The 55018-nt window shown below is 75.3% G+C and carries 60 protein-coding genes and 1 tRNA gene (1 of these 61 cut by a window edge); 31 read left to right on the top strand and 30 right to left on the bottom strand.

What is annotated here, in order from left to right:
• The 4 genes in view from BUE37_RS02745 to BUE37_RS02730 are tightly spaced (at most 51 nt apart) and all read right to left on the bottom strand, a layout consistent with a single transcriptional unit that may run on beyond the window.
• Positions 1-185 carry the 5' portion of a biopolymer transporter Tol gene (locus BUE37_RS02745; protein WP_073418526.1) on the bottom strand. It extends 115 nt beyond the left edge of the window, so only the first 185 of its 300 coding nucleotides appear in the window; the start codon lies at positions 183-185; its stop codon lies off the left edge, out of view.
• The gene (locus tag BUE37_RS02740; RefSeq protein ID WP_073418524.1) at positions 182-1036 is read right to left on the bottom strand and encodes an NAD-dependent protein deacetylase; all 855 of its coding nucleotides are present in this window, start codon (positions 1034-1036) and stop codon (positions 182-184) included. Before BUE37_RS02740 ends, BUE37_RS02745 begins: the two co-directional genes overlap by 4 nt.
• A gap of 51 nt (positions 1037-1087) precedes the next feature.
• The gene (locus BUE37_RS02735; protein WP_073418522.1) at positions 1088-1534 is read right to left on the bottom strand and encodes an SRPBCC family protein; all 447 of its coding nucleotides are present in this window, start codon (positions 1532-1534) and stop codon (positions 1088-1090) included.
• A 45-nt stretch (positions 1535-1579) separates the two neighbouring features.
• Entirely contained in the window at positions 1580-1906 is a 327-nt protein-coding gene (locus tag BUE37_RS02730) for a hypothetical protein (RefSeq protein ID WP_139252798.1), read from the bottom strand.
• Positions 1907-1997: 91 nt separating this feature from the next.
• Here BUE37_RS02730 and BUE37_RS02725 point away from each other — a divergent pair.
• Positions 1998-2070, top strand: a tRNA-Arg gene (locus BUE37_RS02725).
• A 33-nt stretch (positions 2071-2103) separates the two neighbouring features.
• Here the strand turns inward: BUE37_RS02725 and BUE37_RS02720 are convergent.
• Positions 2104-3264 (bottom strand): tyrosine-type recombinase/integrase, encoded by a 1161-nt coding sequence (locus tag BUE37_RS02720; RefSeq protein WP_073418518.1) that lies wholly within the window; start codon positions 3262-3264, stop codon positions 2104-2106.
• 715 nt (positions 3265-3979) lie between these two features.
• On the opposite strand from BUE37_RS02720, the gene BUE37_RS23230 reads away from it, so the two are divergent.
• Positions 3980-4969: a hypothetical protein gene (locus BUE37_RS23230; RefSeq protein WP_139252797.1), complete on the top strand. Its 990-nt coding sequence runs from the start codon at positions 3980-3982 to the stop codon at positions 4967-4969.
• Between the two features lie 183 nt (positions 4970-5152).
• Here the strand turns inward: BUE37_RS23230 and BUE37_RS02715 are convergent, their stop codons facing one another.
• Positions 5153-6391, bottom strand: coding sequence for an AAA family ATPase (locus BUE37_RS02715; RefSeq protein WP_139252796.1), 1239 nt, complete (start codon positions 6389-6391; stop codon positions 5153-5155).
• Positions 6392-7114: 723 nt separating this feature from the next.
• Here BUE37_RS02715 and BUE37_RS23005 point away from each other — a divergent pair.
• Complete coding sequence (locus BUE37_RS23005) at positions 7115-7372, top strand: hypothetical protein (RefSeq protein WP_175562775.1); 258 nt, start codon at positions 7115-7117, stop codon at positions 7370-7372.
• A gap of 110 nt (positions 7373-7482) precedes the next feature.
• Positions 7483-7725 carry a helix-turn-helix domain-containing protein gene (locus BUE37_RS02705; RefSeq protein WP_342742254.1) on the top strand — a complete coding sequence of 81 codons (243 nt, stop codon included), beginning with the start codon at positions 7483-7485 and terminating at the stop codon, positions 7723-7725.
• A 235-nt stretch (positions 7726-7960) separates the two neighbouring features.
• On the opposite strand, the gene BUE37_RS02700 is transcribed toward BUE37_RS02705, so the two are convergent.
• Positions 7961-8692 (bottom strand): dienelactone hydrolase family protein, encoded by a 732-nt coding sequence (locus BUE37_RS02700; RefSeq protein ID WP_073418510.1) that lies wholly within the window; start codon positions 8690-8692, stop codon positions 7961-7963.
• Positions 8693-9128: 436 nt separating this feature from the next.
• On the opposite strand from BUE37_RS02700, the gene BUE37_RS02695 reads away from it, so the two are divergent.
• Positions 9129-9860, top strand: coding sequence for a phosphatase PAP2 family protein (locus tag BUE37_RS02695; RefSeq protein WP_073418508.1), 732 nt, complete (start codon positions 9129-9131; stop codon positions 9858-9860).
• A 30-nt stretch (positions 9861-9890) separates the two neighbouring features.
• On the opposite strand, the gene codB is transcribed toward BUE37_RS02695, so the two are convergent.
• Positions 9891-11207, bottom strand: coding sequence for a cytosine permease (gene codB, locus BUE37_RS02690; protein WP_073418506.1), 1317 nt, complete (start codon positions 11205-11207; stop codon positions 9891-9893).
• Positions 11204-11701 (bottom strand): nucleoside deaminase, encoded by a 498-nt coding sequence (locus tag BUE37_RS02685; protein ID WP_083628222.1) that lies wholly within the window; start codon positions 11699-11701, stop codon positions 11204-11206. The genes codB and BUE37_RS02685 overlap by 4 nt, the downstream gene beginning before the upstream one ends.
• A gap of 130 nt (positions 11702-11831) precedes the next feature.
• Here BUE37_RS02685 and BUE37_RS02680 point away from each other — a divergent pair, with 130 nt between their 5' ends.
• From BUE37_RS02680 to BUE37_RS02655, 6 genes are all read left to right on the top strand, one after another.
• Positions 11832-13376 (top strand): helix-turn-helix domain-containing protein, encoded by a 1545-nt coding sequence (locus BUE37_RS02680; protein ID WP_073418504.1) that lies wholly within the window; start codon positions 11832-11834, stop codon positions 13374-13376.
• A 28-nt stretch (positions 13377-13404) separates the two neighbouring features.
• On the top strand, positions 13405-13701 hold the full coding sequence (locus tag BUE37_RS02675) for a hypothetical protein (RefSeq protein WP_073418502.1): 297 nt from the start codon (positions 13405-13407) through the stop codon (positions 13699-13701).
• A 133-nt stretch (positions 13702-13834) separates the two neighbouring features.
• Positions 13835-14155 carry a GNAT family N-acetyltransferase gene (locus BUE37_RS02670; RefSeq protein ID WP_073418500.1) on the top strand — a complete coding sequence of 107 codons (321 nt, stop codon included), beginning with the start codon at positions 13835-13837 and terminating at the stop codon, positions 14153-14155.
• Between the two features lie 48 nt (positions 14156-14203).
• Positions 14204-15577 (top strand): cryptochrome/photolyase family protein, encoded by a 1374-nt coding sequence (locus BUE37_RS02665; RefSeq protein WP_073418499.1) that lies wholly within the window; start codon positions 14204-14206, stop codon positions 15575-15577.
• Complete coding sequence (locus BUE37_RS02660; protein ID WP_073418497.1) at positions 15570-16379, top strand: Fpg/Nei family DNA glycosylase; 810 nt, start codon at positions 15570-15572, stop codon at positions 16377-16379. The genes BUE37_RS02665 and BUE37_RS02660 overlap by 8 nt, the downstream gene beginning before the upstream one ends.
• A gap of 1 nt (position 16380) precedes the next feature.
• Positions 16381-16719 carry a hypothetical protein gene (locus BUE37_RS02655; RefSeq protein ID WP_073418495.1) on the top strand — a complete coding sequence of 113 codons (339 nt, stop codon included), beginning with the start codon at positions 16381-16383 and terminating at the stop codon, positions 16717-16719.
• Between the two features lie 190 nt (positions 16720-16909).
• Here the strand turns inward: BUE37_RS02655 and BUE37_RS02650 are convergent, their stop codons facing one another.
• Positions 16910-17218 carry a putative quinol monooxygenase gene (locus tag BUE37_RS02650; protein WP_073418493.1) on the bottom strand — a complete coding sequence of 103 codons (309 nt, stop codon included), beginning with the start codon at positions 17216-17218 and terminating at the stop codon, positions 16910-16912.
• Between the two features lie 84 nt (positions 17219-17302).
• On the opposite strand from BUE37_RS02650, the gene BUE37_RS02645 reads away from it, so the two are divergent.
• Positions 17303-18715: an FAD-dependent oxidoreductase gene (locus tag BUE37_RS02645; RefSeq protein ID WP_245794255.1), complete on the top strand. Its 1413-nt coding sequence runs from the start codon at positions 17303-17305 to the stop codon at positions 18713-18715.
• On the opposite strand, the gene BUE37_RS02640 is transcribed toward BUE37_RS02645, so the two are convergent.
• Positions 18712-19764, bottom strand: a complete 1053-nt coding sequence (locus BUE37_RS02640; protein WP_073418489.1) for an inositol monophosphatase family protein — start codon at positions 19762-19764, stop codon at positions 18712-18714. The two genes, BUE37_RS02645 and BUE37_RS02640, sit on opposite strands and share 4 nt — an antisense overlap.
• A gap of 84 nt (positions 19765-19848) precedes the next feature.
• On the opposite strand from BUE37_RS02640, the gene BUE37_RS02635 reads away from it, so the two are divergent.
• Positions 19849-20778 (top strand): glycosyltransferase, encoded by a 930-nt coding sequence (locus tag BUE37_RS02635; RefSeq protein ID WP_073418487.1) that lies wholly within the window; start codon positions 19849-19851, stop codon positions 20776-20778.
• Here the strand turns inward: BUE37_RS02635 and ppc are convergent.
• Entirely contained in the window at positions 20775-23582 is a 2808-nt protein-coding gene (ppc, locus tag BUE37_RS02630) for a phosphoenolpyruvate carboxylase (RefSeq protein WP_083628220.1), read from the bottom strand. The genes BUE37_RS02635 and ppc overlap by 4 nt on opposite strands.
• Positions 23583-23639: 57 nt before the next feature.
• Between ppc and BUE37_RS02625 the strand changes: the two genes are divergently transcribed.
• Positions 23640-24551, top strand: a complete 912-nt coding sequence (locus BUE37_RS02625; protein WP_073418485.1) for an SMP-30/gluconolactonase/LRE family protein — start codon at positions 23640-23642, stop codon at positions 24549-24551.
• Here the strand turns inward: BUE37_RS02625 and BUE37_RS02620 are convergent.
• The 3 genes from BUE37_RS02620 to BUE37_RS02610 form a co-directional block, all read right to left on the bottom strand.
• The gene (locus BUE37_RS02620; RefSeq protein WP_073418483.1) at positions 24548-25408 is read right to left on the bottom strand and encodes a tetratricopeptide repeat protein; all 861 of its coding nucleotides are present in this window, start codon (positions 25406-25408) and stop codon (positions 24548-24550) included. The two genes, BUE37_RS02625 and BUE37_RS02620, sit on opposite strands and share 4 nt — an antisense overlap.
• Positions 25409-25511: 103 nt before the next feature.
• The gene (locus tag BUE37_RS02615; RefSeq protein WP_083628218.1) at positions 25512-26720 is read right to left on the bottom strand and encodes an ABC transporter permease; all 1209 of its coding nucleotides are present in this window, start codon (positions 26718-26720) and stop codon (positions 25512-25514) included.
• The gene (locus BUE37_RS02610) at positions 26717-27643 is read right to left on the bottom strand and encodes an ABC transporter ATP-binding protein (protein ID WP_073418481.1); all 927 of its coding nucleotides are present in this window, start codon (positions 27641-27643) and stop codon (positions 26717-26719) included. Before BUE37_RS02610 ends, BUE37_RS02615 begins: the two co-directional genes overlap by 4 nt.
• Before the next feature lie 85 nt (positions 27644-27728).
• Here BUE37_RS02610 and BUE37_RS02605 point away from each other — a divergent pair, with 85 nt between their 5' ends.
• Entirely contained in the window at positions 27729-28406 is a 678-nt protein-coding gene (locus BUE37_RS02605) for a UdgX family uracil-DNA binding protein (RefSeq protein ID WP_073418479.1), read from the top strand.
• A 63-nt stretch (positions 28407-28469) separates the two neighbouring features.
• Here the strand turns inward: BUE37_RS02605 and BUE37_RS02600 are convergent, their stop codons facing one another.
• Together BUE37_RS02600 and pdxH are read right to left on the bottom strand one after the other, a co-directional pair.
• A complete protein-coding gene (locus tag BUE37_RS02600) occupies positions 28470-29756 on the bottom strand; it encodes an MFS transporter (protein WP_073419502.1) in 1287 nt (428 codons plus the stop codon).
• A 131-nt stretch (positions 29757-29887) separates the two neighbouring features.
• Positions 29888-30535 carry a pyridoxamine 5'-phosphate oxidase gene (gene pdxH, locus BUE37_RS02595; RefSeq protein WP_139252795.1) on the bottom strand — a complete coding sequence of 216 codons (648 nt, stop codon included), beginning with the start codon at positions 30533-30535 and terminating at the stop codon, positions 29888-29890.
• A gap of 162 nt (positions 30536-30697) precedes the next feature.
• On the opposite strand from pdxH, the gene BUE37_RS02590 reads away from it, so the two are divergent.
• Both BUE37_RS02590 and serC read left to right on the top strand, forming a co-directional pair.
• Positions 30698-31828, top strand: a complete 1131-nt coding sequence (locus BUE37_RS02590; protein WP_073418477.1) for a citrate synthase 2 — start codon at positions 30698-30700, stop codon at positions 31826-31828.
• 101 nt (positions 31829-31929) lie between these two features.
• Positions 31930-33045, top strand: coding sequence for a phosphoserine transaminase (serC, locus tag BUE37_RS02585; RefSeq protein WP_073418476.1), 1116 nt, complete (start codon positions 31930-31932; stop codon positions 33043-33045).
• Between the two features lie 13 nt (positions 33046-33058).
• Here serC and BUE37_RS02580 read toward each other — a convergent pair whose 3' ends face one another.
• Positions 33059-34312, bottom strand: a complete 1254-nt coding sequence (locus BUE37_RS02580) for an osmoprotectant NAGGN system M42 family peptidase (protein ID WP_083628214.1) — start codon at positions 34310-34312, stop codon at positions 33059-33061.
• A gap of 166 nt (positions 34313-34478) precedes the next feature.
• On the opposite strand from BUE37_RS02580, the gene sepH reads away from it, so the two are divergent.
• Both sepH and BUE37_RS02570 read left to right on the top strand, forming a co-directional pair.
• Entirely contained in the window at positions 34479-35351 is an 873-nt protein-coding gene (gene sepH / locus BUE37_RS02575) for a septation protein SepH (RefSeq protein WP_073418474.1), read from the top strand.
• Between the two features lie 57 nt (positions 35352-35408).
• Positions 35409-35882 (top strand): YflT domain-containing protein, encoded by a 474-nt coding sequence (locus BUE37_RS02570; protein ID WP_073418472.1) that lies wholly within the window; start codon positions 35409-35411, stop codon positions 35880-35882.
• Positions 35883-35886: 4 nt separating this feature from the next.
• Here the strand turns inward: BUE37_RS02570 and BUE37_RS02565 are convergent, their stop codons facing one another.
• Positions 35887-36687, bottom strand: a complete 801-nt coding sequence (locus BUE37_RS02565) for a TrmH family RNA methyltransferase (protein ID WP_083628212.1) — start codon at positions 36685-36687, stop codon at positions 35887-35889.
• 50 nt (positions 36688-36737) lie between these two features.
• Here BUE37_RS02565 and BUE37_RS02560 point away from each other — a divergent pair, with 50 nt between their 5' ends.
• The 5 genes from BUE37_RS02560 to BUE37_RS02540 all read left to right on the top strand — a co-directional run bounded on the left by BUE37_RS02560 (position 36738) and on the right by BUE37_RS02540 (position 40912).
• Positions 36738-37691 (top strand): NAD(P)/FAD-dependent oxidoreductase, encoded by a 954-nt coding sequence (locus BUE37_RS02560; protein WP_073419499.1) that lies wholly within the window; start codon positions 36738-36740, stop codon positions 37689-37691.
• Positions 37691-38731 carry an ABC transporter permease gene (locus BUE37_RS02555; protein WP_083628208.1) on the top strand — a complete coding sequence of 347 codons (1041 nt, stop codon included), beginning with the start codon at positions 37691-37693 and terminating at the stop codon, positions 38729-38731. Before BUE37_RS02560 ends, BUE37_RS02555 begins: the two co-directional genes overlap by 1 nt.
• A gap of 68 nt (positions 38732-38799) precedes the next feature.
• Complete coding sequence (locus BUE37_RS02550) at positions 38800-39522, top strand: ABC transporter ATP-binding protein (protein ID WP_073418468.1); 723 nt, start codon at positions 38800-38802, stop codon at positions 39520-39522.
• The gene (locus BUE37_RS02545) at positions 39519-40295 is read left to right on the top strand and encodes an ABC transporter permease (protein ID WP_245794254.1); all 777 of its coding nucleotides are present in this window, start codon (positions 39519-39521) and stop codon (positions 40293-40295) included. The genes BUE37_RS02550 and BUE37_RS02545 overlap by 4 nt, the downstream gene beginning before the upstream one ends.
• Positions 40211-40912 carry a TetR/AcrR family transcriptional regulator gene (locus BUE37_RS02540; RefSeq protein WP_217651096.1) on the top strand — a complete coding sequence of 234 codons (702 nt, stop codon included), beginning with the start codon at positions 40211-40213 and terminating at the stop codon, positions 40910-40912. The genes BUE37_RS02545 and BUE37_RS02540 overlap by 85 nt, the downstream gene beginning before the upstream one ends.
• On the opposite strand, the gene BUE37_RS02535 is transcribed toward BUE37_RS02540, so the two are convergent.
• A complete protein-coding gene (locus BUE37_RS02535; protein WP_073419495.1) occupies positions 40909-41712 on the bottom strand; it encodes a thioesterase family protein in 804 nt (267 codons plus the stop codon). The two genes, BUE37_RS02540 and BUE37_RS02535, sit on opposite strands and share 4 nt — an antisense overlap.
• A 28-nt stretch (positions 41713-41740) precedes the next feature.
• On the opposite strand from BUE37_RS02535, the gene BUE37_RS02530 reads away from it, so the two are divergent.
• On the top strand, positions 41741-42709 hold the full coding sequence (locus BUE37_RS02530) for an aldo/keto reductase (RefSeq protein WP_073418466.1): 969 nt from the start codon (positions 41741-41743) through the stop codon (positions 42707-42709).
• Here the strand turns inward: BUE37_RS02530 and thpR are convergent.
• The 5 genes from thpR to BUE37_RS02505 all read right to left on the bottom strand — a co-directional run bounded on the left by thpR (position 42678) and on the right by BUE37_RS02505 (position 47072).
• Complete coding sequence (gene thpR, locus BUE37_RS02525) at positions 42678-43232, bottom strand: RNA 2',3'-cyclic phosphodiesterase (protein ID WP_281248061.1); 555 nt, start codon at positions 43230-43232, stop codon at positions 42678-42680. The genes BUE37_RS02530 and thpR overlap by 32 nt on opposite strands.
• 20 nt (positions 43233-43252) lie before the next feature.
• Entirely contained in the window at positions 43253-43678 is a 426-nt protein-coding gene (locus BUE37_RS02520) for a hypothetical protein (protein ID WP_073418462.1), read from the bottom strand.
• Positions 43679-43781: 103 nt separating this feature from the next.
• Positions 43782-45065, bottom strand: coding sequence for an MFS transporter (locus tag BUE37_RS02515; RefSeq protein WP_083628206.1), 1284 nt, complete (start codon positions 45063-45065; stop codon positions 43782-43784).
• Complete coding sequence (locus BUE37_RS02510; protein WP_083628203.1) at positions 45062-45496, bottom strand: MarR family winged helix-turn-helix transcriptional regulator; 435 nt, start codon at positions 45494-45496, stop codon at positions 45062-45064. Before BUE37_RS02510 ends, BUE37_RS02515 begins: the two co-directional genes overlap by 4 nt.
• Positions 45497-45527: 31 nt before the next feature.
• Positions 45528-47072: an NCS2 family permease gene (locus BUE37_RS02505; RefSeq protein ID WP_083628201.1), complete on the bottom strand. Its 1545-nt coding sequence runs from the start codon at positions 47070-47072 to the stop codon at positions 45528-45530.
• 108 nt (positions 47073-47180) lie between these two features.
• Between BUE37_RS02505 and BUE37_RS02500 the strand changes: the two genes are divergently transcribed.
• The gene (locus BUE37_RS02500; RefSeq protein ID WP_073418460.1) at positions 47181-47423 is read left to right on the top strand and encodes a DUF2530 domain-containing protein; all 243 of its coding nucleotides are present in this window, start codon (positions 47181-47183) and stop codon (positions 47421-47423) included.
• A gap of 17 nt (positions 47424-47440) precedes the next feature.
• On the opposite strand, the gene BUE37_RS02495 is transcribed toward BUE37_RS02500, so the two are convergent.
• A complete protein-coding gene (locus tag BUE37_RS02495) occupies positions 47441-48742 on the bottom strand; it encodes an ArgE/DapE family deacylase (protein ID WP_245794252.1) in 1302 nt (433 codons plus the stop codon).
• Between the two features lie 139 nt (positions 48743-48881).
• Here BUE37_RS02495 and BUE37_RS02490 point away from each other — a divergent pair, with 139 nt between their 5' ends.
• Entirely contained in the window at positions 48882-49319 is a 438-nt protein-coding gene (locus tag BUE37_RS02490) for an Lrp/AsnC family transcriptional regulator (protein WP_073418458.1), read from the top strand.
• A gap of 47 nt (positions 49320-49366) precedes the next feature.
• On the opposite strand, the gene BUE37_RS02485 is transcribed toward BUE37_RS02490, so the two are convergent.
• Entirely contained in the window at positions 49367-50179 is an 813-nt protein-coding gene (locus BUE37_RS02485) for a DUF3027 domain-containing protein (protein WP_073418456.1), read from the bottom strand.
• A gap of 101 nt (positions 50180-50280) precedes the next feature.
• On the opposite strand from BUE37_RS02485, the gene BUE37_RS02480 reads away from it, so the two are divergent.
• Together BUE37_RS02480 and BUE37_RS02475 are read left to right on the top strand one after the other, a co-directional pair.
• Entirely contained in the window at positions 50281-51915 is a 1635-nt protein-coding gene (locus BUE37_RS02480) for an MFS transporter (protein WP_073418454.1), read from the top strand.
• Positions 51912-52424 (top strand): DUF2771 family protein, encoded by a 513-nt coding sequence (locus BUE37_RS02475; protein WP_073418452.1) that lies wholly within the window; start codon positions 51912-51914, stop codon positions 52422-52424. The genes BUE37_RS02480 and BUE37_RS02475 overlap by 4 nt, the downstream gene beginning before the upstream one ends.
• A 10-nt stretch (positions 52425-52434) precedes the next feature.
• Here BUE37_RS02475 and BUE37_RS24940 read toward each other — a convergent pair whose 3' ends face one another.
• Positions 52435-52830, bottom strand: coding sequence for a cold-shock protein (locus tag BUE37_RS24940; protein ID WP_073418450.1), 396 nt, complete (start codon positions 52828-52830; stop codon positions 52435-52437).
• Between the two features lie 80 nt (positions 52831-52910).
• Positions 52911-53504, bottom strand: coding sequence for a nucleotidyltransferase family protein (locus tag BUE37_RS02465; protein ID WP_073418448.1), 594 nt, complete (start codon positions 53502-53504; stop codon positions 52911-52913).
• A 72-nt stretch (positions 53505-53576) separates the two neighbouring features.
• On the opposite strand from BUE37_RS02465, the gene BUE37_RS02460 reads away from it, so the two are divergent.
• Both BUE37_RS02460 and BUE37_RS02455 read left to right on the top strand, forming a co-directional pair.
• Positions 53577-54344: an endonuclease/exonuclease/phosphatase family protein gene (locus BUE37_RS02460; RefSeq protein WP_073419491.1), complete on the top strand. Its 768-nt coding sequence runs from the start codon at positions 53577-53579 to the stop codon at positions 54342-54344.
• A 49-nt stretch (positions 54345-54393) separates the two neighbouring features.
• Positions 54394-54711 carry a hypothetical protein gene (locus BUE37_RS02455; RefSeq protein ID WP_073418446.1) on the top strand — a complete coding sequence of 106 codons (318 nt, stop codon included), beginning with the start codon at positions 54394-54396 and terminating at the stop codon, positions 54709-54711.
• A gap of 45 nt (positions 54712-54756) precedes the next feature.
• On the opposite strand, the gene BUE37_RS02450 is transcribed toward BUE37_RS02455, so the two are convergent.
• Positions 54757-54984 carry a hypothetical protein gene (locus BUE37_RS02450; RefSeq protein ID WP_073419490.1) on the bottom strand — a complete coding sequence of 76 codons (228 nt, stop codon included), beginning with the start codon at positions 54982-54984 and terminating at the stop codon, positions 54757-54759.
• Positions 54985-55018: the final 34 nt, after the last annotated feature.

Here is a 55018-nt window from a genome sequence, read left to right as displayed (position 1 = left end):
TCGCGGGCGGCCCGGACGGCCTCGGGGTCGCCGGCCGTGCGCACCGCCGAGCGGGCGGCGCCGAGGTGGGACAGCAGCCGGGCGCGGACGTCGTCGGGCAGCGACGGGTCGGCCTTCCGCCACCGCCGCCCGTCGACGACGATCCAGCGCCCGTCGGCGGTGTGCTCGACCTCCCGGCGGGTCACGCGCCGCAGCGGCGGGCGAGCTCGGGCAGCACCGCGCCGAGCGGGGCGTCCACCTTCACGTCGACCTTGGCGTCGCCGCGGGTCGGGCCCAGGTTGACCGCGCCCACCGGGATGCCGAGCTCGGCGGCGCGCAGCACGAACCGGTAGCCGCTCATGACGGTGAGGGACGACCCGAGGACGAGCAGGGAGCCGGACTCCTCGAGCATCCGGAAGCAGGTGTCGACGCGGTCGCGCGGCACCGTCTCCCCGAAGAAGACGACGTCGGGCTTGAGCGGCCCGGACCCGCAGGCGCGGCAGTCGACCATCACGAAGCCGTCGAGCACCTCGTCGGGCAGCTCGGCGTCGCCGTCGGGGTTCACCTCGTCGGCGCGCGGGCCGAACGCCGGGTTGGCCGCGCGCAGCCGGCGGTGCAGCTCGGCGCGCGAGGCGACGTCGCCGCAGGACAGGCACACGGTGCGGTCGAGGCCGCCGTGCAGCTCGACGACGTCGCGGGCGCCGGCGGCCTGGTGCAGCCCGTCGACGTTCTGGGTGACGACGCCGCCGAGCAGGCCGGCCCGCTGCAGCCGCGCGACGGCGGAGTGCCCGGCGTTCGGGCGGGCGGCGGCCATCTGCGGCCAGCCGACGTAGCTGCGCGCCCAGTAGCGGTGCCGCCCGCGCGGGTCGCGCCGGAAGGTCTGCCAGGTCATCGGCGTGTGCCGGCGCAGCGAGCCGGTGGCGCCACGGTAGTCGGGGATGCCGGAGTCGGTGGACAGGCCGGCGCCGGAGAGGACGAGGACGTCGCCGTCGGCGACCAGGCCGGTGAGCTCGTCGAGGGCCGCCGGGGTCTCGACGGCGGGGAGGGCGGCGGTCACCGCCCCATCGTCCTCCGCGCGCGCTCCCCGCGCCGCGACGTCAGGAAGACGTCAGGAGGAGGCGACGAGCTCCCGCTCGATGCGGGTGAGCAGGTCGTCGTAGACGCGGCGCAGCCCCTTCGGCGCGAAGGTGCGCTCGAAGAAGCCGCCGACGCCGCCCGCGCCGTCCCAGGTGGTGCGCACCCGCACGGTGCTGCCGTCGCCGGCGGCGGGCAGGACCGTCCAGGTGGTGACCATCGACGAGCGGGTGTCGCGCTCGACCAGGGTGCCCTCGGGCTCGCTGACCTCGACGTCCTGCTCGCGCACGCGCTTGCTGGTCGCGGCGAACCGCCAGTGCACGCGGGTGCCCGCGCCCTGCCCGCCGGCCTCGACCCGGTAGTCGCTGAACTGCTCGGGCAGCGCGCGGGAGCGGGCGCCGGTGTAGTCGGCGAGGGCCGCGCGGACCCGGTCGACGGGCGCTCGGACGACGCGTTCGGCGGTGGCCACGACCTGTCCCATGCGGCCATCCTCCCCGGACCGCCGGCCGGCCGCGCCGCAGGGGGCTCAGCCGGCGGACTCCTCCGCGTCGAGGTAACGGCAGCGGAACCGGGCGCCGGCCATCGCCTCGGTGAAGCGGGTCTCCCAGGCGGGGTCGTCGGCGGGGAAGGTCGTGAACACGCGCTCCTCCAGGACGACGGGCTCGCCGTCCGGCCCCGGGCGGGAGCGCCGCAGGAGCACCCGGGTGACGCCGTCGACCTCGTCGTGTGCCGGACCCCAGGTCGCGCGGGGCGGCGCGAGGGCCGGCCGCCCCGCCGTCCAGACGCCCAGCCGGGACAGCAGCAGGCCGAGCAGGACCAGCAGCACCACGATCTCGACCACCGCGAGCACCACGACCCGACGGTAGGCCCCGGGGACGCTGCGCGGGACCCCGCGCACTCCCCCGGTAGCCTCGGTCCGCCCCGGGTCGGCCGCGCGCCGACGAGCCCCCGTAGCTCAGGGGATAGAGCATCGGTTTCCTAAACCGTGTGTCGCAGGTTCGAATCCTGCCGGGGGCACTTTCAAGACCGCTGGTCAGCGCACTGATCAACTCAATCCGCTGACCGGCGGGCGTCCCCGCTGGGGCCCTCAGTCCGCATCCAGTCCGCACGAGCGGCGTCCATCCGCTCCGCGACGGCGTCCAGCTCGTCGCCGAAGAGGTGGCCGTAGCGGTCCAGCGTCATCGCCGCTGATGCGTGTCCGAGCATCGACTGGACGCCCTTGATGGAGGCGCCGGACGCGATGGCGAGCGAGGCCGCGGTGTGCCGGAGCTCGTGCGGCACGAAGCCGGCCAGCCCAACGGCGACGACCGCGCGGTCGAAGCGATCGCGCCGGAAGTTGCCGACGCGCAGGGGGCCGCCGGTCCTCGAGGGGAAGACGAACTCCTCCGGGTCCCGGCCGGCCAGGTGGTCGACGAGGTCGTCGCGCAGGAACCGCGGCACCGGCACCCACCGGCGCGCGTGGGACTTGGGCGGCCCGAAGACCGAGCGCCCCTCGACCTCGGTCACCGACTCGGCCACCTCGATGCGGCCGCGGAGCAGGTCGACCCGCCGGACGCGCAGCGCGGCCGCCTCACCCCAGCGAAGCCCTGTGTAGCCGAGGAGCAGGACGAGCAGCCGGTGCGGCCCGCAGTGGTCGGCAAGGTCGGCGAGCTGCCCGTGGGTCAGGTACCGCCGGTCGGTCGTCGGCAAGCGCGGGAGGTCCACGCCTGCTGCCGCGTTGCGCGCCAGCCGGCCGTCCTTGACCGCGGCGTCGAGCATCGAGGTCAGGAGGTGGTAAGCCTGTCGGGTCCGGCTGGCCGACAGGCCGTCGGCGCGCATGCCGGCCACCCACGCGACCACATCACCGTGCGCCACCCGGCCAAGCGGGACGTGCTCCCACCGAGGGAGCACCCGCGCCCGGAGAAGTGAGCAATAGCTGGCCAACGTCTTGGGCCCGAGGTGGGAGCGGCCGGCGAACCAGGTCTCTGCCCACTGACCGACGGTCTGCCGGGAGAGCTCGGGGTGGACGAACGTCCCCCGGACCAGCGCGACCGTCTGCTCATCGAGCCACCGCCGCGCATCGACCTTGCGGGCGAATGCCTTGGTGACCTCCCGGCCGGACGGGTCGCGGAAGTGCACTCGGTAGCGTTTGCCCGTGCCGTAGAGCGTGGTTCGCTCGAGTGCTCCTGTCTGACGGTTCCTGCGGTGCCAGCGGTCCTGGATGGTGGCCATCCGTATGCACCTCAGCTCCCCGGCTCGTCGAGGCCGTCGGCGACAGCCAACGGCTTGACGAGATGCGACGACCGGGCAAGTGGGCGGCTCCATGCCGGATCTGTGGATGGCCAAGCAGCTGTGGACGGCCCGGTGCATGCGCCCCGGCCGTGCCCGAAGGACTGGTTACGCGCCACTTCTCCAGTACGGCTCCAGCCTTGCTCAGGCAGCACAGAGCGCGGCCGGAGCACCACTGCAGCCGCCACACGGGGGCACCGGTTTCGCGAGAGTCCTCACAAGTCGGCGCTGGAGAGCGGCCTCTCTGCAGGTGGCCCTAAGGCGGCCTGCGGGACACGGGACCGCATTACCGCGATCGGCCCCAAGCTTCGGCCGGCCCGTGCTGTCCGGAGGCGTGCATCAGCTGGACGACCGGCTCAGCAACAGTCTCGCGCAACGCGCCTTCGCGGTGTCTCACCGTGGGGATGGCAAGAGAGCTCGGCCATCGCCTGAGATCGCGCCAGATCGGACTACACGCCGATAGTCGACTGCCTAAGCTGCGGAAGTTCGCCACTCGTCGTCCAGCATCTACTCTCGGGCACCTCGTCCAGCAGCCTTCACCGGCAGACTGCTCAAGGAACAGCAACCTGAGACAAGCCGGTCGGCGCTCCCAACGCGCCGTGATCGCGGTGCGCGGCAGGGTTGCACGCTTGCCAGGATGCCGCCATAAACTATGGCGGTGACGAAGCGGTCAGCTTTCATCGGGCTGTCAGGGCCAATCGGTTACGACTATCGCAATCCCCTATCCCGACAGTCGCTCGGAGAGGAGCGGCTTCCTAACCCTGTGCTTGAGGATGTCGCCGGCTTACTGCTGTGCTACGACGAACTAATCTTCCTCTCGCGCGACTTCTGTCCAGCAGACATGCAGGACTTGCCATATGTCCATTTCGTCAACGAGCATCCTGGCCGCCTGGAGAGGGCGCGAACTGCTCGAGATCAGTACGCACAACTCGCATCAGACATAAGAGAACGCTGGGCGCCGGTGACGCGGGACTGGCACAGCATTGTGTTCACGATGACACAAGGCCATCGCGACGAATTTGCCATCGACCACCACACGCACACCGTGCACGTGGCTCCAGACTACGAAGCGCACGCAAGTGCGGGCAATCTGGAGAATGTCATCATGGACGCGGGAGTGGCTCTTTCACTCGACGCTGGCACGGTTGACGTCGTATCGAATTCCATCGCCGCACAGGTGGTCAACGGGATGTTGAACGATCTGGTCCCAAGGGGTGCGGAGCGCACCAAACTTTCGCTAGCAAACTCCGTCGTAAATATCCGAACTCAGGGATTCCTGACGCCATCGGGCTCCTACCACGAAAGCATTGAGGAGCTTCGGCAGCATGCCAGGCTGAAAGAGTTTCGCGAACTCCTGAACTCGTACGAGGGGAGTGAAAAGGAAGGCCCAGCTTTGGCAATGGAGGTCACACGACTAGCCGATGAGTATGCCCGAGAAGGCCTTTCAAGATTCCTCAAAGGGAGGAGCAGATTTGTGACCGTCGGCAGCCCGCTAGTGGGTCTCGCCGGCAATCTTCTGCAACCTGGCTTTGGCTCTGTGCTGAGCGGAGCAGTGGGCGCTGCGGATTTCCTCAGAGAACGCAAGCACAGGCGGCGCATGGCCTGGGCCCTATTTGTACTCGACGCAAGAGCCAGGCCAAGCGCCTGACACCGGCCGCATGGCGTTAGGTTGGGACTTGATCGGACCTTTTGACGCGGTTCGCCAACCAGTCCTTCAGCGCATGTAAGGCACGAACGGCTATTGATGCGGAGTGTCCGTGGGCGAGCAGGCGGACGATTCCGCCTTTAGCGTGGCTAGGCTGCCGCATCCCACAGGCGCCGACCGCCGGTGTCACAAGCCAGGAACGGTAAGTTGTTCGTAGATGGCTGGCGACAAAGGGGCGCTAGCCGACTCGCGGATTAAAATGTACGGCGCCATGAGCGGGTCCAAGAAGCGATACACCGTCGACCCCCTGCCGCGCTGCTCGGCTTCCATCAACGGCCCTCGCTCGGAACAGAACTCGTCGAGGTGCTTCTTGAAGGCAAAATTTGCGTAGCTTCGGTCAGTGCGGGCTTCCAGCACCGGACGAAGGTCGCGCATCTGAAAGAAGCCTGAGCGGTCTGTTGGAGCGCAAGCCGCCGCCACACACACGTCCCAGTACTTGTTCCCTGGATACGAACTGTGCACGGACTGGTCAACTCGTTTCCCAAGATCCTCCTGCAGGCCTCTCGACGCTCGTCGTTGCGCCTCTCGCAAATCGTCACTTCCGATGGAGGACCTTCTCTCGAGGATCGCTCCTTCGAAGCAATACCACGCGACCAGATGCGTGTAAAACGGCAAACCTCTCGACAAGAGTGTGATTCGGTCTCTTACGTCGGCCGCGCACCGGATCTTCAACTCCCGCTCAGCCACCGCGATAACGTCAGTGAGCTCCTCCGGCGAGAGTCGTGGCATTCGGACTTGTTTCAGGCTCCGCTTTATTGATTCATGCTCAAAGAATAGTTCGTCGGCATTATGTGCAACACCTACGACGACCAGTGTGGACGGAATTGCTTTGTCGGAGAGCGCCTTGATCAGATTGGCGATCGACTCCTTGACGTCCTCATCCTCAATCTTGTCAAACTCGTCGATGACTATCAGCGACGGACTCTCGAATCCGAGCAACCGCAACGGTGCGACAACCTGTGCAACATTGGTGACGCGATCGAGACCGTCGACTGCTTGAGTGTAGGCGCCTATCTGAGCATCCGAAAGCTGGTCGGCGTGCGGCGAACTTAGGTAGTCACTGGAGATTTCCGCCGCAATTGATCCCCACAGAGACGACCAGCTCGTATCGGGTGCACAGTTGATGCGGACAGAGATTGCGCGGCCAGGATGAAGCGATTGTGCCGTAGCGGCGAGGCTCGTTTTGCCCACTCCACGATCGCCGTAGACGAGGGCGTGAGCGCCGGGCATCCGGATGGCCGTCGTCAGGTCCTGCAACTGGTCCGCTCGGCCAGCTAACAGCGCTTCGCTATCGATCGGCTTGTTGGGCCGCAGCACATAGTCAAGCCGCTGCTGCATCTCCTCGATACCACTCGGTCCGGCCACGTCCCCCCGCTTCACTCGGCTGACTCCGACGGTAGCCGCAAGGGATGACACTTGGACGCAGGCCCAAGCCACAGTCGACGCCGTGGTCAGCCAAGTCGACGGTAGAAGGTGGCGGCATGGGACGCCGCCTCGACCACGCACACGACCCGGTCGGCGCTGACTACCCAGGACGGCACTCCGTCATCGACGTCGGCTGGCCTGGCGACCGATCCGCCGAAGATTGGCGTGGTGTCCCATGAGCCGCCTTCAGGGACACCCGGCCAGCACCTGCGGTCGCCTCCGAGCACCCCGCTCAGGCCGTCCTCAACGCGCGTCAACGCGCCGCTCAGGCCGCTGCAACCGGCACTAGAGACTCGCAAGATCAAGAGGGACACACCTCATGCACTGTCGGCCTCCTGACTCGTTGTGGCGAATAACAGGAGGCCCGTCAGCAGCCTCACCGGCATGGGCAGCAAGGGGATGGCCGACAACCGGAAGCGCCGAGCCGAGGCTGAGCGCCGGCGCAGAGAGAACGCACAGCGGACGCCGTGTGAACCGAAGGCGTGCGATGCAGCCGACGACAAGACGGACCCTGCACGACGCCGGGCGGCGGCCACCACTTGCGCCTGGTGCGGCGGACCGATCACCCCACGCAGCCGTGGCCCGGTCCCGAAGTGGTGCTCGGCCACGTGTCGACACCGCGCCTGGGAGCAGACCAGGGCAGCGGCGTCGGGTCGGTCAGCCGTGCAGGTCGTCGAGCGACGCGTCGAGGTGCCCGTCCCCACGACGCCGACGCGCCATGACTGGCCGGGACTGCTCAGCGCGCTTTCCGGCCAGATCGACAGCGGTCGCGTCTACGACCGCGACCTCCTGGATCTCCTCGATGCCCTTGAGACCGTCCTGAGCGCATACCGCCGACGCGCCTACGTCCGCAGCGGATCTCTCGACCGGCAACGCCAAGCTCGGACCCGGCGACTGACGCACCGGACCTCCAGCCCTTGACGCACGCCGCTCGAGCTCGCACTGCAGGTCCACTGGAGAAGCCTCCGCACGCTGACTGCTGCGTGGGGTGGTCGGGTGGTGATGGCCGTGGTGAAGGCCGCCTCGCAGCCATGGACACGCATCGAGACGCTCGGAGGCACCACATGACCTCCACCACTGGTCGGAGCAGTGCGAGCGACCTCATGACGCTCGCCGAGACTGCGGCGTACCTGCGGACGCCCGTGGCCACCCTTCGCTACTGGCGACACCTCGGCGAGGGACCGGCAGGCTTCCGCCTGGGACGTCGGGTGATGTTCAAGCGGGCCGATGTGGATGCGTGGCTCGACGCTCGTCGGCGGACCGAGACTCATTGAGGAGACGGCCGCGTCCCGGCGGACCAGTGGGACATCCGCTCTCCGGCCTGGGCGCTCCAGTCCGCATCCAGTCCGCAGGACGTCCATCAGACCTCAACTCGGCCCATCACGGCCCAACCACATAAGCCCAGGTCAGAGTCGATATCCGTCAACCGCCAACGACATCCAAGACTGGCTCGATCACTTTCCTAAACCGTGTGTCGCAGGTTCGAATCCTGCCGGGGGCACCAGCACCTCAGCCCAGGTGCCGCGCGAGGAAGCGGTCGACGTCGTCGGCCTCGAACGCCGGGACGCCGGTGTGCCCGCCGGTGTTCGCGTGCAGCGTCTTCTCCCGCGAGCCGAGCGCGTCGAACAGGTCGAGGGCCGCCTGCCGGTCGTTGCCCTCGTCGTCCCACTGCAGCAGCACCAGCAGCGGGACCGTCACCCGCCGGGCCTCCTCCAGGACGAGCCGGGGGACGTGGCTGCCGGCGAAGAGCACGGCGGCCGCGACGCGCGGGTCGACCGCCGCCAGCCGGACGCCGATCGAGACGATGCCGCCCGAGATCCCGACCGGGCCGCCGAGCCCGGGCAGCGCGAGCAGCTCGTCGAGGGCGGCGCGCCACTCCGGCACCGCCGCCTCCACCAGCGGCAGGACCAGACGGTCGACGATCCCGTCGTCGACCGGCCGCCCGGCCGCCAGGGCCCGGTGCAGGTCGGCGCGGGCCGCCTCGGCGGCGGCCGAGGGCGGCCGCTCCCCGGCGCCGGGGAGCTCGAGCGCGGCCGCGGCGTACCCGGCCGCGAGGCAGTGCCGGGCCCGGGCCAGCAGGCGCGGGTACATCCGCGCCAGCCCGCCGGGGTGGCCGAGCAGCACCAGCGGGGCCGGTGCGGGGGCGGGCGGGGGCGTCCAGAGGACGCCGGGGACCCCGCCGAGGGTGGACCGGCGCTCGAGCGCGCCGTCGTCGATCCGGTGTTCCGAGGTGGTCTGCACGGTCGTGCCCTCCGGGAGTGCGGACGGCGCTCCCGGGCGGCCTACCGCCCGGCCGTGTCCCCGCGGGGGAGCACCCACGTCTGCCTGTCCACGGGTCCTCCCTCCTCTGCGTCCGGCACGGCGGGGGCGACCGTAGCCCGGCCGGGCCGGCGCGGCGACGGGGTTCCCGCCGTCCTCGGACGCGGCACCGGTTGCCCCGCCGCGCGCCCGGGTACCGCTGGCGCGGACACGTGCCCCGGCCCGCCGCGCGGACGCCTCGCCCGTGCCCCACCCCCACCTCGACGCGCCCGAGCAGAGGGCACGCGCCTTGCCGGCACCGCCCCCGGCAGACGCCGTCCCGACCTGATCGGAGCCCGCCCGTGCCTCCTCCCTCACCGCCGGACGACGCCGGCGCGGACGCCTGACCGGCACCGCGGCCCGGGCGGCGGGGAGCCGCGTGACGACCGTCGCCCGGGCGCCCGCGCCGCGGAGCAGGCCGGTCACGCACCCCCGGCCGCGCCGGAGGGCCGTCGTCGCGCTCGCCGGGCTGCTCGCGCTGTTCTATGCCGGCCTGACCGCGGCGGTGGTCCTCGGGGACCACCTGCCCGACCTGGACACCGCCGTCCTCCGCTGGCAGCCGGCCGCGCGCTGGCCCGCGCTGGAGCCGCTCGTCGACGCGTGGGTCCTGCTCGGCCAGCGGGCGATCTGCCTGGCCATCGCCGTGGCCGCGCTGCTGCCGAGGACGCTGCGGGAGCGGGACCTGCGCCCGCTGCTCGTCCTCGGCCTCGCGACCCTGCTGGTGAACGTCACCGTCGGCTCGGTGAAGCACCTGCTCGGCCGGCTGGGGCCGCTGCAGCTGGGGCACGGGGCGCTGGCTCCCGGCGGCAGCGAGGTGTTCACCGACGGGACGATCTTCCCGTCGGGACACACCGCCAACGCCGTCGTCACCTGGGGCGTGCTGGCGTTCCTGGCGCGGCGGGGCCGCCGCTGGGCCGCCGGGCTGGCGGTCCTGCTGGCGGTCACGGTCGGGCTGACCACGGTCTACCTCGGCACCCACTGGGTCTCCGACGTGCTGGCCGGCTGGGTGGCGGGCGGCCTCGTGCTGCTCGTCGTCCACCTGTGCCGGCCGGCCCTCGACCGGGCCCCGCGGTGGCCCCGCGGGACCGGCCGCCGTGCCGGACCGCGGTGACTCCGCCCCCGGCACCCGCGGGCCGCCGCCCTACCCCCGCGCGCCGGCCCCCGTCCGGTCGCCGGACGTCCGGGAGAGCGCCATCGACAGGGCCACCGCGACGACGATGCCGATCACCGGCGGGATGCCGACGCCCAGCTCGCCGCTGAGCCAGGCGAGGAACGCGGCCACCGCGTAGGCGGCCAGGTTCGGCCAGCGCAGCGCCGGGGGCACGTGGTCCTCGAGGATGCCCCGGCGCCACCGGGCGAGGAAGTCGCCGATGATGACGCCGCCCAGCGGCGGGATGAACGTGCCGAGCAGGACCAGGTAGTCGACCAGGTGGTCCTCGACGCCGGCCAGCGCCAGCGCGGTGGCGATCACCGACCCGCCGACGACGAACGGCGCCTTCCTCGGCCGGTCGAACAGCTCCGCGCCGGCCACACCGAAGGCGTAGGCGGTGTCGGCGTTGCTCTTCCACAGGTTGCCGAACAGCAGCACCAGGCCCCAGCCGACCAGGCCCAGCTGGTAGAGGACGAGCACGAAGTCGCCCTCGCCGAAGGTCAGCGCCCCGACCGCGCCGAAGAACACCATCAGCCCGTTGCCGACGAGGAAGCCGATGACGCAGGCCCACACGGCGTGCGAGCCCGTCCGGGCGAACCGGGTCCAGTTCGGCGCCTGCGTGCCGGCCGAGACGAACGTGCCGACGACGGTGGTCACCGCGACGGCGATCGCCATCGACGTCGTCGGCTCGATGGCGGCCAGGCCGCCCCACCCGCCGACCTCCTGCAGCGAGCGCGCCAGCACCCAGAACGCGAGGACCAGGATCAGCGGCGTCGACACCAGCGACACCCAGTACATGCCCCTGTAGCCCCAGTACGCGGTGGCGCACATCAGCGCGCTGGTCGCCACCATCACCGCGGCGCGAGCGCCGTAGGACTCCCATCCGAACGCCTCGGCGGTCAGGTCGCCGATGGTGCCGACGACGACGCCGTACCAGCCGATCTGCGTGCCGCCGAGCAGGATCGAGGCGAGCTTCGCGCCGCGCGAGCCGAGCGTGTACCGGGCCATGACGACGGTGGTCAGGCCGGTGCGCGCGCCGATCCAGCCCATGACCGCGACGTAGGCGCCGAGCACGAGCGACCCGATGGCGATGACGAGCAGCAGGTCGCCGAAGGAGAACGCCGGGCCCAGGGCCGCCCCGGCGAGCATCGTCGGGGTGAAGACCGTGAACCCGAGCAGGACGACGGCGACGGAGAAGAACGACTTGCGGGCGTGCGCCGGGACCGGGGTGACCGGGTAGTCGGGGTCGACGACGGCGGCCTCGTCGGCGCCGGTCACGCGCCCGTCGGTGCGCGGTGCGCTGCTCACGCCTCCTCCCCGATGTCCTCGTTCCAGATCTCCGGGCGCTCGGAGACCATGCGGCGCATCAGCTCGACGCACTCGGCGTCGTCGAGGACGGTGAGCTCCACGCCGTGCGAGCGCAGCAGCTCCTCCGACGCCTGGAAGGTGCGGTTCTCCCCGATGACGATGCGGGGGATCTCGTAGAGCAGCGCGGTGCCGGCGCACATGAAGCAGGGCGAGAGCGTCGTGTAGAGCACGCTGCTGCGGTAGACCGACGCGGGTTGCCGGCCGGCGTTGTCGATGCAGTCGGTCTCCCCGTGCCGGATGGGGCTGCCCATCTGCACCCGGCGGTTGCGGCCGACGGCGAGCACCCGGCCGCCGGAGACCAGCGCGGCGCCGATCGGCACGCCGCCCTCCTCCCAGCCGATGCGGGCCTGCTCGATCGCGAGGCCGAGGTGGAAGCGGTCGAGCTCCTCCGGGGACAGGCCGGGGGGTGCGCTGGGCAGGGGCACGGTGGTCACGGGCTCTCCTCGGGACGACGTCGTGACCTCGCAGCGAAGTCGCAGCGCGCCCGCGGGACAAGGGACACCGCGTGCGGCCGAGGCGGCCGATCGCTTGACACGGTGTCCGCCGCCCGGCCACGGTCCGCGGGTGCTGCCGACCGTGGCCGAGGTGCTCGAGCTGCCCGCCGTCCGCGCCGCCGCGCCCGAGGTGCTGGCCGGTGACCCGCACGCCGCCGTCGTCCGCTGGGTGCACTCCTCGGAGGTCTACGAGATGGCCGGCCTGCTGGCCGGCGGGGAGCTGCTGCTCACCACCGGCCTCGGGCTGCACGGCCGCTCGGCGCAGCAGGTGACCGACTACGCCGAGCAGCTCGCCGACGCCGGCTGCACCGCCCTCGCGCTGGAGGTCGGGCGCTCCTTCGCCGCCGTCCCGGCGGAGCTGGTGGAGACGGCGCGGCGCCGCGGGATGGTGCTGCTCGCGCTGCGCGAGGTGGTGCCGTTCGTGCGGATGGTCGAGGACTTCCACGAGCTGCTGCTGCGCCGGAAGCTGTCCTGGCGGCGCGCCGGGGAGCCGGTCTGGCAGGAGCTGCTCGGCCTGGTGGTGTCCGGGCAGGGGCTGGCCGCCCTGCTGCACGCCACGTCCCGCCTGGCCGACTGCCCGGTGGAGCTCCTCGACGTCGACGGCCGGGTGGTCGAGCGCAGCAGCCCGCACGGGCTGGACGACTCGGCGGAGCGCTGCGGGGCCGAGGTCCGCGGCCCGCACGGGCCGGTGGGCCGCCTGGTGCTGCACGGCCGGGCGACGCCGCGCCGGAGCGGGGTCGCCGAGCGCGCGGCGGTGGCGGTCGCCCTCGAGCTCGGCCGCCACCCCGACCCGGGCTCACGCCCGTCGCTGGCCCAGGCGGTGGTCACCGACCTGGTCGCCGGGGTGCTGGTGTCGGCCGGCGACCTGCGCGACCGCCTGGCCGCTGCCGGCTGGCCGCACCCCGCGGGCACGCCGCTGCTGGTGGCCGCCGTGGAGCTCGACCGGCGCACCCCGGCGAGCGAGGCGGTGCCCGCGGTGCGCGAGGCGGCCGAGGCCGTCCTGGGCCGCTGCCTGGCCGGGGCCGCCGGCAGCAGCGTCGTCGTCCTCGGCCGGGGCTGGCCGCGGTCGGCGCAGCGGCGCCAGCGGGAGGCCGCCGAGCGGATGCGGGCCCTGCTGTGCGCGGGCACGCCGGACCCCGCCGTCCGGACCGTGGCGGTCGCGGACCCCGTCGCCGACCTCGCGGCCGTGCCCGACGCGGTGGCCGAGGCCCGCGAGCTCGTCGCCATGACCCGCCGCATCGGCGGCCGGCACCCGGTCGTGCTGGCCCAGGACCTCGCCGTCCACCGGCTGCTGGCGGGCAGCGTCGACGGCGCCGCGCTGGCCGCGTTCGTGACCGCCCAGCTCGGGCCGCTGCTCGACCACGACGCCGCCCACGGGACGGACCTGCTGCGCACCCTCGACGCCCACGTGGCCACCGGCATGAGCAAGACGCGGACGGCGGAGGTGCTGGGCATCCGCCGCCAGACGCTGTACGCGCGGCTGACGCGCATCGAGCGCCTGCTCGGGGCGCCGGTGGACGAGCCCGGCCAGCGCACGCGGCTGGGCACGGCGCTGTCCGCCTGGCGGGTGCGCACCGGGCTGGACCCGCAGACGGTGCCCGGCCGGCCGCACTGACCACCCGTCCGGGGGTAGGGACGGCGGCATGGCACTGCGCAACGCGGCCGTCGCCGCCGGCGGCCAGTGGGTCGACCCCGACGACGGCGTCCGGTACCCCTCCGGTGAGGTGCACGCCTGGGACCCCGGGCGCAACGAGACGGTGTGCGGGCTGTCGCTGTCGCGCTCCCGGCTGACCCGCTTCCCGCACGTGACCTGGGCCGACGTCCAGCCCGAGTCGGGCCGCCACGCCGAGGAGGTGCAGGCGGTGTGCCGGCGCTGCCGGGCCGGCCTCGGTGGGCGCCGCGACGAGCGCGGCTGGACCCGGAGGAACCCGCGCCCGTGACCTCCCGGCCGCGACGCGCCGGGGGGACACCCCGTCGAGGGGAAACACCTGCGGCTGCGAGGCGTTACCGTCCCAGATGCACGACGTGACCCCGGCAACGGCGCCGGGGCGAGGCGGAGGTGGCAACGCAGCGATGGAGACCACGGTGGTCGACGTCCCCGAGAAGGGGCGGTTCGAGGTGCGGGTCGGCGAGCGGGTCGTCGGACTGGCCAGCTACCACGTCGAGGACGGCACGATGGCCCTGCCGCACACGGAGGTCGACCCGAGCATGGGCGGCCGCGGCATCGGCACGGTCCTGGTGAGCGGCGTGCTCGACGCCGCCCGCGAGCGCGGGCTGCACGTCCTCCCCTACTGCTCCTTCGTCCGCCACTACATCCAGCAGCACCCGGAGACGCTGGACCTGGTGGCCGACGACGACAAGCCGCACTTCGGCCTGGCCACCGCCGACACCTGACCGGCCGCTGGCCTGCGGCGTCGCGCCCGGCCACCTAGCCTGGCGGAGGTGCCCACCGCGCTCCTCTGGTTCCGCCGAGACCTCCGGCTGAGCGACCACCCGGCCCTCGTCGCCGCGGTCGAGGCCGCCGGCGCGGACGGCGCCGTCGTGCCCGTCTTCGTCGTCGACCCGCGGCTGTGGGAGCCGTCGGGCCGGCCGCGCCGGCAGTTCCTCCGGGACTGCCTCGCCGACCTGCGCGAGCAGACCGGCGGGGCGCTGGTCGTCCGGTCCGGTGATCCGGCGCGGGTGGTGCCCGACCTGGTCCGCGAGACCGGGGCGGAGAGCGTGCACGTGTCCTTCGACGCCGGCGTGTACGGCCGCGCCCGCGACACCGCCGTCGAGCGGGCGCTCGGCGACGTCCCGCTCGTGCGCACCGGCTCGCCCTACGGCGTCACGCCCGGGCGGCTGACGAAGAACGACGGCACGCCGTTCAAGGTCTACTCGCCGTTCGCCCGGGCCTGGCGGGCCCGCGGGATCCACTCCCCCGCGCCCCGGCCCGACGCGGTCCCGTGGGCCGAGGGCCTCCGCTCGGAGGACCTGCCGCCCGCCCAGGACCTCGACGGCACGCAGCTGCCGCCGGCGGGCGAGGCCGCGGCGCACGACGCCTGGGCGCTGTTCCGCGAGCAGCGGCTCGCCGGGTACGCCGACACCCGCAACCTGCCCGGCACCGCGGGCACCAGCCGCCTGTCGCCGCACCTGAAGTACGGCACCCTGCACCCGCGCACGCTGGTCGCCGAGGCGGAGCCGCTGGCCGAGGACCACGGCGAGGCGGTGGAGCGCTTCGTGGGCGAGCTGATCTGGCGCGACTTCTACGCCGACGTCCTGTGGCACCGGCCCGACACCGCGCACGCGGCGTTCAACCCGGACATGCAGCGGATGCGCTACGACACCGGTCCGGTCGCCGAGGAGCACTTCGCCGCCTGGGCGGAGGGCCGCACCGGCTACCCGATCGTCGACGCCGGGATGCGGCAGCTGCACGGCGAGGCCTGGGTGCACAACCGGGTCCGCATGATCGTCGCGTCGTTCCTCACCAAGGACCTGCACGTCGACTGGTGGCGCGGGGCGGTCTACTTCCACGACCACCTCGTCGACGGCGACATCGCCAGCAACCACCACGGCTGGCAGTGGGTCGCGGGCACCGGCACCGACCCCTCGCCGTACTACCGGGTGTTCAACCCGACCCGGCAGGGCCAGCAGTTCGACCCCGACGGCACCTACGTGCGGCGCTGGGTTCCCGAGCTGCGGGACGTCCCCGACCGGTACGTGCACGAGCCGTGGACCATGCCCGGCGGCCCGCCGGACGGCTACCCGGCGCCGATCGTCGACCACGCGGAGGAGCGCCAGGTGGCGCTGGCCCGCTACCAGGCGGTGCGCGATGCCTGAGGGCCACACCCTGTACCGGCTGGCGAGGGAGCAGTCGGAGCTGTTCGCCGGCCGGCCGGTGCACGTGACCAGCCCGCAGGGGCGGTTCGCCGCGGGCGCCGCACTGCTCGACGGCCGCGTCGTCGAGGGGGTCACCAGCTACGGCAAGCACCTGTTCGCCGACTTCGGCGGCGACGTGCTGCACGTGCACCTGGGCCTCTACGGCACCTACACGACCGGCGTCGGCGACCCGCCTGCCCCACGCGGCGCGCTGCGCATGCGCTGGGTGGCCGACGGGCCGAAGGGCGAGGGCGTGTGGACCGACCTGCGCGGCGCGACCGCGTGCGACGTCCTCACCCAGCCCGAGGTGGACGCCATCCTCGACCGGCTCGGCCCCGATCCGCTGCGCACCCGGCGCGGCGGGCCCCTGTCCTACGCGAAGGTCGGCCGCAGCCGGACGGCGGTCGGCGCGCTGCTCATGGACCAGGCGGTGCTGGCCGGCGTCGGCAACGTCTACCGCGCCGAGATCCTCTTCCGGCACCGCATCTCACCGTTCCGGCCGGGCCGCGACGTGGGGGCGCAGGAGTGGCAGGCGCTGTGGGACGACCTGGTGGTGCTCCTGCGCGCCGGCGTCCGGATGGGCCGCATCGTCACCACCCAGCCGGCCGACCGCTCCCGACGCTCGGGCGCGGTGCGCCGGGAGGACGCGCACTACGTGTACCGGCGCACCGGCCTGCCGTGCCGGATCTGCGGCACCGAGGTGCGGACCGAGGAGATGGTCGGCCGCAACCTCTACTGGTGCCCCGTCTGCCAGGCCGTCTGAGGTGACGACCCCGCCCGGGCAGGAGCAGCAGGACCTCGTCGTCCCGCTGGACCTGCTGCGCCGCAGCTTCGACGTCCTCCTGCGGCACGTCCGCGAGCTCGCCGGCGACGAGGTCCGGCTCCCGGTCGACTCCTTCTGGTCGCTGTTCCCGCCGCAGCTCTACGACGTGGAGCGCCCCGCGGCGTCACAGTCGCTGGGGTCGCTGGACGACTGCCTCCACCAGCTCGAACGCATCGCCGCCGACCATCCCGACGACCTGGTCCCCTACGGCATGGTCTGGCTCGCCGACGTCCTGAGGGCCGTCGGCCACTTCGCCCATCGCGATCCGGAGGCCGACTGAGGACCTTGTCCCACGTCCCACGTCCCACGTCCCCCGTCGCGCTCGGGCGGCGAGATGCGGCTGATGGCGGTCATCAGCCCGCGATGACCGCAGCCGGCCGCAACTCGACCGGCGCACGCGACGTCGAGACCTGGGGACCCGTGGTGATCGGCAGCAGAGGGCCACTCGACGCGAGCGGCGGCGGCTCGGGTCAGAGGGCGCCCTTGGCGGGGTCGCCGGCGGGGACGGCGGTGAGCACCGTGACGGCCGGCGGCTCGGTGAGCTTGCCGTCGAGGCGCTTCGAGAGGTCGGTGAGCGCCTCGGCCTTGCCGTGCGTGGCGAGCGCCTCGGGGCTCTCCCACTGCTCCACCATCACCAGCTGCCCGCGGCCCTCGTGCAGGGCGTAGCGCTCGCAGCCGGGCTCCTCGTGCACCCGCGGCACCGTCTCGAGCACCGCCTGGCGGACCTCGTCGGCGTGCTCGGGCTTCGGGCTGATGGTGGCGACGACGACGACGGACACGGGCGGTCCCCTCTGCTCTGGTCGGTGGGCTCGCCGGGACGGTGATCTGGCGCACGGCGACCCGGCGGGGCCAGGATGCCAGTCGTGGCCGACGACGGATCCCCCGCCCCGGACAGCGAGCGGCCGCTGCGGGTGGCGGTGGTCGGCGCCGGGCCGGCCGGCATCTACACCGCCGAGGCGCTCACCCGCCGCGCGCCGGTCCCGGTGACCGTCGACCTGCTCGACCGCCTGCCCACCCCGTTCGGCCTGGTCCGGCACGGCATCGCGCCCGACCACCCGAAGATGCGCGCCATCCGCGACACCCTGCACCGGGCCCTCGACGACCCCGGCGTCCGCTTCGTCGGCAACGTCGAGGTGGGCACCGACATCACGCTGGAGGACCTGCGGGCGCACGTCGACGCCGTCGTCTACACCTACGGGGCCGCGCTGGACCGGCCGCTGGCCGTCGACGGCGAGGACCTGCCCGGCAGCCTCGCCGCCACGGACCTCGTCGCCTGGTACTGCGGCCACCCCGACGCCGACCGGGCCCGCGTGGAGGCCGCGCTGGCCGGCGTCCGGCGCGCGGTGGTGGTCGGCGTCGGCAACGTCGCCCTCGACGTCGCCCGGGTGCTCGCCCGCGCCCCGCAGGAGCTCGAGCCCACCGACATGCCGCAGCACGTGCTCGACGTGCTGGCCGCGACGCCGGTCGAGGAGGTCACCGTGCTCGGCCGCCGCGGCCCGGCCAACGCCAGCTTCACCACGATGGAGCTGCGCGAGCTCGACGGGCTCGACCGGGCCACCGTGCTGGTCGACCCGGCCGACCTCGAGCTCGACCCCGCCGCCGAGGAGCGCCTCGCCGGCGACCGCAACGCCTCCCGCAACCTCGCCGTGCTGCGCGAGTGGGCCGGCCACGAGCCCGCCGGGGACCGCGTCCGGCTGCGGCTGCGGTTCTACCGGCGGCCGGTGCGGCTGCTCGGCGCCGACCGGGTCACCGGCGTGGAGGTCGAGCGCACGGCCGTCGACGGCGAGGGCCGCGCGGTGGGCACCGGCGAGTACGAGGTGGTGCCGGCCGACCTCGTCGTCCGCTCGGTCGGCTACCGCGGCGAGGGCCTGCCGGGCCTGCCGGTCGACCCGCGCAGCGGCACCGTCCCGAACGAGGACGGGCGGGTGCTGCGCGACGGCGGCGCGTCGGCCGGCGAGTACGTGGCCGGCTGGATCAAGCGCGGGCCGAGCGGCGTCGTCGGCACCAACAAGCACGACGCCCGGGAGACCGTCGCGTCGCTGCTGGCCGACGCGGAGGCCGGCGTCATCACCCCCGGCGGCGACCGCGACGACCTGGTGCAGACGCTGCGGGCCCGCGGCGCCGAGCCGGTGCTGCTCGAGGACTGGCGGGCCATCGACGCCGCCGAGGTGGCGCTCGGCGCCACCCGCGGCCGGGCCCGCACGACGATGCACGAGCGGGAGGCGCTGCTGGCGGCCGCCCGCGCCGCGGCGCGCGCCTCGGCTCCGACCGCCTAGCTGCCCACCGCGGCGATTAGGTCGCGGGCGCCGGTCTCGGAGGCCGCGGCGACGAACCGGATGAGCGTCTCCGTGTCGGGCGCCAGCCGCAGCGGCCCGCCCTCGGGCGTCAGCGCCACCCCGCCGGCCCCGGCCAGCACGGCCAGGCCCCCGGCGACGTCGTGGACGTGGGTGCCGCTTCGGTCGAGGTCGTGCCAGGCGCCGGCCGAGCCGTCGGCCACCAGGCACAGGTCGACGGCGGTGCAGCCGGTGACCCGCACCCGCCAGGCGGTGGCCGGCACCCGCACCACCCGGCCCGACGGCGCGACGACGGTGCTGCCCTCGCGCACGGACGCCGGTGCCCCGTCCCGCTGCGCGCCGGCGTCGCGGCCCCCGGCCCAGCGGCGCCCCGACGACAGGTCGACCACCAGCCCGGCCACCGGCTCGCCGTCGTGCACCAGCGCCGCCGAGAACGCCCACGGCGGCAGGCCCGCGCGGAAGTTGCCGGTGCCGTCGAGCGGGTCGAGGACGATCCAGGGCTGGTCGCCGCGCACCGACGGGTCGGGCCGCTCCTCCGACAGCACCGGCACGCCGAGCGGGCGCAGCACCTCCACCGCGGCGTCGTGCGCGGCGTCGTCGGCGGCGATCGACCAGCTGCCGTCGTCCTTGCGGTGGTCACGGCCGGTGTCGCGGGCCAGCGCCACGGCCACCTCCACCCGGGTGGCGGCCAGCGCGGCGAGGTGGGCGAAGCGCTCGGTCAGCGGGGCGTCCGCCGCGGGCGGGGGCACCTCGAGCACGCGGCCGGTGCCCGCGTCGCGCACCGTCGCGCAGCCCCAGGCGGAGGCGACGGCGAGCAGCGCGGCCCGGTCGGTGACGTGGGTGGACCGGTGGACGACGACCGCCTCGGTGGTGCCCTCGTCGGTCCAGCGGCGGCGCAGGTGCGCGGCGGCGTCGTCGCCGACGAGGAGCCGGGCGCCGGGGTCGAGCAGCTCGGGCGCGAGCGCGGCGGGCGCGACGCCGAGCAGCCGTGCCGCGGCGTGGAGGTCGGCCCCGGACGCCGCGACCCGCATGGTCCCCGTTCCCGTCACGGTCCCCCCGCCTCGCCGTCCGCCCTCCCCGGCAAGGTAGGCCACCGGGCGGGGTAGGGCGCGGAGGTGTCCGCACCCGCGCCCGCCCGCACCGGCCTCGACGACGTCGACCTGGTCCTCCTCGTGCACCGCGAGGACCCCGCCCTGCTCGCCCGCCACCACGCCGCCGTTGCGGCGGCCACCGGCCGGGACTGGCGCGGGCGGGCCCTGCTGGTGGAGAATGCCCCCGCGCCGGCCACGTCGGCCGCGGCCCGCGCGGAGCTGGCCCGCTACCCGGACGCCGACCGGCGGGTGCTGACCGCGCCGCGCAACCTCGGCTTCGCCCGCGCCATGGACCTCGCGCTCGACGCCTGCCGCGGCCGCTACGTGGCGCTGGTCAACTCCGACGGCGAGCCCGACCCCAGCATGCTGCGCCGGCTCGCCGAGGTGCTGGACGCCGAGCCCCGCGCGGTCTGGGCCGCGCCGGCGGTGCACGGCCCCGGCGAGGCCGACGAGCCGCCCGGCCCGCCGTTCCCCGCCGGCGACCTGCCCGGCACCGCGCTGCTCGTCCGGCGCGCGGAGTTCCTCGCCGCCGGCGGCTTCGACCCGGCCTACTTCTTCTACAACGAGGACCGCGACGCCTCCTGGCGCCTGCGCGCGGCCGGGCACCTGCTGCTGCGGGTGCCCGGCACCGTCTTCCGGCACGGCAAGGGCGGGCGCAGCGCCCGCGGGGTGTTCCTGCGCGAGTGGCACTACGCCCGCACGACGCAGGTGCTCCTCCCGCAGCACGCGCGGCGGCCGGTGCGGGAGACGGCGGCCTTCCTCGCCCGCCGCCCCCGCGCCGTGCTCGCCCACCTCCGCGAGGGCGACCTGCCCGGCGCGGCCGGCATCGCGCTGGCCCTGCTCGAGCTGCCGCGCGGGCTCGCGCTGGCCGCCGCCCGCCGGCGCCGCCCCTGGGACGGCGACCGGCTGGCGGCGTGGCTGGAGCGCGAGCGGCTGCCGGTGACCGCCCTCTAGCCCGAGTTCCGGAGCGCCGTCGCGATCCCGTTGATCGTCAGCTGGATGTTGCGGCGCACCAGCTCGTCGTCGTCCCCGGTCCGGCGGCGGCGCAGCATCTCCACCTGCAGGTGGTGCAGCGGCTCCAGGTAGGGGAACCGGTTGCGGATCGAGCGGGCCAGCGACGGGTTGTCGGCCAGCAGGTGGTCGTCGCCGGTGACGGCCAGCAGCACCCGGCAGGTGCGCTCGTGCTCGGCGGTGATCTGGTCGAGCACCCGCGCCCGCAGCTCCTCGTCGGGCACCAGCTCGGCGTAGCGGGCGGCGAGGTCCAGGTCGGTCTTGGCCAGCACCATCCCCATGTTCGACAGGATCGTGCGCAGGAACGGCCACCGGCGGTGCAGGTCCTGCAGCCGGGCCAGGCGCTGCGGGTCGCCGTCGATCCACGACTCCAGCGCCGAGCCGGTGCCGTACCAGCCCGGCAGCATGATCCGCGCCTGCGACCAGCTGAACACCCACGGGATGGCGCGCAGGTCGGCGATCCGGTCGCCGGCCTTGCGCGACGGCGGGCGGCTGCCGATGTTCAGCTCGGCCAGCTCGCGGATCGGCGTCGCGGCGCGGAACCACTCCACGAAGCCCGGCGTCTCGTGCACCAGCGCCCGGTAGGCGTCCTGCGCGCGGGCGGCGAGGTCGTCGAGCAGCGCGTAGGCGTCCTCGGCGTCGTCGCCCAGCCCCTCGACGTCGAGCAGGGTGGCCTCCAGCGTGGCGGCCACCAGCGCCTCGAGGTTGCGGCGGGCCAGGTCGGGCTCGCCGTACTTGGCCGCGATGACCTCGCCCTGCTCGGTGATCCGCAGGGCGCCGGCCACCGCGCCGGGCGGCTGCGCCCGGATCGCCTCGTAGCTGGGCCCGCCGCCGCGGCCGACGGTGCCGCCGCGGCCGTGGAACAGCCGCAGCCGGATGCCCTCGCGCCGCGCCACCTCCACCAGCGTCAGCTCGGCCCGGTACAGCGCCCAGTTGGCGGCCAGGTAGCCGCCGTCCTTGTTGCTGTCGGAGTAGCCGAGCATGACCTCCTGCGCGTCGCCGCGGGAGGCGACCAGCGCCCGGTACAGCGGCTGGGCGAGGACGGCGGTCATCGTCTCGCCGGCGCCCTGCAGGTCGGCGATCGTCTCGAACAGCGGCGAGATGCCGACCGGGCAGGTCGGGCCGTCCTCGCCGTCGGGGTCGAGCAGGCCGACCTCCTTGAGCAGGACGGCGACCTCGAGGACGTCGCTCACCGACTCGCACATGCTGATCACGTAGTTCGGGATCGCCCGCGGGCCGAGCTTCTCGACCTGCTCGGCGGCGGCCACCAGCAGGTCGAGCTCGCCGCGCGCGAGGTCGGACAGCTGCGCGCCCGGGCGCACCAGCGGCCGCCGCATGCGCAGCTCGCCGGCCAGCAGCTCCACCCGCGCCGCCTCGTCGAGGGAGGCGTAGTCGGGGCACACCCCGGCCCAGGCGAGCAGCTCGGCGAGGACCTCCTCGTGGACGGAGGAGTTCTGCCGCATGTCCAGGCCCGCGAGGTGGAAGCCGAACACCTCGACGGCGTCGCGCAGCCGGGCCAGCCGGTCGTCGGCCAGCGCGCCGGCGCCGTGGGTGCGCAGCGAGGCGTCGACGACGGCGAGGTCGGCGAGCAGCTCGTCCGGGGAGGTGTACGGCTCGAGCTCCGCGTGCGGCGCGTCGCCGGGCACCCGGCCGAGCACCCGCCGCGCGGTGGCCGCGAGCCGGGCGTGCACGCCGGTCAGCGCGCGCCGGTAGGGCTCGTCGGCGCGGAACGGCGAGTCGTCGCGGGAGGCCTCCGCCAGGTGCGACAGCTCGGCCGTCGGGGTGACCAGCCGGTCGGACATCGACAGCTCGCTGCGCAGCTCGACCAGCTCGTCGAGGTGGTGGGCCAGCGCGGTCTCCGCGTGCCGGGTGCTGGCCCGGCGGACGGCGTCGGCGGTGACGAACGGGTTGCCGTCGCGGTCGCCGCCGATCCAGGAGCCCGGCTGCAGCACCGGCTGCGTGGGCAGGCCGCTGCCGGGCCAGCGCGACCCGAGCTGGCGGCGCAGCTCGGCGTTGATCTCGGGCACCACGCGGAACAGCGAGAGGTCGTAGTAGCGCAGCGCCTCGTCGATCTCGTCGGTCAGCCGCAGCCGCGACAGCCGCAGCAGCGCCGTCTGCCAGAGGCTGAGCACCGCCCGCTCCAGCTCGGCCGACCACGCCTGCTCGTCGACCTCGCCGGGTGCCGTCCGGTCGCGCTCGCGGATGAGCTCGGTGACCTGCTTCTGCACCAGCGAGATCGTGCGCCGGCGGACCTCGGTGGGGTGCGCGGTGACCACCGGGACCACCAGCGCCCCGGTGAGCTCGCGGGCGACGGCGTCGGGGTCGAGGCCCGCCCGGTCGAGCGCGGCGAAGGTGGCCGCGAGGCTGCCCGGCTGCGGCGGTGACCCGGCGCGGCGGTGGTGCCGGCGGCGGCGCTCGTGGTGCAGGTCCTCGGCGAGGTTGGCCAGCAGCGAGAAGTGGCTGAAGGCGCGGATGACGTGGTTGGCCGCGCGGACATCGAGGTCGCCCAGGCGGGCGGCGAGGCCCGCGCGGTCGGCCTCGGAGCGGCGCACCGCGAACGCCTGCACGCGCGTGGACTCGACCAGGTCGAGCACGTCGTCGCCGGTCTGCTCGCGGATCACCTCCCCGAGCACGCGGCCGAGCAGGCGGATGTCGTCGCGCAGCGGGGCGTCGTCGGCACGGCCGTCGCCCTCCGGGTCGCGCCCGGGCAGGCGGAGGTCGGCGACGTCGACGGTTGCTTCCGACATGCAGCGCAGTATCCGGGGTCCGTGTGACGCGCCTGTGTCGCGGGCACCTGGCCGCCCGTGCAGACCCTCCGCGCCACGCCCGCCGCCCCCGCTCCCGCCGCCCACGGGGAGGGTCCCGTCTGGGACGCCGACCGCGGCGAGCTGCTGTGGGTCGACATCTCCGCCGGGGTCGTGCGCCGCGGCGCGGTCGGCGACGACGGCGGCCTGCGCGACACCGGCTCGTTCCGCGCCGGCGACACCGTCGGGGTGGCCGCACCCGCGACGGCGGGCGGCTGGGTGGCCGCGGCCGGCGGCGGGTTCACCCACGTGGACGGGGACGGCACCGCCCGCGTGCTGGTCGACCTGGCCCGCGAGGGCGGCAGCGAGGAGGCCGGTGGCACGCGCATGAACGACGGCGCCTGCGACCGGGCGGGCCGCTTCTTCGCCGGCACCATGGCGTTCGACCAGCGGCCGGGCGCGGGCAGCCTCTACCGGCTCGACCTCGACGGCACCGTGGCTCCCGTGCTCGACGGGCTCACCGTCTCCAACGGGCTCGGCTGGTCGCCCGACGGCCGCACCGTGTACCTGTCCGACTCCGGGCCCGGCCTGGTGCACGCCTTCGCCTACGACCCGGACGCCGGCACGTTCTCCGCCGGGCGGGTGCTGCTGGAGACCGGCGGCGTCGACGGCGTGGCCGACGGGCTGACCGTCGACGACGAGGGCTGCCTCTGGACGGCGATGTGGGGCGGCGGCCAGGTGCGCCGCTGGTCCCCCGACGGCGACCTGCTGGCCGTCGTCGAGGTCGGCGTCGCGCACACCTCCAGCTGCGCGTTCGCCGGGCCCGGCCGCGACCTGCTGGTCGTCAGCACCGCCTCCGGCGAGGAGGACGAGGACGGGGCGGGGCGGCTGTTCACCGTGCGGCCGGGCGTCACCGGGCCGCCGGCCGACCCCTACCGCGGCCCGCTGGCCGGCATCCGCGAGGCGGTCTAGCTCTCCTGCAGCAGCTTGAGCGCGGCCGCGGCGAGCTGGTCGCCGGCGGCGGCGCCGCGCTCGAACTCCTCGGCCGCGCCGGCGATGTCGCCGCGGTCGGCCAGCAGCACGCCGAGGTTGTGGTGGCAGTAGGAGTCGCCGGCCTGGATGCCGGCGCGGTACGCCTCCTCGGCGGCCTCGTCGTCGCCCAGCTGCTCGCGGTACAGGTTGCCCAGCGGCAGCCAGGCCACCTGCTCGCCGAGTTTGGCGCCGCGTTCGAGCACCGAGCGGGCCTCGGCGGCGCGGCCGGTCTGCAGCAGCAGCGCGGCGAGGTCGGCGCGGGCGGCGGCGAAGTGCGCGGCGCCCGCCCGCAGCCGGTCCTCCAGCGCCGGGTCGAGGGTGGCGCACCACTCCCAGCAGGCGGCGACGGCGTCGGCCTCGTCGTCGCCCGCGGCCGCGAGGCCCCGCGCGACCTCGAGCGCCTGCTCGCGCTCCCCCTGCTCCCGCAGCAGGAACGCCAGCTGCAGCCCGCCCTCGGTGTCGCCGGCCGCCGCCGCGCCGCGGTAGGCGGCCATGGCGCCGGCGAGGTCGCCGAGCTGCTCGAGCACCAGCCCGAGGTTGCGCCAGGCGTCGGACTCGCCGCCGGCCAGCGCCACCTCGTAGGCGTCCACGGCCTCCGACCACCGCTCCTGCGCGGCCAGGCTGTTGCCCAGGTCGTAGTAGCCGGTGACGTCGCCGAGCGACGCCGCGCGGCGGAAGCACCACTCGGCGTCGGTCTGCCGGCCGGCCTCGGCGAGGTCGCAGCCCAGCTCGATGAGCTCGTCGGCGTCCTCGGAGGCCTGCAGCCGCCAGAGGCGCGCGTCCAGGTCCTCCGTCATGGCAGCGATCATGTCCGCCCCCACCTGCGCGCACGCCCTCCGTCGGGGTGAGGTCACCCCAACGTGTCCGGCGCTCCGCCGCGCGGGTGTCCCCCGCCCCGGCTCAGCCCTCGCGGGCCCGCAGCGCCTCCCGCAGCTTGGTCTTCCCGCCGGTGCGCAGCAGGGCGCCGGAGTACACCCGCCCGCCGAGCCGGACCACCAGCGCGATCGCCACGAGCATGAGGACGACGGCCACGCCGACCTCCCACGGCGCCACCTCGCCCGCGGCCTGGCGCACCGGCATGACCATGGGCGACAGGCCCGGCACGTAGGAGGTCACCGTCGCCAGCGTCCCGTCGGGGTCGCCCGCCGCCTGGACGGCGACGATGAAGCCCGCGACCAGCACCAGCGACGCCGGGGTGAGCACGCTGCCGAGGTCCTCCTGGCGGCTGACCAGCGAGGCGGCGACGGCGAACAGCGAGGCGTAGAGCGCGTAGCCGAGGACGAACCAGAACAGCAGCCACAGCACCGTGCCGACGAGCTCGCCGGGCAGGTCGACGACGTCGAACGCCAGCGCGCCGGCGATGCCGATGGCCGCGATGACCGCGATCTGCCCGAGGCCGAGGACGCCGAGGCCGAGGATCTTCCCGGCGAGCAGCTGCCACGGCCGCATCGTGGCCAGCAGCAGCTCGACCACCCGGCTGGCCTTCTCCTCGACCACGCCCTGCGCGACGAACTGGGCGAACAGGATCAGCAGGCTGTAGAGCACGACCACGCCGACGACGGCGACCACGGTGCGCTGGGTGTCGGCCGCGGAGTCGCCGTCGAGGGTGGTGACGGTGACCTGCGGCAGGTCGGCGGGGTCGACGCCGGCCTCGCTGAGCACCTGGCCCAGGGAGACGGCGGAGACCGCGCCGGAGACCAGCGCCTCCAGCGTGCTGTCGGGCTCGCGCAGGACGAGCTCGGGCGCGCTGCCGCCGCTGCCGAGGACGGCGGCGTCGACCTCCTCGTCCTCGACGGCGGTGCGCGCGGCGGCGTCGTCGTCGACGTCGACCACCTCGACGTCGAGGTCGAGGGCCTCCGCCTGCGCCTCGAGGGCGGCACCCAGCTGGGCGTCGCCACCGGCGACGCCGACGCGGCGGGTGTCGGACCCGGAGTTGACGACGACCTGGAAGACCAGGACGCCGAGGATCAGCACGACCATCAGCACGGAGCTGGCGATGAACGTCTTGTCGCGGATGCGGGTGGAGATCTCGCGGGCGGCGACCAGCCGGACGAGCTGCCCGCTGGACAGCGGTGAGGTGGGCTGCCCGGTGACCTGCGGCGCGCTCACGCGGCGACCTGCTCGCGGGCGGTCTGCTGCGCCGGGTCGGCGACGGCCTCGCGGAACAGCTCGACGAGCGTGGCCTCGCGCCAGGCGAAGTGGGTGACCCGGCCGGTGCGCAGCGCGGCGGCGAGCACGGCCTGGTCGTCGGTGCCGCCGGCGAGCTCCAGCAGGGTGTCGCCCCGCGACTCCGAGACCACCCGCACGCCCGGGACGCCCGCGGCCCAGCCGGGCGCGGCGTCGGGCACCACGACCCGCAGCACCCGGCCGGCCTCACGGCGGCGCAGCTCCTCGACGGTGCCGGTGGCGACCATGCGGCCGCGCGCGAGGATGCCGACGGAGTCGCACAGCCGCTCGACGAGGTCGAGCTGGTGGCTGGAGAAGACGACCGGCACTCCGGCCCGGCACTGCTCGAGCAGTGCCTCCGCCAGGGCGTCGACGCCGACCGGGTCGAGGCCGGAGAACGGCTCGTCGAGGATCAACACCTCGGGCCGGCTGACCAGCGCGGCGGCGAGCTGGACGCGCTGCTGGTTGCCCAGCGACAGCTTCTCCACCGGGTCGTCCCGGCGGTCGCCGAGGCCGAGCCGGGCGGCCCACTCCCCGGCCGCGCGGGCCGCGTCGGCGCCGCCCATGCCGTGCAGCCGGGCGAAGTAGGTGAGCTGCTCGCCGACCCGCATCTTCGGGTAGAGGCCGCGCTCCTCCGGCATGTAGCCGATGCGGCGCCGCATGGCCTCGTCGAGCGGGCGGCCGCGCCAGCGGACCTCGCCGGCGTCGGCCCGGGCCAGGCCCATCGCGATGCGCATCGTCGTCGTCTTGCCGGCCCCGTTGGACCCGCAGAAGCCGAACATCGAGCCGGGGGCGACGGTGAAGCCGACGCCCTCCAGCACGCGGTTGTCCCCGTAGCTCTTGTGGAGCCCGTCGAACTCGAGCACTGCCCCTCCGTCCGCTGGTCCCCGTGCGCCCCGACGCTATCGGTCCCGCCTCGCGGCTCCCGCTGACCTGGGGTGTCATCGGTCCATGAGCCAGGAGAACGTGCCCGCGAGCCCACCGTCGGGCGTCGGGCTGGAGGGCCTGCGCGGCGCCGCCGCCGGCTGCCGGGCCTGCGAGCTGTGGGAGCCCGCCACCCAGACGGTGTTCGGGGAGGGCCCGGAGACCGCCCGCATCGTGTTCGTCGGCGAGCAGCCCGGCGACCAGGAGGACCGGAAGGGCGAGCCGTTCGTCGGCCCGGCCGGGCGGCTGCTCGACCGCGCGCTGGCCGACGCCGGCATCGAGCGCCGCGACGCCTACGTCACCAACGCCGTCAAGCACTTCCGCTTCACCCCGACCGGCAAGCGGCGCATCCACCAGTCGCCGGGCGCCGAGCACATCCGCGCCTGCCGGCCGTGGCTGGAGGCGGAGTTCGAGGTGCTCAAGCCCGAGGTCGTCGTCTGCCTGGGCGCGACGGCGGCCAAGGCGCTCATCTCGCCGTCGTTCCGGATCACCAAGGAGCGGGGGAAGCTCATGCCGTGGACGCCGCCCGGAGTGGCGGCGGCCGAGGCCGGCGACGACGAGGCCGACGAGGAGGCGCCCGCGCAGACGTGGATGCTCGCGACCGCGCACCCCTCGGCGATCCTGCGCACGCCCGAGGAGGCCCGCGCGGCCGCCTTCGACGCGCTCGTCGCCGACCTGCGGGTGGTGGCCGGCGCGCTGGCCTGACGGGCGAAGGACCTCCCTGCCCCCCGCCACTCGCGAGCTCGCGGCGGGACCCTGCAGGGAGGCCTAACTGCGGATCGGTGAGGCGCTGCCCTTCTGCGACGCCCGGAAGTGCAGGAACGAGGGCACCGCGAGCGCGACGACGACCATCGCCACCACGGTGACGACCCCGCCGGACACCATCGCGACGCTCACGCCCGCCGCGCTGGCCATGGCGCCCGCCCGCAGGTCGCCCAGCCGCGGCCCGCCGGCCACCACGACGATGAACACGCCCTGCATCCGGCCGCGCATCTCGTCGGGCGCGGCGGTCTGCAGCATCGACGAGCGCAGCACCGCGCTGACCATGTCGCCGGCCCCCGCCACGGCGAGGCAGAGCACCGCCAGCCACAGCGACGGCGCCAGCCCGAAGCCGACGATCGCCACGCCCCACACGACGATCGCGGCGAGCACCACCGCGCCCTGCCGGTCGACCCGGGACACCCAGCCCGAGGTGAGCCCCATGAGCAGCGCGCCGATGGAGATGCCGGCGAACAGCCAGCCGTAGGCGTTGGCCGACCCGGCGAAGCGGCCCTCGGCCAGCTCGGGGAACACCGCCTGCGGCCAGGCGAAGAACATGGCGATGACGTCGACGACGAACGTCATGAGCAGCACCGGCTGGGTGCGCAGGAAGCCGAAGCCCTCCCCCACCCCGCGCAGCGCGGCGCCCAGCCGCAGCGGCCCGGCCACGCCGGCCGGGGGCAGCGGCGGCAGCCCGCGGATCAGCAGAGCCGCGACCAGCAGCGTGACCGCGTCGACGACGTAGGCGAGGAACAGGTCGCCGAGGCCGATGAGCAGGCCGGCCGCGAGCGGGCCGACGATGACGCCGACCTGCCGCACGGTCATCGCCAGCGCGTTGGCCGCGGCGACGCCCTCCGGGCCGACGAGCGCCGGGATGACGGCGCTGCGGGCGGGCTGGTTGACGGCGGTGAAGCCGGACACCGCCGCCACCAGCACCCACAGCAGCCAGAGGTTCCCGCCGCCGGGCAGCAGCGCCTGCAACGCCAGCAGCGCGCTGGTCACCGCGGACCCGACGCCGGTGACCAGCATCAGCTTCCGCCGGTCCATGGCGTCGGCGATCGCGCCGCCGAGCAGGCCGAAGACGACCAGCGGCACGAGCGACACGATCGAGGTGACGCCGACCAGCAGCGAGTCGCGGGTGAGCGCGTAGACCTGCACCGGGACGGCGACCAGCGTCATCTGCTGGCCGACCATCGTGGTGGTCAGGCCCCAGAACAGCCGCCGGTACCCGGGGTTGCGCAGCGGGCTGGTGTCGATCGTCCAGCTCCGCGACGACCGCCGGGCCGGCACGGGCACCGGCTCGGCGACCTTCCCCGGCTCGACCGGGTCGACGGGCAGCTCGTCCCCCGATGGTGACGTGCTGGAACGGCCCTGCTGCAGGGGCCCGCCCCGAGCCTGCGAGGGGTGGGGGGCAGCGGGGTCCTTCGTCATGGAGCGAGCCGCTGGAGCACCCAGCCGCCGCCCTCCTCGTCGTCGCGCACGAAGCGCAGCCGGTCGTGCAGCCGGCCGGGACCGCCCTGCCAGAACTCGACGTGCTCGGGCACCACCCGGTAGCCGCCCCACGTCGGCGGCCGCGGCACCTTCTCCGTCGTCGTCTCCTCGTCGAGCAGCCGGACGCGGGACTCGAGCTCGTCGCGGGAGTCGACGACGGTCGACTGCACCGAGGCGACGGCGGCCAGCTGCGCCTCGCGCGGGCGGGGGTCCCACAGGTCGTCGGAGGCGGCGTCGCCGATCCGCTCGATGCGGCCGGTCACCCGCACCTGGCGCTGCAGCGCGTGCCAGGGGAAGACCAGCGCGGCGCGCGGGTTGGCCGCGATCTGGGCGCCCTTGGTGGAGGCGTAGCTGGTGCCGAAGACGAAGCCGGCCTCGTCGTAGCCCTTGAGCAGCACGATGCGGGCGTCGGGGGCGCCGTCGGCGTCGGCGGTGGCCACCACGACGGCGTTGGGGTCGGGGACCTCGGCGGCGACGACGTCGCGGAACCACCGGTCGAACTGCTCGAGCCAGGTGGGCGCGAGGTCCTCCTCGCGCAGCCCCGGACGGTCGTAGTCCCTGCGCATGCGGGAGAGGTCGGCCACCCCGCCATGCTGACACCGCCCGCGCGGCACGGCTCCGGGCGGCTCCCGCTGGGCGGCAGCCCCGCGTGGAGGGCGGGCGGCTGCTGGGCCTAGTGTCGCGGTGCAGTCGTGCGCCGCGGAACGTGCGGGCACGAGGTCCGCGCGCGCAGAGGAGCATGCGAGATGGCCGACGACTTCGTACCCGGCCTCGAGGGCGTCATCGCCTTCGAGACCACGATCGCCGAGCCCGACAAGGACGGCGGCTCGCTCCGCTACCGCGGGGTCGACATCGAGGACCTGGTCGGCAAGATCACCTTCGGCAACGTCTGGGCGCTGCTGGTCGACGGGAAGTTCGGCCCCGGCCTGCCCCCGGCCGAGCCGTTCCCGATCCCGGTGCACAGCGGCGACGTCCGCGTCGACGTGCAGGCCGCGCTGGCGATGCTCGCCCCGTTCTGGGGCTACCGCCCGCTGCTGGACATCTCCGACGAGGAGGCCCGCGACCAGCTGGCCCGCGCCGCGGTCATGGCGCTGTCCTACGTCGCGCAGTCCGCCCGCGGCATCGGTACGCCGGCCGTGCCGCAGAGCCGCGTCGACGAGGCCAAGACGATCGTCGAGCGCTTCATGGTCCGCTGGCGCGGGGAGCCCGACCCGGCCCACGTCGCCGCCGTCGACGCCTACTGGACGTCGGCCGCCGAGCACGGCATGAACGCCTCCACCTTCACCGCGCGCGTCATCGCCTCCACCGGCGCCGACGTCGCGGCCGCCATGTCCGGCGCGATCGGCGCGATGTCGGGCCCGCTGCACGGCGGCGCCCCCTCCCGCGTGCTGCACATGCTCGACGAGGTCGAGAAGAGCGGCGACGCGGAGAAGTACGTGAAGGACCTGCTGGACCGCAAGGAGCGCCTGATGGGCTTCGGGCACCGGGTCTACCGGGCCGAGGACCCCCGCGCCCGCACGCTGCGCAAGGCCGCCCGGGAGCTCGGCGCCCCGCGCTTCGACGCCGCCCTGGCCCTCGAGCAGGCCGCGCTCAAGGAGCTGCGCGAGCGGCGCCCCGACCGCCCGGTCGAGACCAACGTCGAGTTCTGGGCGGCCATCGTCCTCGACTTCGCCGAGGTCCCGAGCCACATGTTCACGTCGATGTTCACCTGTGCCCGCACCGCCGGCTGGTGCGCGCACATCCTGGAGCAGAAGCAGACCGGCCGCCTCGTGCGCCCGTCGGCCCGCTACGTCGGGCCCGCGGCGCGCAAGCCCGAGGAGGTCGAGGGCTTCGACACCATCCAGGTCAAGGCCGTCGACGCCGCCGCCCCGGCCTGACGCCAGGCACTCCACTCCCGGCTGACGACGGCCCGGGTCCGCTGCGTGCGGGCCCGGGCCGTCGCCGTCGGCCCCTCCTCCGAGCCCGAGAGGCACCCGGCATGACCATCGAGATCCCCGCCGACCTGCTCCCCGCCGACGGCCGGTTCGGCTGCGGCCCGTCGAAGGTGCGCCCCGAGGCGCTGCAGGCGCTGGCCTCCGACGGCGCCGGGCTCATGGGCACGTCCCACCGCCAGGCGCCGGTGAAGAGCCTGGTCGCGCAGGTGCGGGAGGGTCTCGGCGAGCTGTTCTCCCTCCCCGAGGGGTACCAGGTCGTGCTCGGCAACGGCGGCTCGACGGCGTTCTGGGACGTCGCCACCTTCGGCCTGGTCCGCCGGCGCAGCGCCCACGGCACCTACGGCGAGTTCTCCGCCAAGTTCGCCTCGGCGATCGCCGAGGCGCCGTTCCTGGAGGAGCCGGTGGTGGCGGCGGCGGCGCCCGGCTCGCTGGCCCTGCCGGAGGGGCAGCCCGGCGTCGACGCCTACGCGTGGGCGCACAACGAGACGTCCACGGGCGTCATGGCGCCGGTGGTCCGCCCCGCCGGTGCCGACGACGACGCCCTCGTGCTGGTCGACGCCACCAGCGGCGCCGGGGGCCTGCCGGTCGACGTCGCGCAGGCCGACGTCTACTACTTCGCGCCGCAGAAGTCCTTCGCCTCCGACGGCGGCCTCTGGATCGCGCTGATGAGCCCGGCCGCGCTGGCCCGGGTGGCCGAGATCACGGCCTCCGGCCGCTGGATCCCCGGCTTCCTCGACCTCGCGACCGCCGTGGACAACAGCGCCAAGGACCAGACCTACAACACCCCGGCCGTGGCCACGCTGTTCCTGCTCGCCGACCAGGTGCGCTGGATGCTGGGCCTGGGCGGCCTCGACGGCGCCGTCGCGCGCAGCCGGGAGTCCTCCGGGCGGCTCTACGGCTGGGCGGAGGCGTCGCCGTACGCCACCCCGTTCGTCGCCGACCCCGCGCACCGCAGCCTCGTCGTCGGCACGGTCGACCTCGACGGGTCGGTCGACGCCGCGGCCGTGGCCAGGACGCTGCGGGCCAACGGCGTCGTCGACGTCGAGCCCTACCGCAAGCTCGGCCGCAACCAGCTGCGGGTCGGCATGTTCCCCGCGGTCGACCCCGACGACGTCAGCGCGCTGACCGCCTGCGTCGACTTCGTCGTCGAGCGGCTGTAGTCGGACCGGCAGGTCAGCGGGCCTGCTCGCCGTCGGCGGGCTGCACCGCCGTGCTCGGGAAGTCGCGCAGGTCGCCGGTCGGCGTGCGGTCCCAGCTGCGGAACGTGAGGTCGGTCTGCAGGTAGAGCGCCACCAGCTCCGCGGTGCTGCGGATGCCGTCGAGGTGGGTGCGCTCGTTGCCGTGGCTGCCGTCGATGCCGAAGCCGATCAGCGCGGCGCGGGTGTTGGCGCCGGCCTCCAGCGCGGAGGCCGCGTCGGAGCGGTAGTACTTGTAGACGTCGCGGCGGTGCGGGACGTCGTGCACGCGGCACAGGTCGATGAGGTGCCGGGTCAGGTGGTAGTCGAACGGCCCGGTGGAGTCCTGCATCGCGATGTTGACGCACTGCTCCGAGGACGACTGGCCGGGCGCGACCACCGACGTGTCGATGCTCACCAGCTCGGCGACGTCGGCGTCGAGGCCGTGGCTGGCGCCGAGGCCCACCTCCTCGGCGATGGTGACCAGCAGGTGCGCGGTGACCGGGACCTCGACGCCGTGGTCGACGATCGCCTTGAACGCGCCGAGGGCCGCGGCGATGCCGGCCTTGTCGTCGAGGTGCCGGGAGTTGACGAACCCGCCGCTGGTGATCACCGGCTGGGCGTCGATGGCCACGAAGTCGCCGACCTGGATGCCGCGGCGCTCGAGGTCGGCGCGGCTGTGCACCACCTCGTCGACGCGGACCTCGACGAAGTCCCAGCCCACGCCCTGCTCGTCGACCTCGTCGCCGTAGCGGTGCCCGCTGGCCTTGATCGGCAGGATCGTGCCGGTGTGCCAGTAGTCGCCGGAGACGTCGTCGCTGAAGATCGTCACCCGCGCGCCCTCGGCGAAGCGGGCGCTGTGCGTGCCCACCGGGACGATGGCCAGCCGGCCGTTGTCCTTGAGCTGGCTGACCATGCACCCGATCGTGTCGGCGTGCACGACGACGGTGCGGTCGGCGCCGGGGGCGCGGCTGGGCAGCTCGGCGATCAGCGCGCCGCGGCGGGTCACCTCGAAGTCCAGGCCGAGGGCCCGCAGCTCGCCGCCGATGACCTGCATGACGTGGTCGGTGCGCCCCGACGGGCTCGGGATGGTGAGCAGCTCCATCATCACGCGCTGCACGTAGTCCATGTCGATCGGCAGGCGCTTCTGGCCCGCGTCGACCGGCGAGGGGAGGAAGCGCGCGTCGGGCTCGGCGTCGGGTGCGGACTCGTCGCGGACGAGGCCGGCGTCGTCGCGGGGACCGGTCAGCATGGGAGCCGAGTCTAGGGCGGCGCGGCGGCCGGACCGGGGGGCGGGCAGCGCCGGGCGGCGCCCGCCACGCCGGACCGCCTGCACCCGCGCGGGCGCCCACGCGGATAGCCTCGCCCCAGGCCCGGAGTGTCACCGGGTCCGTCCGTGTCGTCCGAGGAGGTCCGCCGTGCGCTCCCTGCGTCTCGTGGGCCTGTCCGAGGACGGCCGCAGCCTCGTGCTCGCCGTCGAGGGCGCCGACGGCACCGACGACGGCGAGCGCTTCGAGCTCCCGGTCGACGACCGGCTGCGCGCCGCGGCCCGCGGCGACACCCGCCGGCTGGGCCAGATCGAGGCCGACGGCGGGCTCTCCCCGCGGGTCATCCAGTCCCGCATCCGCGCCGGCGAGACCCCGGAGCAGGTCGCGGCGTCCTCCGGCACCCGGGTCGAGCGGATCATGCGCTTCGCCCACACCGTGCTGCAGGAGCGCTCGCGGCTGGCCGAGCAGGCCCGCGAGGCGCGGGTCCGGCTGTCCGAGGGCATCCCGGGCGCCCCGCTGCAGCAGTTCATGGCCGAGCGGCTGCGGCTGCTCGGCGCCGACCTCGACGCCGTCCGGTGGGACGCCGCGCGCGCCGAGGACGGCACCTGGGTGGTCACCGCCGCCTGGCGCGCGGGCGCCAAGGAGGGCACCACCCTCTGGGTCTACGACGTCCCGGCGCGCACCGTCACCCCGGCCGACCAGGGCACCCGCGACTTCGCCGAGGGCACCCGCCTGGTGCGCGTCGTCCCCGGCGTCCCGGCCGAGCGGCCGATCATGCCGGTGCACCGCAGCGCCGCGGTCCCCGAGCGGACGCCGGCCCCCGCGGCCGAGGAGCCGCCCGCGCCCGTCGCCCCGCCGGCCGCCGAGCGGCGCACCGACGCCGTGCAGCTCACCGACGACGAGATCGCCGAGCACGACACGGTGGTCCTGCGCACCGGCGAGACCGACGGCGAGGACGAGGACCCGCGGGCCCGCGTCCCGGCCTGGGAGGACATCGTCTTCGGGGTCCGACGCAACCGCTGACCTGCGGCTGTGACCGACCGGACGTGTCCGACCGATCGGCCCGGGTACCCACCCGGCATGTCGATGTCGGTGTCCATGCCCCTCGGGGGCGTCCAGGTCGGGTCCTACGACAGCTACCAGCAGGCGCAGGCGGCGGTGGACCACCTGTCCGACGAGAAGTTCCCGGTCGAGAACGTCACGATCATCGGCTCGGACCTGAAGATGGTCGAGCGGGTCACCGGCCGGCTCACCTGGGGCCGCGCGCTCGCGGCGGGCGCGGCCAGCGGCGCCTGGTGGGGTCTGTTCGTCGGCCTGCTGCTGGGGATCTTCGCGCCGAGCGGCACGAGCTGGATCAGCTCGGTGCTCACCGGCCTGCTCATCGGTCTCGTCTTCGGCGCGCTGTTCGCCGCCATGGGCTACGCCGCCACCCGCGGCCAGCGCGACTTCACCAGCGTCTCGCAGGTGACCGCGAGCCGGTACGACGTCATGTGCGACCCCTCGCGCGCCGAGGACGCCCGCGCGATCCTCGCCCGCTGGTCGCTGCGGAACTGAGCGACTAGCGCAGCGTCGCGAACGCGACGGCGGCGGCCGCGGCGACGCCGAGGGAGTCCACGCCCGCCCGCATCGGGATCCGCGCGCGCACCCGCGCCGCCGCCTGCGCCTCCGGGGTGAGCCCCGGGCCCTCGGCGCCGAGCAGGACGGCGGTGCGGGGGTGCGCCCGCGGGTCGACGTCGCCGAGGTCGACGGCGTCGGCGGCCGGGGTCAGCGCCACGGTGAGGTAGCCGGCGTCGTGCAGCCGCGCGAGCCCCCCGGGCCAGTCGGGCAGGACGGCGAAGGGCAGCGCGAGCACGTGTCCCATCGACACCCGCACCGACCGGCGGTACAGCGGGTCGGCGCAGCGGGGGTCGAGCAGCAGCCCGTCGACGCCCAGGGCGACCGCCGAGCGGGCGATCGAGCCGAGGTTCTCCGCGTCGTTGAGCGCCTCGAGCACCGCGAGCCGCCGGGGCGCGGCCGGGTCGGGCCCGGCCAGGAGCGCGTCCAGGTCGGCCGGCGGGCGCCGGTCGGCCGAGGCCAGCACCCCGCGGGTGAGCCGGAATCCGATGAGCTCCGACAGAGCCCACTTGTCCATCTCGTAGGCCGGCACCCCCGGCGGCAGGTCCAGCTCGGCCAGCCGCCCGGGGACGCCGAGCACCGCCCGCACCCGGTACGGCGAGGCCAGCAGCCGCTGCACCGCGGGGACGCCCTCCACGATCACCGGGCCGGTGCCGCGCTCCCGGCCGGCCGGCCGGTCGCCGGCGTGCAGGTCGCGGAAGTCGGCGACCCGCTCGTCGGCGACGTCGGGGATCGGCTCGGCCACGGGGGCATCCTCCCCGAGCGCCGCGGCGGTGCGCCCCGCAGGATCCAGTGGTGCGCAACGAGACCGTCGTCGTCGGAGCCGGCATCGCCGGCGTGGCCTGCGCCCGGGCGCTCGCGGACGCGGGGAGGCCGGTGCGCGTGCTCGACCGCGGGCGCCGGCCCGGCGGCCGGATGGCGTCGCGGACGCTGGAGGGCCGGGCCACCGACCTCGGCGCCAGCTACCTGACCGCCTCCGACGGCTCGCCGTTCGCCGCCGTCGTCGACGGGTGGATGGACCGCGGGCTCGCCCGCCCGTGGACCGACACGTTCGCCGTGGCCGGGCCCGACGGGATCCGCGAGACCCGCAGCGGCCCGGTCCGCTACGCCGCCCCCGGCGGGCTGCGCTCGCTCGTCGCCGACCTCGCCGGGGGCCTCGACGTCGCGCAGGAGCACGCCGTCGAGCGGGTGGGGCCGGGCCCGCGGGTCGACGGCGAGGAGGTGCCCGCCGTCGTGCTGGCCCTGCCCGACCCGCAGGCCCGCCGCCTCCTGCCCGCCGACCTCGCGGGCCGGCTCCTCGGGGACGAGGCGGAGCACGGCTGGCAGCCCACCCTCGCCGTCGCGCTCGGCTGGGACGCGCGGCGCTGGCCCGCCGACCTGCACGGCGCCTTCGTCAACGACGACCCGGTGGTCGAGTGGGTCGCCGACGACGGCGACCGGCGCGGCGACGGCGCCCCGGTGCTGGTCGCCCACACGACGCCGGGCACCGCCGCCGCGCACCTGGACGACCCCGCCCGCGCGGTGCCCGAGGTGACCACGGCGGTGTGCCGGGCGCTGGGCATCGACGCGCCGCCGGCGTGGACGCACGTGCACCGCTGGACGTACGCGAAGCCGACCGCGCCGCGGGAGGAGCCCTACGGCCTGGCCGACGGGGTCGGCGCGTGCGGCGACGGCTGGCGGGCGCCGTCGAAGGTGGAGAGCGCCTGGACCTCCGGGCACCTGCTGGGCACCGCGCTGGGCCGGGCCTGATGCCCGGCGGCGTCGCTCCCCCGCCCGGCCCGCCGGACGAGGACGCCGAGGCCGAGCGCTCGGGCGGCTCGCGGGGGAAGGCCGCGGTGCGGGCGGTCCTGGTGCCCGCCCTGATCGCCGTCGTCGTGGGCACCGCGTTCGTCGCGGTGTTCCTCGCCGCCTTCTCCGACCCGCGCCCGCACGACCTGGCCGTCGGGGTGGCCGGCCCGCCGGAGCAGGTGCAGCAGGTGCGCGACGGGCTGGAGCGGGACCGGCCCGGCGCCCTGCGGGTGGTCCCGCTGGCCGGTGGCCCGGAGGCGGCGGAGGCGGTGCGCCGCAACGACGTCTACGGCGCGCTCGTGCTCGGCGGCCGGGCGCCGCAGCTGCTCGTCGCCGGCGCGCACGGGCAGGGCGTCACCCAGACCCTGACCCAGGCGTTCGGCCCGGTCGCGCAGCAGGCCGGCGCCCAGCTGGAGGTGCAGGACCTGGTCCCGCTGGCGGCCGGCGACACCCGCGGGCTGGCGATCTTCTACGCGTCGTTCGGCGTCGTCCTCGGCGGCTTCCTCTTCGGGATCCAGACCTACCAGGCCGCCCCGCAGCTCGGGCTGGCCAAGCGGATCGCCAGCGCGCTGCTGTTCGCCTCCGTCTCCGGGGTCGCGGTGGCGCTGCTCGCCGACGTCGCGTTCGGCTCGGTCCCGGCCGGGTTCCTCGCGGTGGGCGGGCTCGTGGCCCTGCTCGCGCTGTCGATCGCCTCGACGGCGGCGCTGGTGCTGCGGCTGATCGGCTCCGCGGGCACGTTCGTCACCTCGGTCGGGCTGCTCATCCTCGGCAACGCGACCAGCACCGGGAACCTCCCGGCGGAGTACCTGCCCGGCTGGCTGCAGCCGCTCGCGGGGATCCTGCCGCCCGGCGTGGCGGTGCGCGCCCTGCGCGGCGTCACCTACTTCGAGGGCGACGGGGTGGCGCGGGCGTACGCGGTGCTGGGCCTCTGGTGCGTGGTCCCGGCCCTGCTCATCGTGCTGGTCGACGCGGTGGCGAGGCGGCGCGCCCGGACCGCTTGACCACGGCGACGGAACTCACCTAGCGTTGAGTTCATCAGGCGTTGAGTTCTCGCCCTCGGGAGGCCTCCATGACCGACGCCGTCACCGTCACCGACCTCGTCGTCGACCGCGGGCACCGCCGCGTGCTGCCCGGGCTGTCCTGCGCGGTCCCCGCCGGCCGGGTCACCGGCCTGCTCGGCCCCAGCGGCAGCGGGAAGACGACGCTGCTGCGGGCGCTCGTGGGCGTGCAGCGGATCCGCTCGGGCACGGTCACCGTGCTCGGCGAGCCCGCCGGCTCCCCCGGCCTGCGCTCGCGGGTCGGCTACGTCACCCAGGCACCGAGCGTCTACCCCGACCTCACCGTCCGGGAGAACGCCCGCCACTTCGCCGCCCTGTACGGCCGGAGCGCCGCGGCGGCCGACGACGCGCTCGCCGCCGTCGGGATGGCCGGCGCCGCCGGGCAGCTGGTGGCCGACCTCTCCGGCGGGCAGCGCGGCCGGGCGTCGCTGGCCTGCGCGCTGGTCGGCGAGCCCGAGCTGCTGGTGCTCGACGAGCCCACCGTCGGCCTGGACCCGGTGCTGCGGGTCGAGCTGTGGGACCGGTTCCACGCCCTGGCGGCGGCCGGCACCACGCTGCTGGTCTCCAGCCACGTCATGGACGAGGCCGGCCGCTGCGACCGGCTGCTGCTGCTCCGCGAGGGCGTCCTGCTGGCCGACGTGACCCCTGGGGAGCTGCGCGAGGACGCCGGCACGGCCGACCTCGAGGAGGCCTTCCTGACCCTCGTGCGGCGCGGGGAGCAGGTGGCGGCGTGAGCACCGTGACCGCCGTCCTGAGCCCCCGGCTCACCGCCGCCACCACCGGGCGGGTGCTGCGGCAGCTGCGCCACGACCACCGTACGATCGCGATGATGGTGCTGCTGCCGAGCCTGCTGCTCGGCCTGCTGTACCTGCTCTGGCGGGACGTGCCCGCGCTGCCGGGGCAGCCGACGGTGTTCGACCGGGTGGGGCTGACGATGCTCGGCGTCTTCCCGTTCGTCGTGATGTTCCTGGTGACCAGCATCGCCATGCTGCGCGAGCGCACGTCGGGCACTCTCGAGCGGCTGCTGACCACGCCGCTGTCGCGGCTGGACCTGCTGCTCGGCTACGGCACGGCGTTCGGGCTGGCGGCCGCGGTCCAGGCCGCCGTCACGGTCACCGTGGCGACGACGCTCTACGACCTCGACGTCGCCGGGTCGCTGTGGCTGGTGGTCCTCATCGCCGTCGCCGACGCCCTGCTCGGGGTGGCGCTCGGCCTTCTGGCCAGCGCCTTCGCCCGCAGCGAGTTCCAGGCCGTGCAGTTCATGCCGGTCGTCGTCCTGCCGCAGTTCTTCCTCTGCGGGCTGCTGGTGCCCCGCGAGCAGATGGCCGGCTGGCTGCAGGCCGTCAGCGACGTGCTGCCGCTGACCTACGCGGTGGAGGCGCTGCAGGAGGTCGGGCGGTCGTCCACCGGGACCGGCACGATGTGGACCGACGTCGGCGTGGTGGCCGGCGCGGCGGTCCTCGCCCTCGCCCTGGCGGCGGCGACCCTGCGGAGGAGGAGCAGCTGAGCCCAGCGCGGCGCCCGACCGGACGGCGGCCGGGCAACCCCGGCACGCGGGCGGCGGTCCTCGACGCCGCCCGCGCGGCCTTCGCCGAGCGCGGCTTCGACGCGACGTCGATCCGCGCGGTGGCCACCGCGGCCGGCGTCGACCCCGCGCTCGTGCACCACTACTTCGGCACCAAGGACAAGCTCTTCCTCGCCGCGATCGAGGCGCCGGTCGACCCCGGGACCCTCCTCCCCGAGGTGCTCGAGGCCGGCCCCGAGCGGCTCGGCGAGAGCGTCGTCCGCCTGCTGCTGCGGGTCTGGGACGGCCCCGCCCGCCCCGCCGGGCTGGCGCTGGTCCGCTCCGCGGTCGGCAACGAGTGGACCGCCCGGCTGCTGCGCGAGTTCCTCGTCTCGCAGGTGCTGCGCCGGGTGGTCGGCACGCTCGACCTGCCGCCGGCCGAGGCGGAGGCCCGCGGCGCGCTCACCGCGTCGCAGCTGATCGGCGTGGTGATGGCCCGCTACGTGCTGCGCGTGGAGCCGCTGGCCTCGGCGCCGGCCGAGGAGCTGGTGGCCGCGGTCGGGCCGACCGTGCAGCGCTACCTCATAGGCGACGTCGCGCTGCCGGGCCGCCGGGACTAGCGGGCGACGCGGGCGAGCTGGCGGGCCTGGGCGACCAGCCGGCCGGCCGAGTCCCAGATCCGGCACTCCTCGTCCGACCAGCCGCCGGTCACCTCGGTGGAGCGCGACTCGACCAGGCACCAGCCCGGCGCCGGCAGCGCGCGGACCAGCACCTGCAGCTGCACGGTGGGCGCCCAGCCCGGTCGGCCGACGGCGAACGCGGTGGGCGGCAGCGCGTCGGCGAACAGCAGGAGGGCCAGTGGGTCGGGGTCGCGGCCGTCGGCCAGCCGGATCCAGGCGCGCAGCAGGCGGGTGTCGGAGGGCCGGCCCACCGTCCAGCCCGCCGTCGCCGGGTCCAGCCGGGTGTCGATCTGCCGGGCCAGCCCCACCGCCGGGCCGCCCTCGGCGGTGCGGGTGGCCACGCACTCGTCGGGGCCGGGCACCTCGGGCACCGGGTTGACCGAGTAGTCGCTGCCGTCGCGGCCGAGGGTCGCCGTCGTCACCTGGACGGCGAGCGAGGGGCCGCCCGCGGGGCTGAGCAGCACCGAGGCGTGGGCGAGCGTGCGCCCGCCGGGCCCCGCGGTGACGGTCAGGTCGGCCGGGCCGCCCGGGGTGGCGCGCAGGTAGCTCGCCGACAGCGCCACCGGGTGCGGGTGGGGGCTGTCGAGCAGCGCCGCGCGGGCCACCACGCCGAGCAGGTAGCCGCCGTTGAGGACGCCGGCGCCGACGTCCCAGGCCGGGTCGAGCTCCGCGCGGATCCCGCCGCCCTCGGTGCGGGTGACGGCGGTGGCGCGGTCGAAGGCGGACCCGTTCTGCGGCACGGCCGCCAGGGTGCCAGGGTGCTCGGACGTGGAGTACACGCACCTCGGACGCAGCGGCCTGTCGGTGTCCCGGCTCTGCCTGGGCACGATGAACTTCGGGTGGAAGACGGAGGAGGGCGACTCGCACGCGGTCATGGACCGGGCGCACGAGGCCGGGATCAACTTCTTCGACACCGCCAACGTCTACGGCTTCGAGGCCGGCAAGGGCCGCACCGAGGAGGTGATCGGCACCTGGTTCGCCCAGGGCGCCGGCCGCCGGGAGCGCACCGTGCTGGCCACCAAGGTGTACGGCGGGATGTCCGACTGGCCCAACGACACGTTCCTGTCGGCCCGCAACGTCGTGCGGGCCTGCGACGCGTCGCTGCGCCGCCTGCAGACCGACTGGATCGACCTGTACCAGTTCCACCACGTGGACCTCGCGACGCCGTGGGAGGAGATCTGGCAGGCCTGCGAGACGCTGGTGGCGCAGGGCAAGGTGCTCTACGTCGGCTCGTCGAACCACGCGGCCTGGCAGCTCGCCGCGGCCAACGAGGCCGCCGCCCGCCGGCACTTCCTCGGCCTGGTCAGCGAGCAGTCGCACTACAACTTGCTCACCCGGCACGTGGAGCTCGAGGTGCTGCCGGCCGCGCGGCACTACGGCATCGGCGTGATCCCGTGGAGCCCGCTGGCGCAGGGGCTGCTGGCCGGCGTCCTCGGCGAGCAGGAGGGCGCCCGGCGGCAGATGGAGCGCAACCGGGAGCGGATCGAGGCGCACCGGCCCGCGCTGCAGGCCTTCGAGGACGCCTGCCGCGAGTGGGGGCTCGCGCCGGCCGACGTCGCGCTGGCCTGGCTGCTGCACCAGGACGGCGTCACCGCGCCGATCGTCGGGCCGCGCACGATGACCCAGCTCGAGGGGTCGCTGGCCGCACTCGACGTGACGCTGGAGCAGGCGCAGCTCGACCGGCTCGACGAGGTCTTCCCGGGCTTCAGGGCCGCCCCGATGGAGTACGCCTGGTAGCGAAGGCGGCCAGCGGCTCGTGCCGGCCGGCGGCGCTGCGCACCAGTGTCACCTCCGCCAGCGGCCAGTCAGGCCCGCGGTAGCCGGACAGCCGGCCGGGCAGGTCGGCGTCCGCGGGGCGGCGCGGGTCCCAGCGGCCCAGCGTGAGGTGCGGCCGGAACGGCCGGTCCCCCACCGGCAGGCCGAGCCCCCGGGCGGCGCCGGCCAGCCGCCCGGCCAGCTCGGCGAGCACGCCCACGTCGCCGTCCACCCCGGCCCAGAACACCTGCGGCCGGCGCCGCGGGCCGAAGCGCCCGGCGCCGGCCAGCCGCAGCGTGGCCGGCGGGGTCGGGACGACGGCGGCCCCGACGGCGGCGGTCAGGCCGGGCAGCAGCTCCGGCGGCACCGCGCCGAGGAACAGCAGCGTGAGGTGCCAGCGGGCCGGGTCGCCCCAGCGCGGCGCGCCGGGGGCCTCGCGCAGCGGCTCCAGCGCCGCGGCGAGCGAGGCACGGGCGCCCGCGGGCGGGGCGGCGGCGACGAACAGCCGCAGCGGCGCCGGCCCGCTCAGCGCACCACCAGGCCGGCCGCGGCCAGCGCCGTCTCCACCCGCAGCCGCTCCACGTCGCGCGGGAAGCCGGGCGGCAGGCGGCGCAGCGTCGTCGGCACGGCGAACTGGGCGGCCGCCTCGACCAGCACGTCGTCGTAGGCCGCCTGGAAGCCGCGGCGGCGCACCTGCGGCGACCCGGCCGGCACCCCGTCGAGCTGGCGGGCCAGCCGGCGCAGGTCGGCGGCGACCGCCTGCACGGGCCGGTGCACCGGGGCCGGGGGCGCGGTGCCCGCGGCGGCCTCCCGCGCGCGGCGGCGGGCGCGCAGGTCCTGGGTGAACTGGCCGGAGAACAGGCGGAAGAGGAAGCCGAGCGCGGCGAAGGCGCCGACGAGCATCGCGGTGATGCCGGCGAGCTGGAGCAGGGCGGGGACCATCGGGCTCATGCGGCGCGCTCCCGTGGCGACCGGGGGACGGCGGTGGCCGCGACGGTACGTCGGCGGAGTGTCGTGCGCCACGTCGCCGGTCAGGACGCCGGTCAGGGCGCCGTCAGGGCGCCGGCGCGGCCGCCGCGGGCAACCGGCGGGCGCGCAGCAGCGACAGCCCGGCCGCCACCCCGGCGACGACGACGACCGCACCGCCGAGTGACATCCCCCACCGTGCGCCGAGGTGCTCGCTCACCCAGCCGACCAGCGGCGCCCCGAGCGGTGTGCCGCCCATGAAGCAGGTGAAGTACAGCGCCATCACCCGCCCGCGCATCTGCGGGTCGGCGCCGAGCTGGACGAAGCTGTTGTTGGCCACGCTGAACACCAGGGCCGCGGCACCCGTGGGCACCAGCAGGACGGCGAACGGCCAGAACCCGGAGACCAGCCCGCACACCACGGTGAGCAGCCCGAAGACGACCGCGGACACCACGAGGAACCGCCGTCGCGGGCGGGCGCTGCGCCGGGTGGAGACGAACGCGCCGGACAGCGAGCCGACCGCGAACAGCGTGGAGAGCAGGCCGAAGCCCTCCGCGCCCAGGCCCAGCACCTCGCGGGCCATCAGCGCGATGGTCACCTGGAAGTTGAAGCCGAAGGTGCCGATGACGAAGGCCAGCACCATGGCCAGCCGCAGGTCGGCGCGGTTCCAGGCGTAGGCCAGCCCCTCGCGCAGCTGCCCGCGGCCGCGGGCCACCGGCGCGCTGCGGTGCAGCTCGTCGGGCCGCATCGCCGACAGCGCGCCGATCGTGAACACGAAGCTGGCGGCGTTGACGAAGAACGCCGGCGCGGTGTCGCCGCCGGCGGCGCCGATGAGCAGGCCGGCCAGCGACGGGCCGACCAGCCGGGCGCCGTTGAAGATCGTCGAGTTGAGCCCGACGGCGTTGGCGAGCAGGCCGGGGCCGACCATCTCCGAGACGAACGCCTGCCGGACCGGCGCGTCGACCGCGGCCACCGAGCCGAGGCCCGCGGCGAGGACGAACACGTGCCACAGCGCGATCGCGTCGGTGACCACCAGCGTGGCCAGGCACAGCGCGAGCAGGCCCATGAGCGCCTGGGTGACGACGAGGACGCGGCGCTTGTCGTGGCGGTCGGCCAGGATCCCGCCGAGCAGGCCGAGGACCAGCGTCGGGCCGAACTGCAGCGCGGTCACCAGCCCGAGGGCGACGCCGCTGTCGCCGGAGAGCTGCAGCACCAGCCAGTCCTGGCCGATGCGCTGCATCCACGTCCCGGTCAGGCTGACCAGGTTCGCCGACGCGTAGAGCCGGAAGTTGTGCACCCGCAGGGAGCGGAAGGACCCGTGGCCCGGATCCGCGGCCTCCGCGGTGGCGGTCTCAGCAGCCGTGGACGTCACCCACCGGCGAGCTCCTCCATGATCTCGGCGGCCTCGCGCAGGACGGCCCGCTTCTCCGGGGTCAGGCTCTGCAGCCGGCCCGACAGCCACGCCTCGCGCGCCCGGGCCTCCTCGGTGAGCAGCGTCTCGGCGGCGTCGGTCAGGCCGATGACCACCTGCCGGCCGTCGGTCGGGTGCGGGGTCCGGGTGACCAGGCCCCGCGCCTCGAGCGCGACGACGACGCGGGTCATCGACGGCGGCTGCACCCGCTCGTGCGCGGCCAGCTCCCCCGGGCTCATGGGGCCGTGCCGCTTGAGCGTCGACAGCGCGGCCAGGTGGGTGAGCGTGACGGAGGTGTCGACCCGCTGGTTGCGCAGCCGCCGGGAGAACCGCATGACGGCCAGGCGCAGGTCGTGGGCGAGCGCCGCGGTGTCCAGCGTCGACCTCGTCACGGGGTCAGCCTACCCGGGTCGTTAGCAGTGCTCAGAACAGTTGCTGGAGCGGCTCCAGCGCGAAGTAGACGAGGAACAGCACCGCGATGACCCACATCAGCGGGTGGACCTCGCGCCGCCGGCCGACCGCCGTCCGCAGCAGCACGTAGCTGATGACGCCGGCGCCGATGCCGTTGGTGATGGAGTAGGTGAAGGGCATCAGGGCGATGGTGAGGAAGGCCGGGATGACCAGGCTCATGTCGTCCCACTCGAGGGTGCGGATCTGGCTGATCATCAGCGCGCCCACGATCACCAGCGCGGGGGCGGCGGCCTCGGACGGCACCACCTGCACCAGCGGCGTGAAGAACATCGCCACGAGGAACAGCACGCCGGTGACGACGCTGGCCAGCCCCGTGCGGGCGCCGTCGGCGACGCCGGAGGCGCTCTCGATGTAGGTCGTGTTCGACGAGACGCTCGCCGCGCCGCCGGCCGCGGCGGCGATCGAGTCGACCAGCAGCACCGGCTGGGAGCCCGGCAGGTTGCGCTTCTCGTCGAGCAGGCGGCCCTCGGCGCCGACCGCGGTGACCGTGCCGACGGTGTCGAAGAAGTCGGCGATCATGATCGAGAAGACGATGAGCAGCGCGGCGACGACGCCGATCCGCTCGAACCCGCCGAACAGCGAGAACTGGCCGACGATCGACAGGTCGGGGGCGCCGACGACCTCGTCGGGCAGCGCGGGCACCTGCAGCGCCCAGCCGCGCGCGTTCTCGGTGCCGTCCTCGGCGAAGCGGGGGCCGACGTCGGCCACCGCCTCGACGACGATCGCCAGCACGGTCGAGACGACGATGCCGATGAGCAGCGCGCCCTTCACCCGGCGCACGACGAGCACCGCGGTGAGCAGCAGGCCGACGACGAACACCAGCAGCGGCCACCCGGCGAGCTGCCCGCCCACGCCGAAGCTGATCAGCGGCGAGCCGGGCCGGATCACGCCGGCGTCGGCCAGGCCGATGATGGTGAGGAAGAAGCCGATGCCGACGGCGATCGCGGTCTTGAGCTGCGGCGGGATCGCCTCGAACACCGCCCGGCGGAACCCGGTGAGCACCAGCACGGTGATGAGCAGGCCCTCGAGCACGACCAGGCCCATGATCTCCGGCCAGGACAGCTGCGTGGCCGCGAAGACGGCGACGATCGCGTTGATGCCGAGCCCGGTGGCCAGCGCGAACGGGTAGCGGCCCACGACGCCCATGACGACGGTGAGCGCGCCGGCGACCAGCGCGGTCACCGCGGCGACCGCGCCGAAGGGCAGCGTGGCCCCGGTGACGTCGGCGCCGGACAGGATGATCGGGTTGAGCACCACGATGTAGGCCATCGTGAAGAAGGTGGTCAGCCCGCCGCGCACCTCGCGGCCGAGCGTGCTGCGCCGGGCGCTGATGCCGAAGTAGCGGTCCAGCCCGTTGCGCGGCCGCAGCTGCGGGCCGTCGCTGCGGCGCGGGGCCGGCGTGCCGGCGGCGACGTCGGCGGGGGTGTCCCCGGTCGCCGTCCGCGCGGCGGGCCGGGCGGCGGAGGCACCGCGGGAGGGTCGGGACTTCTCGGGCATGCGGGCTCCTGCGTGCTGCTGCGACCGGGCGACGAGCGGCAAGAGCGTGCCACACGCCGCGCCGGCCTCTCCGCAGGATCGCGAGCGGGCGGGCCTAGGGTCGCAGGCGTGCCCGGCCCCCTGAAGCAGGCTCCGCCCCCGCTGCGCGTCGACACCGCCCGCGTCGTCCTGGCCGGGATCGGCGTGTGGGTGGTGGCGCTCGTCGTCGTGCTGCTGCTCGGCGACCGGCTCGACCGGACCTGGACCTGGACGTGCGTGGCCGGGATCGGGCTGCCCTTCCTGGGGCTCGCGATCATGCGCTGGCAGGGCCAGCTCGGCCGCCGCGGGCCCGACGCCGACCCCGACCGCTAGCCGCCGGCGGCCCGCCGCTACGCCTGCAGCAGGCGCACCGTCGCCAGGGCCAGCACGCGGGTGACCGCGGTCAGCTCGGTCAGGTCGACGTGCTCGTCGTAGGAGTGCGCGTGCACGACGTCGCCGGGGCCGTAGTGCAGCGTCGGGACACCCTCGGCGGCGTAGAGCCGCAGGTCGCTGCCGTAGGGCACGCCCCGTTCCCGCGGCGCGGTGCCGGTCAGGTCGGCCTGGGCCGAGGCCACCACGTCCCGCAGCGGGGCGCCGGCCGGCGTGCGCCCCGGGGCGAACTGCCCGCCGGGCCACGTCACCTCCACCGGGTGTGCCCGCAGGAACGGGTGCCCGGCGCAGGCGGCGGCCAGGCGCTCCTCGACGGCGGCGCGCGCGTCGGCCGGGTCCTCGTCCAGGCGCACGCCCAGGCGGCCGGTGGCGGTGAGGGAGTCGGGCACGGTGCTGGCCCAGTCGCCGGCCACGACGGTCCCGACGGAGAGCGTGTGCGCGACGGGGTACTCCGCCATCAGCGGGTCGACGACGGCGTTGCGCTCGGCCTCGAGCTCGCGCAGCACGGCGTCGAGGTACCCGAAGTGCTCCACCGCGCTGTGCCCGGCCCAGCGGGTGCTGCCGTGCGCCGGCTCGCCCGGGACGACGAGCCGGAAGGTGAGCGCGCCGCCGGCCGCGGTGGTGAGGGTGCCGCTGGTGGGCTCGGTGATGACACAGGCGTCCCCGCGGTGCCCGCGGGCCAGCGTCGCGAAGGCACCCAGGCCGCCGTCCTCCTCGCCGCCGACCAGGTGCAGCGCGAGCCGGCCGGGCAGCCGCACGCCGCTGGCCAGCACCGCCTCGGCGACCGCCAGGTTCGCGGCCACCCCTGCCTTCATGTCGCAGGCGCCGCGGCCGTACAGACGCGGACCGGCCGGCCGGGGGGTCCACGGGTCCCCGCCCCAGCGCCGGGGGTCGCCGGGCGGGACGACGTCCACGTGTCCCTGGAGCACCACGGTCGGCCCGTCGCCGGTCCCGGTCGAGGCCACCAGCCCCCACGCCTCGCGCCGCGGCACCTCCGTGCCCGGGAAGCCGGGCCGGGCGGCGAGCGCGTCGACGTCGAGCCGCCAGTGGTCGACGTCCATCCCGGCGCGCGCGGTGCGCTCCGCCAGGCCGGCGAGCAGGTCGGACTCGGCGTCGCTGCCGGTCACGCTGGGCACGCGCACGAGGTCGGCCAGGGTCCGGTGCAGCGCGGCGACGTCGAGGGCGTCGAGGACGGCCTCCTCGACCCGGCTGGTCCCGCCCCGCGGCGCCCCGGTCTCGGGCGCCCACCCCGTCAGCGTCACGTCTCCTCCTCCGCTGGCCGCCACCGTGGCGAGTGGAGGGAACGCTAGGGAGCCCGGGCGTCCGGCGGGAGTCCCATCGACTGCGTCCGACCTACGATCCGTTGCGTCTACAGGGCACCCGACGCAACGGAGGACCGCGGTGGACGAGCTGGACAGGGCGATCGTGCAGCGGCTCGTGCGCGACGCCCGCAGCACCTACGGCCGGATCGGGGCGGAGGTGTCGCTGAGCGCCCCGGCGGTGAAGCGGCGCGTCGACCGCCTGCTCCGCAGCGGGGCGATCCGCGGGTTCACCGCCGTGCTCGACCCCGCCGTGCTCGAGTGGTCCGTGGAGGCCTACGTGTGGGTCTACTGCGAGGGGGCGCCGGACCCGGAGGAGGTGCGCCGCCAGCTCGAGGACGTGCCCGAGGTCGTGCAGGCGACGACGATCTCCGGCACCGCCGATGCCGTGCTGCGGCTCCAGGCGCGCGACACCGCCGAGCTCGAGCGCGCCGTGCGCCGGCTGCGGGCGCTGCCCACCGTCGCGCGGACGGAGAGCGCGGTGGTGCTCTCCCGGCTCATCGACCGGCCGCGGAGCTGAGCCCGCGGAGCTGAGGCCGCGGAGTTGAGGCCGCGCGGCCGCGGTGGTCAGTCGGTGAGGACGTCGAAGTCCGCGGTGTCGTAGCGGGCCGACGTCACGACCTCCGCCGGCTCGCCCGCGGCCAGGGTGGCCTGGCTGTGCGCGCCGCAGCCGTACTCGACGGCGACGACGCGGCCGTCGGCCGGGGAGTACTCGTTGCCGCAGGCGCCGAACAGGCCGCGCAGCGACCCGGCCAGGGGCAGGAAGAAGCCACAGGTGCCGCACGGCCCGGGGGCCTGTCGGGCCATCGGGGCGCGCGGGCCGAAGTCGCCGGCCAGCCAGCGGGCGGCGGCGCCGCCGCGGCCCTCGGGCGACAGCACCCGCTCGCGGCCCAGGCCGATCTCGGTGGCCAGGGCCTGCGCCTCGGGGTCGGCGGCCGCGTCGTCGTCGGCGGTGTAGGAGGGGACGAGCCGCGGGTCGTCCTCGGTGGCCGGGAGCACGTCGCCGACCGACAGGTCGCCGGGGCGCAGCCGCTCGTGCCAGGGCACCCAGGCCGGCGCCAGCAGCGCGGCGTCGCCGGGCAGCAGCACGACCTCGTCGACGGTGACCTCGCCCGCGCCGGGGACGGCGGCCAGGGTGACGGCCCAGTGCCAGCCGGCGTAGCCGGGCAGCCGGCTGGCGAAGGAGTGGGTGACCACCGCGCCGAGCGCGGCCTCGTCCACGCCCCCGGCCGCGGGGCCGAGCGGCTCGGCGGCCGCGCCGAGGTGCTCGCCGACCAGCGCGGGGTCGCCGGCCGTCTCCTCGGCCGCGGCGCGGGCGGTGTCGACGGCAGCGGTCAGCACGTCACTGCCCGCGGGGGCGGGGTCGGGGTCCGGGCGCACCCGTCCATCGTCCCAGACGCGCCGGGAGGCACCCGCGCGCCGGGCCGGGACCGTGATCACGGTCGCCCCGGACGCCCAGGTCGGTACGGCACCATGGGGGCGTGCCGTCCTCGCGTCCGCCCGGGTCCCGCCGGGGTCCGCTGCGCCGCGCCCGGACCGGGCCGCCCCCGCCCGACCGGATGGACACCGCCCCGCTCGACCTCCCCCCGCCGGGGTACGGGCCGCCGCCGGGGTACGGCCCGCCGCCGTACGACCCGGGCTACGGCCCGCCGCCGCAGGCCCTGCCCCCGGCACCGCCGACGGTCCCGCAGCCGGAGCCGGCGCCCGCGCCGCAGTCCGCGGCGGAGCCGCGGGTCACCGTCACCCGCGTCGCCGTCGCCCGCAGCCGGGAGTTGACCCGCGCCGGTGTCGCCCGGGTCCGGCGGGCCAGCCGGGCCGACGGCGCCGGGGAGAGCGGGCTGACCCACCTGCTGTGGGTCAACGCGATGCACATGGCCGGCGACGCGATGATCGCCGTCTCGCTGGCCGGCACCCTGTTCTTCGCTGCGGCGGCCGACGCCCAGCGCGGCAACGTGGCCCTCTACCTGCTGGTGACGATGGCGCCGTTCGCCGTCGTCGCGCCGGTGATCGGCCCGCTGCTGGACCGCCTGCAGCGCGGCCGCCGCTGGGCGCTCGGCGCGGCCTCCTTCGGGCGGGCGCTGCTGGCGCTGGTCATGGCCGCCCACCAGGACGACTGGTGGCTCTACCCCGCGGCCCTCGGCGTGCTCGTGCTGTCCAAGGCGCACAACGTGCTGCGCGCCGCCGTCGTCCCGCGGGTGCTGCCCGGCGCGATGTCGCTGACGTCGGCCAACGCCCGGCTGTCGGTGTTCGGCCTGGTCACCGCGGGCGTCTTCGGCGGCGTCGGCGCGGGGCTGGCCTGGGCGTTCGGCTTCCCGCCCCTGCTGTGGGTCACCGCGGTCGTCTTCGCCGTCACCGGCGTCCTGGCCGTCCGGCTGCCCCGGCACGTCGACGTCCCCACCGGCGAGCAGCCCGCCGACGTGCTGAGCACCGGCGAGGCCCCGGTGGCCGGCCGCCGGCGCCGCCCGGTCAACCCGCACGTGGTGCTCGCGCTGCGGGCCAACGCCGCGCTCCGCGGTCTCGGCGGCTTCCTCACGATCTTCTCGGCGTTCCTGGTGCAGGCCACCGTCGAGGGCGGCTGGGAGTCCACGCTGGCGCTCGGCGCGATCGCCGGCGCCGCGGGGGCCGGCAGCGTCCTGGGCACCGGCGTCGGGTCGCGGCTGCACTCCGCCGACCCCGACCGGGTGGTGGTCTGGTCGGCCGGCGTGGCCGCCGCCGTCACCGTGCTCGCGGCGGTCTTCTTCGGCCTCGCGACGGCGGCCGCGGTCGCGGGCGTCTCGGCGGTCGCCAACGCGCTGGGCAAGGTCGCGCTCGACGCGATCATCCAGCGCGAGGTCCCCGAGAGCCTGCGGGCCTCGGCGTTCGCCCGCTCGGAGACGGTGCTGCAGCTGGCCTGGGTGGTCGGCGGCGCCATCGGCATCGCGCTCCCCCCGATCGGCTGGCTCGGGTTCACCGTGGCCGCCGCGCTGCTCGTCCTCGCCGTCGGCCTGGTGCTGTGGACCCCGCGGCGGCGCAGCTGGCGGCCCGTCGACCCCGAGGCACCCACCGTGCCCGGCGCCGGACCGCAGGCCTGGCCCGCGCCCGACGCCCCGACCGTGCCGGAGGCACCCCGCCCGTGAGCTCCTCCCCCCGCGCCGCCGCCCTCGTCCTGGCCGGCGCGCTCCCCGTCGTGCTGGCCGGCTGCGGCGGCCCCTCGGCGTCGGACACCCCGCCCGACGTCACCGTGACCGCCGGGCCGCAGGAGGTCACCGCGCGCCCCACGCAGTACTGCGCCGAGGGCGAGGGCCAGCGCTACAGCGGGGTGACCCCGCCGATCATCGAGGTCTCCCCCGGCACCCCGATCGCGCTGACCGTGCCCGACGACGTAGCCGCCAACGGCTGGAGCGTGCAGGTCTTCGACGAGCGGCTCGAGGAGCGGATCGGCGAGGTCGACGTCGAGGCCGGCACGACCACCTACGAGGGGATCACCAGCTCCGACGTCGTCCCGGCGGCGTTCTACCTCGTCGTCGTCGAGGACCGGCACGGCGAGTGCCTGCTGACCGGCTCGTGGCCGGTCGGCTTCCTGCGTGCCGGCGGCGAGGTGGTCGAGCCGACGCCGACGGCGCCGTCGGCCACCCCCGCCGGCTGACCCGCGGGCCTCAGGCCTCCAGGTCGCCGGCGACGGCGCGCAGCACCGCCGCGACCTTGCGCGACTCGGCGCGGTCGGGGTGCCGGCCGCGGCGCAGCGAGGTGGAGACGTCGTCGAGCAGCCGGATGAGGTCCTCGATGATCGGGACCAGCTCGTCGGGCTTCTTCCGCTTCGCCTCGGCCACCTTGGCCGCCACCGACGGCAGCGGGTCGAGGACGCGGACCTGCAGCGCCTGGTCACCCCGCCGGCCGGCGACGATGCCGAACTCCACCCGCTGGCCGGGCTTGAGCTCGGCCGTGCCGGAGGGCAGCGCGTCCTTGTGCACGAAGACGTCGGGCCCGTCCTCGCGCGAGAGGAAGCCGAACCCCTTCTCGGGGTTGAACCACTTGACTCTGCCGGTGGGCACGGTGAGATCCCTCGGTCGCTCGCTGGGGTGGTCCGGCACGGGTGCCGGCGTCGGCGGCAGGACTGCCGCGCGTCCCCAGGTTAGCCGTCCGCCCGGACGCCCCCGCCGTCCGCGAACTCCGCCGGGTCGACGACGCCGAGGCGGCCGAGCAGGTCGAGGAAGACCGAGGCGAAGTCGTTGTCGGCGACCTCCCGGCGCACCGTGGCCCAGTCGACCTGCTCGCGCAGCGCCCGCGCCACGGGCAGCAGGCGGGCGAGGTCGCAGTAGTGCTCGTCGAGGGCCATCAACTTGGTCGTGAGGATGTCGGTGGCCGCGAGCACGGGCATGTGCACCGACAGCACGGGCCGCTCCTCGGAGCGCTCGATGAGGTCGGCCTCGACGGGGTGGCCGCAGGTGCGCCACAGGACGTCGACGAACGAGTTGCCCTGGACGACCTTGGTCAGCCAGTCCTCGGCCGGGTCCTCGACCTCCAGGCCGGCGTCGCGCAGGACCTTCACCGCCCGCTCGGCCTCGTCGGCGGTCACCAGGAAGTCCGCGTCGTGGTCGGGCTCGGGTGCGCCGCGGACCCACGCCGCGTAGCCGCCGCACAGGGCGAAGGGCACGCCGCCCTCCTTGAGGGCCACGGCGGTGCGCTTGAGGAGGTCCCGGATCTCGTCGCGGTCGGAGGGCTGCACGGGGGTGCTGCTACCCGGCGCCGAACTGCTCACGCACGGGTGAACCGGCACCGCCCGGGGCACGGGGAGCGGGTGCGCATCGCGACCTTCAACATCCTGCACGGGCGCTCACCGGAGGACGACCGGGTCGACGTCGACCGGCTCGCCACGGCGGTGAAGGCGCTGGACGCCGACGTCCTGGGCCTGCAGGAGGTCGACCGCGACCAGCCGCGGTCGATGAACGCCGACCTGACCGCCGTGGCCGCCGAGGCGATGGGCGCCGTCGACTCCCAGTTCGTCGCCGCGCTGTCGGGCACCCCCGGCGGGACGTGGATGGCGGCGACCGGCGACGAGCAGCCCGGCGCGGCGAGCTACGGCATCGCGCTGCTCTCGCGGCACCCCGTCGTCTCCTGGCGGGTGGTCCGGCTGCCGGCGCTGCGGGGCCGCGTGCCGGTGTGGTTCCCCGGCGCCCGGGCGCCGAAGCTGGTCAGCGAGGAGCCGCGGGTCGCCGTGGCGGCGGTGGTGGACGGCCCGCACGGGCAGTTCACCGTGGCCTGCACCCACCTGTCGTTCGTGCCGTACTGGAACACGGTGCAGCTGCGCCGCCTCGTGCGGTCGATGCGGGGCACGCGCGAGCCGCTCGTCGTGCTCGGCGACCTCAACATGGAGCCGCCGAAGGCCCGGCGGGTCAGCGGACTGCGGCCGCTGGCGTCGGGCGCGACGTTCCCGCTGGAGGAGCCGACCCGGCAGCTGGACCACGTGCTGGTGCGCGGCGGGCTGCGGGCGACCGGCCCGGCCGAGGCGGTGCGGCTGCCGCTGTCGGACCACCGCGCGCTCGTGGTGGACGTCGAACCCACCTGATCGGGCAGGCGGTTGGCGTCGTGACAGTGTCCGGTGTCACGATGCGCACATGGCTGCCGACGTCGGGACCCGTGCGTTCACCCTGGTCGCGTCGGCGGTGCGCGTGGTCGCGTCGCTGGTCGCCGTCGTCATCGTGGTGCACGCGGTCTTCACGTTCTTCGAGGCGAACCCGGCGAACTCGCTGGTGTCGGCCGCGGCGTCGGTGCGCCGTGACCTCGGCTGGTTCACCGTCGACCTGTTCCGGCCGTCGGACCCGAAGACCGGCGAGACGGTCAACGCCGCGCTGGCCGCGCTGATCTGGGTGGTGGCCGGCAACCTCGTGTCGAGGCTGCTCACCCGGCTGGCGCCGTCGCCGTCCCGGTCCTGACGCGCCCGCGCCGCCGCCGGATCCGGCGGCGGCGCGGGGAGGGGCTCAGGGGCGCCGGTTCTCCGGCAGCTGCACCCCGGCCCGGTTGGGCTTGTCGGTGGGGTGCGCGTAGCGGATCCGCTCCGGCGGCAGGGGGAAGCTGTGGTCCTCGCCGAACGGGGACAGCGACCCGGCCATCTCACCGAGCAGCTCGGTGACCGGCGGGCCGGCGTTCTCCGACTGTCCCCAGGTCGGCTCGACCAGGTGGGCGTGCTTCTCCTTGCGCTTGGCCATGTCGCCTCCGTGCTCCGGGCGCACCCCGGGGGTG

This window comes from Geodermatophilus nigrescens, assembly GCF_900129495.1.
GTDB lineage: Bacteria > Actinomycetota > Actinomycetes > Mycobacteriales > Geodermatophilaceae > Geodermatophilus > Geodermatophilus nigrescens.
Note: the sequence above shows the minus strand (reverse complement) of the source record. Positions and strands in the feature narration are given on the sequence as shown.

What these genes read in the sequence shown, in the direction of transcription:
- BUE37_RS02735 (WP_073418522.1), bottom strand. Translation starts at nt 1,534, where the DNA reads ATGGGACAGGTCGTGGCCACCGCCGAACGCGTCGTCCGAGCGCCCGTC.
- BUE37_RS02720 (WP_073418518.1), bottom strand. Translation starts at nt 3,264, where the DNA reads ATGGCCACCATCCAGGACCGCTGGCACCGCAGGAACCGTCAGACAGGA.
- BUE37_RS02705 (WP_342742254.1), top strand. Translation starts at nt 7,483, where the DNA reads ATGGACACGCATCGAGACGCTCGGAGGCACCACATGACCTCCACCACT.
- BUE37_RS02675 (WP_073418502.1), top strand. Translation starts at nt 13,405, where the DNA reads ATGGCACTGCGCAACGCGGCCGTCGCCGCCGGCGGCCAGTGGGTCGAC.
- BUE37_RS02670 (WP_073418500.1), top strand. Translation starts at nt 13,835, where the DNA reads ATGGAGACCACGGTGGTCGACGTCCCCGAGAAGGGGCGGTTCGAGGTG.
- BUE37_RS02660 (WP_073418497.1), top strand. Translation starts at nt 15,570, where the DNA reads ATGCCTGAGGGCCACACCCTGTACCGGCTGGCGAGGGAGCAGTCGGAG.
- BUE37_RS02640 (WP_073418489.1), bottom strand. Translation starts at nt 19,764, where the DNA reads ATGCGGGTCGCGGCGTCCGGGGCCGACCTCCACGCCGCGGCACGGCTG.
- ppc (WP_083628220.1), bottom strand. Translation starts at nt 23,582, where the DNA reads ATGTCGGAAGCAACCGTCGACGTCGCCGACCTCCGCCTGCCCGGGCGC.
- BUE37_RS02620 (WP_073418483.1), bottom strand. Translation starts at nt 25,408, where the DNA reads ATGACGGAGGACCTGGACGCGCGCCTCTGGCGGCTGCAGGCCTCCGAG.
- BUE37_RS02605 (WP_073418479.1), top strand. Translation starts at nt 27,729, where the DNA reads ATGAGCCAGGAGAACGTGCCCGCGAGCCCACCGTCGGGCGTCGGGCTG.
- BUE37_RS02590 (WP_073418477.1), top strand. Translation starts at nt 30,698, where the DNA reads ATGGCCGACGACTTCGTACCCGGCCTCGAGGGCGTCATCGCCTTCGAG.
- serC (WP_073418476.1), top strand. Translation starts at nt 31,930, where the DNA reads ATGACCATCGAGATCCCCGCCGACCTGCTCCCCGCCGACGGCCGGTTC.
- BUE37_RS02580 (WP_083628214.1), bottom strand. Translation starts at nt 34,312, where the DNA reads ATGCTGACCGGTCCCCGCGACGACGCCGGCCTCGTCCGCGACGAGTCC.
- BUE37_RS02570 (WP_073418472.1), top strand. Translation starts at nt 35,409, where the DNA reads ATGTCGATGTCGGTGTCCATGCCCCTCGGGGGCGTCCAGGTCGGGTCC.
- BUE37_RS02555 (WP_083628208.1), top strand. Translation starts at nt 37,691, where the DNA reads ATGCCCGGCGGCGTCGCTCCCCCGCCCGGCCCGCCGGACGAGGACGCC.
- BUE37_RS02550 (WP_073418468.1), top strand. Translation starts at nt 38,800, where the DNA reads ATGACCGACGCCGTCACCGTCACCGACCTCGTCGTCGACCGCGGGCAC.
- BUE37_RS02520 (WP_073418462.1), bottom strand. Translation starts at nt 43,678, where the DNA reads ATGAGCCCGATGGTCCCCGCCCTGCTCCAGCTCGCCGGCATCACCGCG.
- BUE37_RS02505 (WP_083628201.1), bottom strand. Translation starts at nt 47,072, where the DNA reads ATGCCCGAGAAGTCCCGACCCTCCCGCGGTGCCTCCGCCGCCCGGCCC.
- BUE37_RS02455 (WP_073418446.1), top strand. Translation starts at nt 54,394, where the DNA reads ATGGCTGCCGACGTCGGGACCCGTGCGTTCACCCTGGTCGCGTCGGCG.
- BUE37_RS02450 (WP_073419490.1), bottom strand. Translation starts at nt 54,984, where the DNA reads ATGGCCAAGCGCAAGGAGAAGCACGCCCACCTGGTCGAGCCGACCTGG.